Annotated in this window: 49 protein-coding genes and 2 pseudogenes (2 of these 51 only partly in view); 25 read left to right on the top strand and 26 right to left on the bottom strand. The window is 46.7% G+C overall.

The features are described 5' to 3' along the window. The 14 genes from GA520_RS07530 to GA520_RS07465 form a co-directional block, all read left to right on the top strand. Positions 1-786, top strand: the final stretch of a protein-coding gene (locus GA520_RS07530) for an arylsulfatase (RefSeq protein WP_370362753.1). It extends 1,623 nt beyond the left edge of the window; the window shows 786 of its 2,409 coding nt (coding positions 1,624-2,409); the start codon falls outside the window, past its left edge; the stop codon is at positions 784-786. A 139-nt stretch (positions 787-925) separates the two neighbouring features. Continuing rightward, positions 926-1,969, top strand: a complete 1,044-nt coding sequence (locus GA520_RS07525) for a DUF1214 domain-containing protein (protein WP_163339519.1) — start codon at positions 926-928, stop codon at positions 1,967-1,969. Positions 1,970-2,021: 52 nt separating this feature from the next. Continuing rightward, the gene (locus tag GA520_RS07520; RefSeq protein WP_205749342.1) at positions 2,022-3,068 is read left to right on the top strand and encodes a DUF1214 domain-containing protein; all 1,047 of its coding nucleotides are present in this window, start codon (positions 2,022-2,024) and stop codon (positions 3,066-3,068) included. Positions 3,069-3,142: 74 nt separating this feature from the next. Continuing rightward, on the top strand, positions 3,143-4,330 hold the full coding sequence (locus GA520_RS07515) for a hypothetical protein (RefSeq protein ID WP_163339518.1): 1,188 nt from the start codon (positions 3,143-3,145) through the stop codon (positions 4,328-4,330). 23 nt (positions 4,331-4,353) lie between these two features. Further along, positions 4,354-5,355: a glucosaminidase domain-containing protein gene (locus tag GA520_RS07510; RefSeq protein WP_163339517.1), complete on the top strand. Its 1,002-nt coding sequence runs from the start codon at positions 4,354-4,356 to the stop codon at positions 5,353-5,355. A 90-nt stretch (positions 5,356-5,445) separates the two neighbouring features. Further along, complete coding sequence (locus tag GA520_RS07505) at positions 5,446-5,922, top strand: glycine zipper domain-containing protein (protein ID WP_163339516.1); 477 nt, start codon at positions 5,446-5,448, stop codon at positions 5,920-5,922. A 221-nt stretch (positions 5,923-6,143) separates the two neighbouring features. Next, on the top strand, positions 6,144-7,541 hold the full coding sequence (locus GA520_RS07500) for a DUF1214 domain-containing protein (protein WP_205749341.1): 1,398 nt from the start codon (positions 6,144-6,146) through the stop codon (positions 7,539-7,541). 38 nt (positions 7,542-7,579) lie between these two features. Further along, positions 7,580-8,170, top strand: coding sequence for a YSC84-related protein (locus GA520_RS07495; protein WP_205749340.1), 591 nt, complete (start codon positions 7,580-7,582; stop codon positions 8,168-8,170). A gap of 222 nt (positions 8,171-8,392) precedes the next feature. After that, positions 8,393-9,412 carry a phospholipase A gene (locus GA520_RS07490; RefSeq protein ID WP_205749339.1) on the top strand — a complete coding sequence of 340 codons (1,020 nt, stop codon included), beginning with the start codon at positions 8,393-8,395 and terminating at the stop codon, positions 9,410-9,412. Positions 9,413-9,496: 84 nt separating this feature from the next. Further along, positions 9,497-10,258 (top strand): transporter, encoded by a 762-nt coding sequence (locus GA520_RS07485; protein WP_304511307.1) that lies wholly within the window; start codon positions 9,497-9,499, stop codon positions 10,256-10,258. Positions 10,259-10,758: 500 nt separating this feature from the next. After that, positions 10,759-11,511, top strand: coding sequence for a hypothetical protein (locus GA520_RS07480; RefSeq protein ID WP_163339514.1), 753 nt, complete (start codon positions 10,759-10,761; stop codon positions 11,509-11,511). Positions 11,512-11,607: 96 nt separating this feature from the next. Then, positions 11,608-13,305: a TIGR00341 family protein gene (locus GA520_RS07475; RefSeq protein ID WP_163339513.1), complete on the top strand. Its 1,698-nt coding sequence runs from the start codon at positions 11,608-11,610 to the stop codon at positions 13,303-13,305. Positions 13,306-13,358: 53 nt separating this feature from the next. After that, on the top strand, positions 13,359-14,192 hold the full coding sequence (locus tag GA520_RS07470; protein WP_163339512.1) for a transglutaminase-like cysteine peptidase: 834 nt from the start codon (positions 13,359-13,361) through the stop codon (positions 14,190-14,192). Between the two features lie 39 nt (positions 14,193-14,231). Next, positions 14,232-14,537 (top strand): hypothetical protein, encoded by a 306-nt coding sequence (locus GA520_RS07465; RefSeq protein WP_163339511.1) that lies wholly within the window; start codon positions 14,232-14,234, stop codon positions 14,535-14,537. A 146-nt stretch (positions 14,538-14,683) separates the two neighbouring features. On the opposite strand, the gene GA520_RS07460 is transcribed toward GA520_RS07465, so the two are convergent. The 8 genes from GA520_RS07460 to GA520_RS07425 form a co-directional block, all read right to left on the bottom strand. Next, on the bottom strand, positions 14,684-15,559 hold the full coding sequence (locus GA520_RS07460; protein ID WP_163339510.1) for a transglutaminase family protein: 876 nt from the start codon (positions 15,557-15,559) through the stop codon (positions 14,684-14,686). After that, positions 15,556-18,081: a circularly permuted type 2 ATP-grasp protein gene (locus tag GA520_RS07455; RefSeq protein ID WP_163339509.1), complete on the bottom strand. Its 2,526-nt coding sequence runs from the start codon at positions 18,079-18,081 to the stop codon at positions 15,556-15,558. The genes GA520_RS07460 and GA520_RS07455 overlap by 4 nt, the downstream gene beginning before the upstream one ends. Before the next feature lie 70 nt (positions 18,082-18,151). Then, positions 18,152-21,478, bottom strand: a complete 3,327-nt coding sequence (locus tag GA520_RS07450) for a DUF2126 domain-containing protein (protein ID WP_163339508.1) — start codon at positions 21,476-21,478, stop codon at positions 18,152-18,154. A 95-nt stretch (positions 21,479-21,573) separates the two neighbouring features. Then, on the bottom strand, positions 21,574-22,548 hold the full coding sequence (locus GA520_RS07445; protein WP_163339507.1) for an alpha-E domain-containing protein: 975 nt from the start codon (positions 22,546-22,548) through the stop codon (positions 21,574-21,576). A gap of 11 nt (positions 22,549-22,559) precedes the next feature. Beyond that, complete coding sequence (locus GA520_RS07440) at positions 22,560-24,005, bottom strand: circularly permuted type 2 ATP-grasp protein (RefSeq protein WP_163339506.1); 1,446 nt, start codon at positions 24,003-24,005, stop codon at positions 22,560-22,562. Between the two features lie 86 nt (positions 24,006-24,091). Next, the gene (locus GA520_RS07435) at positions 24,092-24,889 is read right to left on the bottom strand and encodes a transglutaminase family protein (RefSeq protein WP_163339505.1); all 798 of its coding nucleotides are present in this window, start codon (positions 24,887-24,889) and stop codon (positions 24,092-24,094) included. A gap of 412 nt (positions 24,890-25,301) precedes the next feature. Further along, positions 25,302-27,494, bottom strand: coding sequence for a PAS domain-containing sensor histidine kinase (locus GA520_RS07430; protein WP_163339504.1), 2,193 nt, complete (start codon positions 27,492-27,494; stop codon positions 25,302-25,304). Positions 27,495-27,506: 12 nt separating this feature from the next. Then, positions 27,507-28,493, bottom strand: a complete 987-nt coding sequence (locus GA520_RS07425; RefSeq protein WP_240910214.1) for a TAXI family TRAP transporter solute-binding subunit — start codon at positions 28,491-28,493, stop codon at positions 27,507-27,509. 568 nt (positions 28,494-29,061) lie between these two features. Between GA520_RS07425 and GA520_RS07420 the strand changes: the two genes are divergently transcribed. From GA520_RS07420 to GA520_RS07405, 4 genes are all read left to right on the top strand, one after another. Next, the gene (locus GA520_RS07420; protein ID WP_163339502.1) at positions 29,062-30,222 is read left to right on the top strand and encodes a serine hydrolase; all 1,161 of its coding nucleotides are present in this window, start codon (positions 29,062-29,064) and stop codon (positions 30,220-30,222) included. A 153-nt stretch (positions 30,223-30,375) separates the two neighbouring features. Then, positions 30,376-31,596, top strand: coding sequence for a glucose-1-phosphate adenylyltransferase (gene glgC / locus GA520_RS07415; protein ID WP_163339501.1), 1,221 nt, complete (start codon positions 30,376-30,378; stop codon positions 31,594-31,596). Positions 31,597-31,697: 101 nt separating this feature from the next. Beyond that, complete coding sequence (locus GA520_RS07410) at positions 31,698-32,714, top strand: DnaJ C-terminal domain-containing protein (protein ID WP_163339500.1); 1,017 nt, start codon at positions 31,698-31,700, stop codon at positions 32,712-32,714. Then, on the top strand, positions 32,698-33,006 hold the full coding sequence (locus GA520_RS07405; protein ID WP_163339499.1) for a chaperone modulator CbpM: 309 nt from the start codon (positions 32,698-32,700) through the stop codon (positions 33,004-33,006). Before GA520_RS07410 ends, GA520_RS07405 begins: the two co-directional genes overlap by 17 nt. Positions 33,007-33,301: 295 nt before the next feature. Here the strand turns inward: GA520_RS07405 and GA520_RS07400 are convergent, their stop codons facing one another. The 5 genes from GA520_RS07400 to GA520_RS07380 form a co-directional block, all read right to left on the bottom strand. Then, positions 33,302-33,976 (bottom strand): DUF21 domain-containing protein, encoded by a 675-nt coding sequence (locus GA520_RS07400; protein ID WP_240910212.1) that lies wholly within the window; start codon positions 33,974-33,976, stop codon positions 33,302-33,304. 251 nt (positions 33,977-34,227) lie between these two features. Next, a complete protein-coding gene (nhaA, locus tag GA520_RS07395) occupies positions 34,228-35,592 on the bottom strand; it encodes a Na+/H+ antiporter NhaA (protein ID WP_163339498.1) in 1,365 nt (454 codons plus the stop codon). A gap of 81 nt (positions 35,593-35,673) precedes the next feature. Then, complete coding sequence (gene mgtE, locus GA520_RS07390) at positions 35,674-36,987, bottom strand: magnesium transporter (protein ID WP_163339497.1); 1,314 nt, start codon at positions 36,985-36,987, stop codon at positions 35,674-35,676. A gap of 89 nt (positions 36,988-37,076) precedes the next feature. Further along, positions 37,077-37,673, bottom strand: coding sequence for a DUF2179 domain-containing protein (locus tag GA520_RS07385; protein WP_163339496.1), 597 nt, complete (start codon positions 37,671-37,673; stop codon positions 37,077-37,079). A gap of 27 nt (positions 37,674-37,700) precedes the next feature. After that, complete coding sequence (locus GA520_RS07380) at positions 37,701-39,533, bottom strand: SLC13 family permease (RefSeq protein ID WP_163339495.1); 1,833 nt, start codon at positions 39,531-39,533, stop codon at positions 37,701-37,703. A 600-nt stretch (positions 39,534-40,133) separates the two neighbouring features. On the opposite strand from GA520_RS07380, the gene GA520_RS07375 reads away from it, so the two are divergent. After that, positions 40,134-41,501: a diadenylate cyclase gene (locus GA520_RS07375; protein WP_304511306.1), complete on the top strand. Its 1,368-nt coding sequence runs from the start codon at positions 40,134-40,136 to the stop codon at positions 41,499-41,501. A gap of 128 nt (positions 41,502-41,629) precedes the next feature. Here the strand turns inward: GA520_RS07375 and GA520_RS07370 are convergent, their stop codons facing one another. The 10 genes and pseudogenes from GA520_RS07370 to GA520_RS07330 form a co-directional block, all read right to left on the bottom strand. Continuing rightward, positions 41,630-42,052: an ArsC/Spx/MgsR family protein gene (locus tag GA520_RS07370; RefSeq protein WP_163339493.1), complete on the bottom strand. Its 423-nt coding sequence runs from the start codon at positions 42,050-42,052 to the stop codon at positions 41,630-41,632. A 657-nt stretch (positions 42,053-42,709) separates the two neighbouring features. Next, complete coding sequence (locus tag GA520_RS07365) at positions 42,710-43,096, bottom strand: redoxin domain-containing protein (RefSeq protein WP_163339492.1); 387 nt, start codon at positions 43,094-43,096, stop codon at positions 42,710-42,712. Positions 43,097-43,108: 12 nt separating this feature from the next. After that, positions 43,109-43,357 carry a hypothetical protein gene (locus tag GA520_RS07360; RefSeq protein ID WP_163339491.1) on the bottom strand — a complete coding sequence of 83 codons (249 nt, stop codon included), beginning with the start codon at positions 43,355-43,357 and terminating at the stop codon, positions 43,109-43,111. Between the two features lie 688 nt (positions 43,358-44,045). Further along, on the bottom strand, positions 44,046-44,273 hold the full coding sequence (locus GA520_RS07355; RefSeq protein WP_163339490.1) for a hypothetical protein: 228 nt from the start codon (positions 44,271-44,273) through the stop codon (positions 44,046-44,048). Positions 44,274-44,335: 62 nt separating this feature from the next. Continuing rightward, positions 44,336-44,632, bottom strand: coding sequence for an isoamylase early set domain-containing protein (locus GA520_RS07350; RefSeq protein WP_163339489.1), 297 nt, complete (start codon positions 44,630-44,632; stop codon positions 44,336-44,338). A 68-nt stretch (positions 44,633-44,700) separates the two neighbouring features. Further along, positions 44,701-46,263, bottom strand: coding sequence for a glycogen synthase (locus GA520_RS07345; RefSeq protein ID WP_163339488.1), 1,563 nt, complete (start codon positions 46,261-46,263; stop codon positions 44,701-44,703). A 19-nt stretch (positions 46,264-46,282) separates the two neighbouring features. Continuing rightward, on the bottom strand, positions 46,283-47,917 hold the full coding sequence (locus GA520_RS07340; RefSeq protein WP_163339487.1) for an alpha-D-glucose phosphate-specific phosphoglucomutase: 1,635 nt from the start codon (positions 47,915-47,917) through the stop codon (positions 46,283-46,285). 388 nt (positions 47,918-48,305) lie between these two features. Continuing rightward, positions 48,306-48,419: a hypothetical protein gene (locus tag GA520_RS27120; protein WP_370362751.1), complete on the bottom strand. Its 114-nt coding sequence runs from the start codon at positions 48,417-48,419 to the stop codon at positions 48,306-48,308. 250 nt (positions 48,420-48,669) lie between these two features. Further along, a pseudogene (locus GA520_RS07335) lies at positions 48,670-49,521 on the bottom strand (type I glyceraldehyde-3-phosphate dehydrogenase); the annotation flags it as partial. Further along, positions 49,509-50,051, bottom strand: a pseudogene (locus GA520_RS07330) (class II fructose-bisphosphate aldolase); the annotation flags it as partial. The pseudogenes GA520_RS07330 and GA520_RS07335, both read right to left, overlap by 13 nt. A gap of 15 nt (positions 50,052-50,066) precedes the next feature. Here GA520_RS07330 and GA520_RS07325 point away from each other — a divergent pair. After that, positions 50,067-50,795 (top strand): substrate-binding domain-containing protein, encoded by a 729-nt coding sequence (locus GA520_RS07325; protein ID WP_240910211.1) that lies wholly within the window; start codon positions 50,067-50,069, stop codon positions 50,793-50,795. Positions 50,796-50,964: 169 nt separating this feature from the next. Here GA520_RS07325 and GA520_RS07320 read toward each other — a convergent pair whose 3' ends face one another. The 3 genes from GA520_RS07320 to GA520_RS07310 form a co-directional block, all read right to left on the bottom strand. Continuing rightward, positions 50,965-51,102, bottom strand: coding sequence for a hypothetical protein (locus tag GA520_RS07320; protein WP_163339484.1), 138 nt, complete (start codon positions 51,100-51,102; stop codon positions 50,965-50,967). Between the two features lie 61 nt (positions 51,103-51,163). Further along, positions 51,164-51,682: a ferric reductase-like transmembrane domain-containing protein gene (locus tag GA520_RS07315; RefSeq protein ID WP_163339483.1), complete on the bottom strand. Its 519-nt coding sequence runs from the start codon at positions 51,680-51,682 to the stop codon at positions 51,164-51,166. A 2-nt stretch (positions 51,683-51,684) separates the two neighbouring features. After that, on the bottom strand, positions 51,685-51,900 hold the full coding sequence (locus GA520_RS07310) for a ferredoxin family protein (RefSeq protein WP_163339482.1): 216 nt from the start codon (positions 51,898-51,900) through the stop codon (positions 51,685-51,687). Positions 51,901-52,286: 386 nt separating this feature from the next. Between GA520_RS07310 and GA520_RS07305 the strand changes: the two genes are divergently transcribed. The 5 genes from GA520_RS07305 to GA520_RS07285 all read left to right on the top strand — a co-directional run. Continuing rightward, a complete protein-coding gene (locus GA520_RS07305) occupies positions 52,287-52,796 on the top strand; it encodes a ferritin family protein (protein WP_163339481.1) in 510 nt (169 codons plus the stop codon). A 202-nt stretch (positions 52,797-52,998) separates the two neighbouring features. Then, the gene (locus tag GA520_RS07300) at positions 52,999-53,934 is read left to right on the top strand and encodes an NADH:ubiquinone oxidoreductase (protein ID WP_163339480.1); all 936 of its coding nucleotides are present in this window, start codon (positions 52,999-53,001) and stop codon (positions 53,932-53,934) included. Between the two features lie 76 nt (positions 53,935-54,010). Next, positions 54,011-55,561 carry a nickel-dependent hydrogenase large subunit gene (locus tag GA520_RS07295; RefSeq protein WP_163339479.1) on the top strand — a complete coding sequence of 517 codons (1,551 nt, stop codon included), beginning with the start codon at positions 54,011-54,013 and terminating at the stop codon, positions 55,559-55,561. Continuing rightward, a complete protein-coding gene (locus GA520_RS07290) occupies positions 55,558-56,004 on the top strand; it encodes a hydrogenase maturation protease (RefSeq protein ID WP_163339478.1) in 447 nt (148 codons plus the stop codon). The genes GA520_RS07295 and GA520_RS07290 overlap by 4 nt, the downstream gene beginning before the upstream one ends. Continuing rightward, positions 56,004-57,671, top strand: partial view of a response regulator gene (locus tag GA520_RS07285; protein WP_163339477.1) — the 5' portion only. The gene runs 1,161 nt beyond the window's last position; 1,668 of the gene's 2,829 nt are visible here — the first part of the coding sequence; it begins with the start codon at positions 56,004-56,006; the stop codon falls past the right edge of the window. The genes GA520_RS07290 and GA520_RS07285 overlap by 1 nt, the downstream gene beginning before the upstream one ends.

The raw sequence follows: 57,671 nt of genomic DNA, 5'->3' as shown, positions 1-57,671 counted from the left end.
GGCCCCCGGACACCGTGGGTCGCCACCCCGCCGGACATCAGCAAGTGGAATCCGATGCAGGACACATGGCAGTTGTTCGACACCCGCAAGGACTATTCACTGATGCACGACCTGGCCGCCGAAAACCCATACGAGTTGGAGAAACTCAAAGAACTTTTTATGCAGGTGGCGGAGGAAAATATGGTCCTGCCGATCGGCGCCGGCCTCTTCAGCCCCCTCAATCCCCAAGAAATGAAGCGGTCCAAGAACTCCGAATGGACCCTCTTTCCCGGTATCACGCGCATCCCCGAAAGCCAGGCGCCGAACGTGCGCAACGGCAACCTCCGGGTTGAGATCGAGGCTGAAGTACCTGAAGGCGTCAACGGGGTAGTATTTGCCATGGGCGGCTACGCCGGCGGCGTCAGCCTTTTTGCCGTCGACGGCAAGCTCTACTACGAATACAGTGCGCTACTGCTCAAGCGCGACAAGTTCGAGGTCGGTACGCTGCCGGCCGGGGAGTTGCAGATTGCCCTCGAGATGAAGACGCCCCTCGAGCGCGCCGCCCCCGCAGAGCTCAAGTTCTGGATCAATGGCAAGGAGGCCGTCGGGGGAACCGTTCAACGCACCGTCCCAGGAACCTTCACCGCCTCGGAAACCTTCGACGTGGGCATGGACACCTGCTCGCCAGTTGCCGACGCCTACTTCGACAGGGCCCCCTTCGCCTTCGAGGGAACGCTGAAGCAACTCTACTTCAAGAATCTGCAGGACGAGCGTCCGGCTTTCAAACGATCGCCGGACGATGATTAATCTGAAGGCGCTAACAGATGGTCCTCTTCACTTTCCCGTGGGGAGGACCGAGTTCGATGGCCCAATTTCCTGTTCAGGGTCATGGGTGTGAAGCAGAACTGAAACGTAGACAAGCATGATCAAGCAAAAAGGAATAGTCATGAAGAAAGTCAGAGGCACCATACGAACCCAAACAACTTTGATCGTCACGGCGTTAGTCGTCTCAATGGCGATCGTCCCCTATTTCAACGTGCTGGCCGCCGATGCTCCCAAGGTGACGATTCAGAATTACGTCCGGGCCGAGACCGACGTCCAGATGCGGACCTATATTGAGAATATGGACGCCTTCGGGAAATTCAGTCACGTAAGGGAAGCGTACGATGTCACCAACCGGGACACGGTCCGTCCCAACCGGGACACACTCTATTCCTGGTCGGTTTTCGATGTGACCTCGCCGCTGACCATCACCCTGCCCGACCCGGGGGACCGCTACCAGTCGCTGATGATCGTCAGCCAGGATCATTCGATCTGGGCGGAATACGGCCCGAAGGACGTCGTCCTCGATGAAAAAACCGTCGGCACGCGATACGCGCTTCTCCTGATCCGGACCTTTCTCGATCCCAACGACGAGAAAGATGTGAAGGCGGCTCATGCCCTGCAGGACGCCATCATCGTAAAGCAGGCGGATAAGGGCAAGTTCGAGTATCCCGGCTGGAAGAAGGAGGAAGTCGAGGCGATGCGGGAGAAGATCAATGTCGTCGCGGCCGCCTTGCCCCCCACCGGGACCTGTTTTGGCCGAAAGGAAGAGCTCGATCCGATCTACTGGCTGCTCTGCGCCGCCTATGGTTGGGGTGGGTTGCCGAAGCAGGACTCCACCTATACCGCAGGCGTTCCTGAACATAATGATGGCAAAACCCCTTACATCCTGACCGTCAAGGACGTACCTGTTGACGGCTTCTGGTCGGTGACAGTCTACGACGACAAAGGCATGTTCATAGTCAACGAACACGACGCCTATTCCTACAACAGTGTCACCTCGAAGAAGGATGAGGACGGCAGCATCACCATCCATTTCGGCGGCGACCCTGGGCAGGACAACTACCTCCCCATCGCGCCCGGCTGGAACTATATCGTCCGCATGTACCGACCGCGAAAAGAGATCCTTGAGGGCACGTGGAAGTTTCCAGTCCCCGTAACGCCATAAATCGGGGCCCTCAACAACTGACAGAAGATGAGAAAAAAGAGGAGAGTAACCAATGAAGAAGATGATTCCCAACGTAATAGCATATTCCTCAATCAGTGTTTGCCTCGCTATTCTTTCTATCTCCTCTGCCTCAGCAGCAGGCGACCGAGTCGAACCCGTGATGGTCAATGCCTCAAACTTTGTCAGGGCGGAAACGGCCGCCCAGTTCGACCGGATCGTGAAAATGGCCGGAGGAGTCAATCTGTTCTTTCATCTGCGCGGACCAACGCCCCTGGACAAGCAAACCGTCATCCGCATGAACCGGGATACAATCTACAGTGCGGCGGTAGTGGATATCAGCAAAGGCGCCACCCTCACCGTCCCTGATACGGGAGACAGATACATGTCGATAATGGTTGTCAACGAGGACCATTACATCAACAGGGTCATCCATGAACCGGGAGAACATAACTTGACCGTTGAGGAATTCGGGACACCCTTTGTGAATCTCTCCGTGCGCACCCTGGTTGACGCCTCTGATCCTGATGATATCCGGGAGGCGAACGCCTTGCAGGACCAATTGAAAATTAAAGCAGCATCAGCTAAACCCTACTCCCACCCTGACTACGACAAGGAAAGCTACAAGATTACTTACGAGGCCCTGCTTATCCTGGGTCGCGGCATGACAGACACCCATGCCACCTTCGGGAGCAAGGAGGATGTCGACCCGATTCGCCACCTGCTGGGCACGGCCTGGGGCTGGGGCGGCTTGCCGCAGGAGGAAGCGTTTTACCTCAACGTGGAGCCAAATCTCCCGGTGGGCGCATACCAGCTCACCTTCAGAGATGTGCCAGTCGATGCGTTTTGGTCGGTCAGCTTATACAACAAGGATGGCTATTTCGATCCCAACGATGAGGATGCCTACAGCGTCAACAGCCTCACCGGGACTCCCAACGAGGATGGTTCCTTTACCATCCATTTCGGAGGTGATCCGGGAAGCGTCAACCATTTACCGATTGCTGATGGCTGGAACTACACCGTACGCCTTTATCAGCCGCAAAAGGAGATCCTCGATGGATCCTGGACCTTCCCCGAGGTGAAACCCATGGAATCAAAGTAGTGCATCAGTCCAAGGCGGGGATGGTTGATAAGGTTTGTCCCCAATCTTAACCCAGTTTTACAAGAGAGACAAAAATGAACAGACTGAGCATCGCGACTTTCCTCTTTGCCTTCATGGCATCCCCGCCGGCATATGCAGACAACTGGCAGCCATTTACGGGAGCAGACACCTTGAAGGAGTTTGTCTCCGGCGCCACGGCGCAAATAGAGTTGACACCGGGCGTAACCGCGGTGGGTACGTATCACGCCGATGGTACCGCCGAGATCGAGGCCTGGAATGAGATCTTCCGGCGTACCTGGTCCGTTAAAGGTGATGACCAGGTGTGCTACTCGGATGTGGAAACCAACTGTTTCAGTTTCGAGCAGAACCAGGGCGACCCAGCTGAGTACAGGGCCCGCAATGTTGCAACCGGTGAAATGTTCATGTTCCGGGTCACGGACGACGAAGCCCGCACATTTAGCAGCGAAACTTCTCGGGACAGCGAGGGCGGCTTTGGCTCACCTTCCGCTGCCGAAGTTGCCGCCGCCCTGTCTGATCCCAACACCAACATGGGCACCATGAATTTTCAGTTTGATTACATTAGCTATGATGGAGATATCCCGGGCGCTGATGGTGCAGAGGCTTGGCGGATGCTGTTCCAGCCTTCCTTGCCATACAAGTTGACAGACTCTTCCAATCTTTTCATACGGCCAGCCATCCCGGTTATTTTCAGCCAGGATGTGCCACAGCAGAGCGGCGGTTTCAGCTCTGAAGGTGTTGATCTTGGCGATATTGGCTTTGACGCCTCGTTAGCCAAGACTTTTCCAGGCGGCATTGTGATACTGGCCGGACTGGCCGGTACTCTGCCAACGGCGACGAATGATTCACTGGGACTGGACCAGTGGCTGCTTGGTCCGGAGTTCGCTGTTGCCATGGTGCGGCCCTGGGGCGTTGTGGGTACGCTCGTCTCACACCAATGGGATGTGGCTGGCGAGGGTGACTACGACACCAGCATCACCGGCGGCCAGTATTTTTATGCTTTGAACCTCAAGGATGGCTGGCAGATAAACGGTTCACCAACTTTTTCCTATAACCACGAGGCAAGCAGTGGCAACGAGTGGACATTCCCGTTGGCTGTAGGTGCGTCCAAGACCACATTCATAGGTGGCCGGCCGTGGAAGTTCGGGCTTCAGTACTGGCACTATATTGAATCACCGGACAATTTCGGACCTGAATACCAGATACGGTTTACCGTCTCACCGGTGGTAAAACTGCCATGGTGAGCCTCGTGCAGATGGAGAAGAATATGAAATCGATTAATGCATGGCGAGCATGGCGACGGGTGGTGTCCGTGCTGATCACGATGATAACCATCGGCGCATTTCTAACGGGTTGTGACACGGAGGAAAAGAGCATCGGGTCCTCCCGGGTCGAGGCTGAACGGCCTGTTGAGCGCTTCGAGTTCGAATCGGGCGAACAGCTGGAGCAACTCATTAACAGTCTGAACTATACCCCGGAGGCCTGGCAGGACGGAATTCGTGAGGTACCCAGGCTCTATATCACAAATATCCCAAAACGCTGGAGGGACAAAACATCAAAAGAAATCCCAGTAGTGACCAAGAAACGGGTTTTCTTTCGGCTAATGGGCCCACTGATTCTACATGCAAACGAGCTGATCCAGGCAGATCGGCAACAATTGGAATCGATTATTAAAACAATAAAATCAGGTAAAACGCCCTCCCCTTCAGAACAGTCGTTTTTGAAAGAGAGCGCCGTTGCCTATAAGGTGGCAGAAAAAGAAGAAGACGTCGACATAACCGATCGCGGATTGCAGGATGAGTTGCTTCGCAGGGTTGATACCCTGCCGCCATCGTTGGTTCTCGCCCAGACCGCTGAGGAAAGCGGATGGGGGACATCCAGGTTCGCTGTCGAGGGCAACGCGCTCTTCGGCATGTGGACCTGGAGCGATAAAGGTATCACACCAAAGGAGCAGCGCTCCGAACACGGCGACCACAAGATCGCATCTTATGAAACACCGCTGCAGTCGGTCATTGCTTATATGCGAAATATAAACACACATCCAAGCTACAAATCCTTGCGCGCCGGCCGGGCCGAAATGCGCAGAGCCGGCACCAAGATTGCCGGATGGGAGTTGGCGAAAACACTGACCAAATATTCGGAGCGTGGCCAGGAATACGTAGACTCCCTGCACGCCTTGATGAAAACCAATATGCTCATGGAGACTGACGACGCGTACCTTGGTGATGGGCCGACAATCCTGCTGATTCCGGTCGGTGAAGGAACATAACCGGAAAACAAGGGAGTTGGACCTGCATTAAGATGGAGAATGGAGGCAAGAAAATATTACTGAAATTCAAAAAAACAAGGAGATTGTATTATGTTAAAATTAAAAGGATTGTTGATAATCGGTATAATATACCATGCGGGACTCGTCATGGCTGCTGACCTGGTTGTATATCCAGCCAATAATCAGCCCGCTGAACAGCAGACCAAGGATCAGGACGAGTGTCGGCAATGGGCCAGCGGGCAGAGCGGGTATGATCCCAATTCTGCCCCGGTAGCAGAAGCAGCACCACAGCCCAATCAGACGAGAGCAAGAGACAGCAGTATTGTTAAAGGCGCTGTGGCAGGAGCCGCGGTAGGCGGTCTGGGCGGCTCAATGGGCGGAAAATTTGGGAAAGGAGCTGCAACCGGTGCAGCCGCGGGAATGGCACTAGGCGCAGTAAAAGAACACAGGGAAAACCAACAGGGCTCTCAAGCTGCCCAGGCAGATAGTCAGAGCGCCGCGCTGGAAGCCAATTTCAAAAAAGCCTTTGCTACGTGCCTGGAGGGACGTGGTTATACGGTGAAGTGACATTTTTATTCAAAGGCGATCACCTAAGCCAGGCTGAATGTATCTGATTGACGATTCATTGCGGGATAGTTGTGCTAAGGCATCCAGGTTACGAAATTACACAGGCAGCCACTTGTAGGCCAGCGATTCCTGACCTACAAGTGGCTGCCAACGATGGTCTTTTCATCAAAAACGGGGAGGCCATAATAACCAACAACTTGTTCAGAAGGAGCGATAACACCATGACCAGGACAATGATGATAATGAGCACTGCGCTGCTTTTGGTTGCGTGTTCAATCGGTTACGCATTTGCGGCCGGTAAAGGGGGATCCACGGCACTAAATGACGAACAGCTCATGAACATCGTAAAACGATCCTATCAGTATGTCGCCATGTACAACGTAAACAACAAATTTGCGCTGAAACAGGGAGGTTGGAACACAGTGGACGCAGATACTACGCTGAAAGACCATACGATGAAAGAGATTGCCCGCCCTAACAACGATACTCTCTATATCGGAGTTATGCTGGATCTGCGTAAAGATCCCATGATTATCGACATACCTGCCTTTGATTCGGATTATGTCTCGCTGATGATCACCGGCTATGATCACTATGTAAATGTGCCAATGGCGACACGACTGGGGGATTTCGACAAGCCCGAGAAGATATTGCTCTACACTGAGCGTACCGAGGGGTACAAAGGTGAGCCGGTCGATGGCGTTGACCGGATTTTCGAGGCCACCGGCGACTTTGTTTCCGCCGTGTTTCGAGTCATGCCCCATTCCGGCGACGCGGAACGGTTCGACCGGATTTCAAAGCAGATGCAGTCGGTCAAGATTTTCAGCTTGTCGGAACATCAGGGAGGTAAGGCAAAGCCTGTCGATGATATTTCGTTCCCATCGGTAGGTGAGCGTGATGCTGACATCTTTGAGAAGAACCTGTTGGAAGTCATGCAGTTTGTTTTTAATCACACCTCTTTCGCCGATGACAACAAACTCGACCAGGCTCTTCTCGAGACGTATAAGCCGCTTGGTATAATCCCCGGCCGTCAATTTGACCCCGCCCAGGTTGCCAAGATAGACGGTGCCGCACTCAGAAAAATTGCTGAACGCATCATACCCGAGGAAATGGCCAGAGCCAACGACGCCGATTTCAAACAGAAAAATTTGACCGAGTTATTCCAACCGAAAGGAAAGATGAACCTGGAACTCTTGCTTTTCCAGTCGATTACAGGTCCTATCGGCCTTCCGGCAAGTGAGGCAATGTATCCCGCCATTGGGACGGCTGACGGCAAGCCATTGAATGCGTTGCATGATTATGTGATCCGGATGTCAAAGGATGAACTCCCTCCTGCCAAAGCATTCTGGTCGGTTACTTTGTACGATTTAAAAAACGGTTTCTTCATTCCCAACGATCGCAAGAAGTACAGCATTGGTAAGAATGGTGGCATGAAACTGGACGACAACGGCGGTATCGAAATCTACGTGGCTGCCGAATTGCCTGATGGCGTTTCCGAGGAAAATTGGCTGCCGATCAGCCGCCAGGATGAAAATATGGACATCGTCATGCGGATTTACGTACCTGACTTGGAGAAAATGAAGGCCTGGAAAGAACCGCTGGCGGAGCAGGTGCAATAATCTGACGACGATCCTTACACTCTAACCGGGAGGACAATATGAAACGATGCAAGCTATTGGTTTATGGCCTTTCCTTAGTGATGATTCTGTTTGCGAGCGCTATCGCCGCCAATTCTTCACAAGCAGCAGCAAAGGAGGAAATCGAGCAACAACGGGTAGACATTCGCAAGATGGCAGACAATACACTCGAGCGCCTTTATAAGACACAGCCGACAGCCAAAAAAGCAATTGAAAAATCAGCTGGCTATGCTGTTTTCAGTAATTTCGGAATGAAAATTTTAGTCCTCGGAGGGGGGTCAGGGAAAGGCATTGCGGTTTACAGTAAATCAAAAAAAGAAGTGTTTATGAAGATGGTCGAGTTGCAAGCCGGCCTGGGAATGGGGATTAAAAAATTCCGACTGATCTGGGTGTTTGAAAACCAGAGTGATCTTGACAATTTCGTTAACTCTGGCTGGGAATTTGGCGGCCAGGGAACAGTTGCCGCGCAAGCAAGCGGTGAAGGCGGCTCATTCGCTGGCGCCATGTCCGTCACCACAGGAGTATGGCTTTACCAGTTGACGGACGACGGCCTGGCTTTGGAGCTTACCGCAAAAGGCACCAAATATTACAAGGACGATAAGCTTAATTAAGGGATTGTTCAAAAGTTTTTTCACTTGGCCATAGTGCAGAACAAATGAACGCTTTGATTATCTCCTGACATAACAATACATTTTTCCAGTACTGGTTTACCCGACTGGTTTCTTAAGGAGCTCCAGCTGAAGCTCCTTAAGAAATGAGATATACTGTTGGAGGGGAAAGAATTTTTTTTATTATCGAACCACCTAATCACACGAGATATGAGGATCTTTCAGATGAAAAAAATTGCATTTCAAAATAGAACCATCGTTTTGATGGTATTTCTCTCAGTTGGGCTATTGAAGCCTGGAGCCTGCATTGCGAATGATCTCAAAACCTGCATGGCAGAAATGCTTGACCAGGTAAACGATTCGGTGACGATAGGTGAGCTGCGTCTAGAGTGTGAGAAAAAGATTCTGGCACAAACGTTTCCAGAGAAGACAAAGGAGCCTTCGGCCTTGTCTGAGAGAGCAAAGCAGGACACCGATAATGTTTTAAAAGCTTTTACCCTGATGGCCCACAAACCTAATTATCTATTAATTGCGGCCCATAACACACACGGCTACAGTTCAGAGGTTTATCAGGAACAGTACAACGACCCTGCTATTGAAGCAGACGATACTGAAGCCCAATTCCAGTTAAGTGTAAAGTTCCCACTGGCCATTGATATTTTTGGTGTGGCAGATTTATACGCAGCGTACACAAACCGTTCCTTCTGGCAACTATACAATAGCGACATATCTGCACCATTCAGAGAAACGAACCATGAACCAGAAGGATGGTTGCAGTTCAATCCTCAATGGGAGCTTTTGGGGTTCACAAATACTGTCAATACGTTCGGTATTGTCCATCAATCAAACGGTCGTGGAGGGGTCCTTTCCAGGAGCTGGAATCGGCTTTATGCAGATTTCGTCATGGAGCGTGGTAATTTCGCCCTCAGCTTCAAACCATGGTACAGAATATCTGAGGATGAAGAAGATGATGATAATCCTGATATTACTGATTATCTCGGTCATTACGAACTACGGGCTGCCTATAAATGGAAGGAACAGGTTTTCAGCATAATGTCTCGTAACAACCTTGAGTCAGGATTTGAAAAAGGTGCTGTAGAATTGGGTTGGAGTTTTCCCCTTTGGAATTACCCTTATTTGAAAGGGTACATCCAGTATTTCACGGGGTATGGTGAAAGCCTGATCGATTATAACCAATATGTGAACAAAATTGGGATTGGTATTGCCCTGACAGATTGGATGTGATGGACTGCAAAAAAAAGTGTAACGGATTCTTGTAATCATATTTGCCCGCCTAATAAAGCAATAATGGGGAAAACTCTGACCCTAATGCAAGGTAACTATAATATATTTATGAGTATTTTATCCAGAGTAACAGCAGCAACTGTGAAATATATCTTGAGGTTTGGAAAATGGTTCACCCTTTGGTTTATAACTATCGGGCTACCACTCCCCTGCTTCGCCCTTGATCCAGAACCGCGAAACTGGAACCATCTGCCGATGGACAGAAATTTCGGAGGGTTTGCATTCGCCCACACCGAAGCTCATATTTTCTTCGACCCTATCCTTTTGCTGAAGGATTTTGATCTGAAACTGGATACATGGGCCGTTAAATATCTACGCACATTCGAGTTGTTTCAAAAATCATCGCAAATCGACATCATACATGGCTATCAGGAAGGAAAATGGACGGGCTTATTAAATGGAGTTCACGCTTCAACCTCAAGGAGTGGCTGGTCTGACACTTTTGTTCGTGTTGCAATGAACCTGTATGGCGCGCCACCTTTGCGAGGTAAAGAATTTGGTGCATATCGATCTCAAATGAATATTGAAACTATTGAAGGTGTTGCATTGAAAGTGCGACTGCCAACCGGTAACTACCTGGAAGATAAACTGCTCAATTTAGGTCAAAACCGGTTTGCGTTCAGACCGCAGCTTGGGGTCATGCACACCTGGGGGAAATGGGCGTCTATCAGTGCGGGCTATATGACTATGGCGGCGAAAACAGTCTCAATGGAACAGATCAGGACGACACAAAACAAAATATCGGCTGGAAACTCAGCTATGCACATCCGATTAGTCGCTCTCTAGGCATCAAGTTATCGTATCTGGGCACCCGTACACAAGAATCAACCGGCTCTGATTCTGATACGCTGGCAGCAAGTGTGTCTTTTGTATGGTAGCTTTTTTTGTATTACTTATTCATCATCTTTATTTGTGATATTATGCAACTATTACGATGTAACATGATCTTTAGTAATTATAAAAATACTGAGAGTTCGATATTACTGCAGATCGGAAATCCAATAAGACAGTTTCGATACAGGCTCTTCCCCCAAATGGATAACTATCCTTTGCACGATTATAACCGGCTCACCTCTACCTCCCATGGTGCCCCCCCCTTCAAATCATTATCTTCATTTTTTGTAACGTATATACCTGCTTTCCTCATGTTTGCTACACTTTGGAAACTGGATCAAGTTCAACAAAAAGGAAATCAAATTATTTCAGGTGCTGCCCAGTGGTTGGATTCATTCTTTAATGATCCCAGATTCATAAGAGAGCAAAATAAATCCAGAGCCAAGATCAGCATGAAATTTGGTTATTCAAAATTTGATGATTTTGAGTGTAAACCCGCTCTTCGTCTGCGACTCAGTTTCCCGGAGTTCGAACAACGCGCCAAATTGTATTTATCGGCAAATGGTAGTGAAGATTTCGATATAGATTCAAATCCAATCTTGGACACGAACAAAAACAGGGAGGAGGATTTGACAGGCGGAGTAAAGTATTATGTCGACCAAAACAAACGCTACAATATTTCCACCGATGCTGGTTTTTCAACCAGTTACGTCTATGGAGGCATTCGCTATCGTCATACTCATCCGTTTTTCAGCAGTAGGTGGAAAGGACGTCTCACCAATAGACTTCGATACTACTCTGATGATGGATGGATAAACAGAACTGCGTATGATATTGAACGATATCTCGGTGATCGGTTTTTCTTCAGAACAACCTTTACCGGTGTTCTTTCCGAAAATGAGGACGGTATGCCTCTATCAGGAGTAGCACGATTATACCAAGTACTGAGTATCGACAGGGCGTTGCTATATGATGTTGGAACCTATATGGATACCAGGCCAGATTTTGAGGTGACCGACGTGCAATTAAAGCTACGCTACCGGCAACGTTTTTACCGCGATTGGCTCGTATTGGAAATAGCACCGCAGCTCACCTTTCCAGAAGAGCACGATTACGAGGTTAATCCCGGTATCATGTTCAAATTTGAGATGGATTTTGGATATATGCAGGATCGTGAGGCATATGACTCAATATTTAAATTTTAGTTGAGTACTCAATTACTTCATAACCATGGCAGTACCAATCGTGCTGTGGAGCATGCCAAAACATGTCGAACACTATAGATATATGAGGCAGGACAAATGAAAATATTTCTAATAAGCCGCGAACGATTCGAAATTGTCCACAATGATATCGCCGATGGTTCTGAACCTGCCTTACGTTTTTACATTTTGGTCGCAGTTTCGACCTTGATTGCAAGCTTTGGGTTGATATTAAACAGCACGGCTGTCGTAATCGGAGCTATGCTGGTGGCTCCTCTGATGACCCCTATTTTCGGCATCTCCCTGGCACTGGTCAGGGGTGAGACTGGTCTCTTTGGCCGTGCCATTCGAGCCGAGATATTCGGGGTTATCGCTGCTGTGACAATGAGTCTGTTACTTGGCCTTACCTTAGGCGACTTTGAACCCACCAACGAGATGCTGTCGCGGACGAGCCCCACCTTGTTTGACCTGCTGGTTGCCGTTCTTGCTGGGTTTGCCGGAGCTTATGCACTTGTGGATGAAAAACTCAGTCCCGCCTTACCCGGCGTTGCAATCGCAACTGCGATTGTTCCTCCCCTGGCCAACTGCGGCCTCTGCTTAGCTCTTGGAGATGTCGCTGCCGCGGTAGGATCTTTCTTATTATTCTTTGCTAATTTTTTATCCATACTGGTCGTTGCTTCCATCACGTTTGTGTTAAGCGGCATGGCCAGAAGTTTTGGTGCGAGGGAAAAGGGGATTACACTTCTTAGACGATTCCAGTTGCCTATTGTTGCCTTTGTGCTGATAGCAGCATTTCTTGGCAACTCTCTCTTCCAGATTGCTCAGGAACGTAAAATGGCCAGAGGGATCAGGGAAATATTAATCCAGGAAACGTCGCTTATCCCTTCTACGGTTTTGGATGGCATGAATTTCTACTTAGAAGAGGAAGAAGACCTTATCCATGTCGTGGCAAATGTGAGCACCCCTGCAATACTGACACCTACACAGGTGAGTAAGATACAGAATCAATTGACCCTGGAGATCGGCAGACCTATAGAACTGATCATGCATTGCGCCCTAAGTAGCAATGTGTCGGCACGTGGTTCAATTAAAAACGCTATTGAGCAACACCTTGATGGCACATTCGCCAAGTCTCTTGGCAATGACACACTAAAGGATATTGCTATCACGGAGCAGATCATCCGGGAATACTTTGCCCTGGAAAATGCCTTGGATCTTAATCGGGTGGAATTTGTGCCTTACGGGAAACGACGGTTAATGCTGGCGCACGTGTTTGGCTTCAGGCTTCTTTCCCCGCAGGAAATTGAACAGCTTCAAACTGACATACGGAAAGCCTCTGGGGACGACTCCATTGAGTTGCTCATAAGTCAGGTAGAAAAAACTATTCAAACACCTGAGGGAGCCTTTCGCTATGGCTGGTTTCTCGGTAAGGAGGGAACCCCTGATAACCTTACGCGCACGCGTCTGATAAAAGCCGATATCGTTGATTATTTTGGTCATGATAATGCTTTTACATTGGTCAATGCCAATGCGACGTATCTGGATGATAAGTTCCATTTTCTTTTAGAAATTACGGGGCCAGAACTCTACCCGGTCTCCCGGATAGAACAGCTGCAGTCTCTGTTGAAACAGAAATATACAAATCAAGTGGATTTCTATGCGTGGACCCGCATCGAAGTGGTTCACGGACCAGAGGGACCGCTTTCGATGAAAGAACTGAGTGCATATTTTAGTAGTCGCCAGAAAGAAACCCTACCTGAGACAATACCTCTGATCTTAGAAGCATCAAGAAGGTAGCTGGGGAATCCTCACGCGGCAAATCAACTAGACAAAAGGTCGAGGAAGGTAAAATGGCACCCGAAATCGAAATTTCCATAAATATTACCAAGCAATACCAGAACGATGCAGTCATCAGCAAGTCGCCGCAAAGGTTAAGCAAACTCAATCACTGGCTGACGATCATTTCAATGTTTCTGGCATTTCATACCGTTTATCTCACTGGTATCTCTGCCGCTGCTGAAAGAGAATTTCCCGACTGGGATCAGGGGGTCTACGCCGAGATCAACAGGCGACACGGTGAGAAAGCAGCCCAGCGGATGATCGATGTCATACAATTGATTAAAGTTCACCTCAACGATCCGGTCGAGACACAGCTGGAAGCCGTGAACGAGTATTTGAATCAGTTGACCTGGATCGCCGACAGCGAACTTTGGAAACAACCCGATTACTGGGCTACCCCCTTTGAGACCATCACAACATTTGGTGGCGATTGTGAGGATATTGCCATAGGGAAGTATCTGGTACTGCGGTTAATGGGAATCCCTGATGACCATCTTGGGTTTGCTCATGTGATCACCTCGAAAAAAGAGCACCATATGGTCCTACTGTACAAAGCCTCAGATAAAGAACCTGCGCTTGTGCTCGATAATCAAGTTCCGGACATTAAAACAGCTCCGGAACGACCGGATCTGCTTGCTGTGTACGTTTTTAGAAATGATGGGACAACTTTCATCATCAAAAATGAAGGAAACGCCAAACGATCAGTTAAAGCAAAGATCGAAAATAAACGTCTCGAGAAATGGTTAACGGCCAAAGAGCGATCAAGAAAAAATGCTGCGAGCTATGTACCATTTAATGGCGGGCGGCCTCTGGCCCCCACTTGGGTTACAGAAAGTAAAAAATAGCCGTTGCTTATAGTACTTTTTAAAGAAGAATGAGATCAAATGAAAATTTCAGACTGGCTGGATCAAAAGGAAAGGGAGAAGGTCAATGTATCACAGATAAAATTGCCCCAGAATATGGTTTACTCTGAAGATCCTGACGAAACTATCTTTTTCAAAGAGGTAAAACCATGTGGTCTTTTCTGTACTAAAAACCATCCCTTTTCAACAGTGGAACGCTTTGGCCATTGGTATTACTGCAGGGGCCAGGATAAAAGAGCCGGGATTCACTCATCAAAACTGAAATGGACGTTCTTTACCAGGAACAAGGACATTGCGCTTCAAACCGCGAAAGCACATATAGAGTAAAACTGTGATCGGCTGCCATCGTTGTTTGTATGGCATGTCTAACCCCAATATTTCATGAAAAATCTTTTGTTATTCCTATATGTGAAATATTGGGGCTGATCACTTTATCGGATCCAATTGCCTGATATGGTTATCAGGACAACCAATTACTCTTGCCTTGCTACATCGACCATAACAGACAACTCATGAACACCTCCACCCATAACAACCCCTTTCACGGGAGCAACATCACCATAGTCCCGTCCCCATGCTACAGTGATATAGGTTTCATTGGCGATGAGGTTGTTTGTAGGATCAAGGTCAACCCACCCATGGTCGGGCACGAACAATGAGGTCCAGGCATGGGAGGCGTCAGATCCGACAAGTTTGGGCTTGCCCGGTGGCGGTATCGTTTCCAGATACCCACTGACGTATCGTGCGGCAAGCCCAAGTGACCTCAAACAGCTCACTGCGACATGGGCAAAGTCCTGGCAAACCCCTTTCCTGCTTGCCAGTGCCTGCTCAACAGTCGTGTCAACATTGCTTGCTGATTTGTCGTAGGAAAACTCCGTATAAATCCTTCGGACAAGATCCACAGCCCCGGTAAGCACCGGAGTCCCTGGCGGGAAAGATGGTTCGACGTAATTCAATGAACCGGGACCGATGGTTACCAGCGGACTTTCAAAAACAAACTGATACGCATCAAGTTCGGCCTGTTGTTTATGTCCGGCCAATCTTTGAACGACCATCTCCCATGGAAGAGTCGATTCAGGTAGTATTACAACAGGCTTACTGGTCTGTACAAGACTGGTTACGGAAACCGCCAGCTCACTGTGTGGATGCTGCACCATAAATACATGTGCGATATTGCCGAAGTAATCGAGTCGGTTATGCAGATACTGAGGCGAGGGATCAATCTGCAAATGGCTTTCCAACACCTCTTGTGTTGAGGTACTACGAGGATACAAAAAGAGTTCGTTCTGGGAAAGTGAAGCCGGCGCAGAATATCTGTAACCGGTATTGTGGGTTATGCGGTATTTCATACTGGTACGTTACCGGGAATCATTGAGTAATGGGGCGTTGCCGGAACCCTGGTCAAATAATGAGCAGTGACCTGTTGAGCAAACTCCTTCAGCTGTGCTTCTGTTTCAGTGAGAAATGCCGTCAAAGAGTTGGTCTCAGGGTTTTCTTCTCCACAACGTATTCCTGTTAAATCGAGCAGACGAACTGCGGTGAGCATTTCCAAAGCGACCCGCTCCTCTCTACTTGAAAACCGCCTTTCATCCTGTTGCGGAAGAGACTCCACGTGCGCTTCAAGTTGATAAAATTGAAATGCCAAAGATTTAGGGTTGCTTTCATCTGCCAGCAAAAGGTCCAGCACCGGAGCCAATTGAAAGGAGGACCGGTATCGTCCCCGATACGTCATTAAACTGTCTGACACCTCGAGTAAAGCCAGAAGGGTATTTTGAGAATCTGCACAAATCAGGGGAAGACTGATGCGCATAAGTACCGCCTGATTCATTGCACGCTCCATCCTGCGTCCCATGTCCATGAAACGCCACCCGAGCCCGCGGGTCATGCTCTCCATTGCCAGGCCACTAAAGGAACTCAAGGTAAAGAGTGTCTGATCCAACAGCTCCAAGGGATCGTTGTCTGAAGACTCTCTAAAATCTTCAAGTCTGTTGATAACCCGGGTAGAATCTACAGAAAGTCGATCTCGAACATTGCGTGCTGTTTGCTGCACCCGCTGCAAAATAGAAATTACGCTCTCCGCCCTATCTTTCCGGTAGAGGGCTTTATGCAGATGACTGAACAAATCCTGGTAGGGAGCCCCCTCACCATCTGCACCTGTCGGGGTTGGTATAACATGTTTTGTCTGTAAAATACTGAGTATAAATTGCAGCTCAGGGACATCTTCCGGTCGATCTTCGCCGGACAATCGTCTGTAAACGGCTCGCAGCAGACGTATTAATCCTTCAGCACGCTCCAGGTATCGCCCCAGCCAGAGTAAATTGTCAGCCACCCTGTTGGGAAGATCACTGGATCGTTTAAATTCAGGAATAATGTTAAGATCACCCATCAGGCTGAAAGGTTCCACCGGCTTGTCTGAGAGTACCCATACATCTTTACTCCCCTGCTGCTCCGGGGACCCACTTACGACTGTGTTACTATCACCAGCAATAATTGCCAGCCCTCCGGGCATTACCGCATAGCCACCTTCAGTGGCACAAACGAACACCCTGAACACATTGTAACAACTGGAAACTCCCCTGCTGCTCCAGGCAGGAGCCGAAGAAGGTGAAACCGGTTCTACTGCAACATAGCGAGAAGGCGCTTTTTGAATAGTTGCATGCAAATCGCCTGAACAGTCAATACTGGAATGCTGCTCCATGGCAGAGCTAATGCTCAACTGGCCCAGATTATTCAGGGTGTGCTCAAGCCCCTCCCTGTTCCCACACCACCAGGTGGGGTGGTTTGGCAGGAGTAATTCCTCTCCCAGCAGGTCCCTGCAAAGCTGTGGAAGAAACACCTTTAATGCCGGTGTATCAACAAATCCGCTGCCAATAGGGTTGACAATATCAATATTCTGCTCGCGACAAACCTGTATGAGCCCGGCCACTCCACTTGCGGTCTCTCGTCTTAAAGCAAACGGGTCACTGTTTATATCATCAATATGCCGGATGATTGCTTCTACCGGTTCGAGGCCTGCCAGTTTTTTCAAGAACACTTTACCGTTCCGAACAGTAAGATCCTGCCCTTCTACCAGCGGGTAGCCGAGATAACGGGAAAGCAATGCATGCTCGAAATAAATATGACTATCCGGCCCTGGAGAAAACAAGACAATGCCAGGATCATCTTTTCGGAGAGACGCCCGCTTAATAAGGGCTCGATGAAAGGTATTAAAAAATGGTGCCAACCGGCGTATCTGGGTTTTGTGGTAGAGTTTGGAAAAAAGGCGAGACATGACAATCCTGTTTTCCAGGGCATAGCCAAGGCCTGCAGGGTTGCCACCATAATCCCGTAAAACCCGAAATTGCCCATTTGGATCTCGATAAATATCTGCAGCATAGAATGTCAGATAACGGTTTTCAGAAGGCTGAATGCCATGACACGAATGCAGGAAGTTCGGATTTGCAAAAAAGAGTTCTGAATCAATTCTTCCATTTTTTAAGAGGTCTTGGGCCCCATAAGTATCTGCCAGGATTTTCTCAAGTAAACCAGCTCGTTGCTTTAGACCGGATTCCACCCCACTCCATTCCTGTGCAGAAACTGGAAACGGAATCATATCAAGAGCCCATGAGGTGGTTTGTTCGGTTAGATCATCAAAGGGATTTATAGTAGCCCCATCTTCATGGCGCATACGTCTTGCCCGCTCATGATCTGACTCGAGTGTTGCCTCTCCCTTCTGGTCCAGGGCCTCTATAAGTGGTTGCCAGTGAGGTCGAAGAGATGCTGACGCGGAAAAGAGTTCACAATAGGAACCTGCCGGACAAGAAACTGTAGCCAAAAGAGAGGGGGGCGTATCTTTTAGAGTGGCTGAATTACTTGAGACTTTGTTGGTCATAAAAAATATGCATAGTTGTCACAGATAAAGCGAAGACGTCATTGTCTTCGCTTTGGCATATTTACCGTTTTCAGGTTCGCAAATCAAGAGTATATGGAAAATACCGATTTGCTTCCATTGCGGGTAACGGTATCTTCTCACCGGGCGTGTGACCACCCGGAACAAAACGTGAATTACGGCGCCCTTCTGCCTCATAGGAATTTACTGGAAATATATCGTAACTGCGGCCACCGGGATGACCGACATAATAGGTACAACCACCCACAGCACGGTTAGACCAGGTATCAAACAGGTCGATGACAAGCGGTGCATGGACGCCTATTGTCGGGTGCAGACACGATGGTGGCTGCCAGGCACGGTAGCGCACACCTGCAACAAAAACACCCTCTTCAAGAGTCGGTTTTAACGGGACACGTCTTCCATTGCAGGTAATTATGTAGCGTTCCCCGGTCATCCCCGAGACCTTGACCTGCAGCCTCTCTACTGACGAATCGACGTAACGCGCTGTACCTCCTCCTCCGGCCTCCTCTCCCAGAACATGCCAGGGTTCCAAGGCCTGGCGAAGTTCAATTTCCATGCCTTGATAACTTACCCTGCCGTAAATAGGAAAACGGAACTCAAAGTGGGGATGGAAAAAGTCCATGGTGACAGGATACCCTGCCCGCCATAATATGTTCAGGACATCAGTAAAATCATCCCGCACCATCTGCGGCAGCATAAATCGATCATGAAGGCGGGTACCCCAGCGAACAAGCCCCTCCCTGTAAGGAGTCTGCCAGAACCAGCTGACAAAAGTACGGAGAAGCAGTTGCTGGGCAAGACTCATCCGGGCATGGGGCGGCATCTCGAAGGCCCGGAACTCAAGCAAACCAAGTCGCCCGCTGGAACTGTCCGGCGAATAGAGTTTATCGATGCAAAATTCTGCACGGTGGGTATTCCCGGAAACGTCTACAAGCAAGTTCCGATACAGCCTGTCCACAAGCCATGACGGACAGGGGGTATCTCCATTGGTCTGCCGGTCCTGCTCCTTGAAGGCAATCTCCAGCTCATAAAGGCTGTCGTGCCGAGCCTCATCAATACGCGGTTGTTGACTTGTAGGCCCCATAAAAAGACCGGAAAACAGAAAGGAAAGTGACGGATGGTTGTTCCAGAAGGTAACAAAGCTACGCAACAGGTCGGGACGCCTTAAAAAGGGACTGTCCGCCGGTGTTGCCCCACCAATAACAATGTGATTGCCGCCGCCGGTTCCGGTGTGACGGCCGTCCACCATAAATTTTTCTGTGCCAAGACGGGTTTCACGGGCAAGTTCATAGAGTCTTGTTGTGCAGTCAACCATTTCCCTCCAGCTGTGCATAGGCTGGATATTGACCTCTATAACACCGGGATCCGGAGTCACCTTTAAGCTCTCCAGGCGATAATCCGATGGTGGAGCGTAACCTTCAATTACTATTGGAAGATCAGTTAGTTTTGCCGTTTTTTCGAGGCACTGAACCAGCTCCAGGTATCCTTCAAGGGAAGTGATTGGTGGCATGAATATGTAGAGCCGTCCCTCGCGGGGCTGCACGCAGAGCGCTGTGCGAACGAGCCAGGCGGCGGATTCACCCACCACCGGCTCTGGGTCGCCGATGGGAGCGGGCTGAGACTGGATAGTGTCACCAGCGACTCCCACAGCAACGGCCCTTTTTGCACCCTTCTTCTTTTTCTTCTTTTGAGTAGGCTCATTGGATAGCGGCTTTCGATCAACCATGGGATCGAGTTCATACTCTGTGGGTAAATCCTCAGGAGCAACCCAGGGCAATGAACCCAGTGGCAAACGGAGACCGGCAGGTGAGTCGCCCGGCAGCAGATACATGTATTCACTCTTAAATGTCCATGGGCCACTCTTCCAGGAGCCGTACTGCAGCGGCAAGACATAACCCACAACTGCCCCGAGGCCACGTTGGAAAGCACGTACCATCCGCCTTCTTTCGTCGGGATCTTCAAGTTTGGGATCGGTCGGGGTCACATTAACCGGCAACTGCTGCTCCTTGAGCAGATAGTGGGTAATATCCTCATAACTCTCACGGATATATTCGTTCTTCACCCCCAGCACTTCAGCGAGCTTATGAATAAATTTTTCAGCTTCTTTGGTACCAAAACCGTAATCTTTTGACACATCGGCCAACCACTTTTCATCTTGCCAGACGGGAGTACCATCCTTTCGCCAGTAGCAGCCCAGGGCCCAACGAGGAAGGGATTCACCAGGATACCACTTTCCCTGTCCATAATGAAGAAATCCGCCGGGAGCCCACTCTTTCCAAAGTTTTTTGAGAAGGGCTTCCGACAATACCTGTTTTTCCTCTCCCAGGGCTTCGGTGTTCCACTGGGCGCCTTCCATGTCGTCAATTGAAACAAAAGTCGGTTCTCCTCCCATACTCAAGCGAACATCCCTCTCGAGCAGTTCTTCATCAACTTTGTCACCAAGTGAAACTATATCCGCCCATACATTCTCAGGGTAAGGCCGCGTTGAACGTGGCGCTTCAAGGATACGGGTAACTGACATTGCATGACTGAATTCAACCTCGCACTCATCCAGTGCACCGGTGATAGGTGCTGCACTCTGGGGCTGAGGGGAGCAGGCGAGAGGGATATGACCTTCACCAGCAAAGAGCCCTGAAGTCGGGTCCATCCCTACCCAGCCTGCACCAGGTAAATAGACTTCAGTCCAGGCATGAAGGTCGGTAAAGTCATCTTCCGCACCTGACGGTCCATCAAGTGATTTGACATCTTGCTTCAACTGAACCAGATAACCGGAAACAAAGCGGGCAGCCAGCCCAAAAGATCGAAGGATGTTGACCAATAGCCAGGCGGAATCCCGGCAGGAGCCACTCCGCAGGGTAAGCGTTTTTTTACAACTCTGAATGTTCGGTTCCATACGAATAAGATAGCTGATATCATTACTCAGTTTCATATTCAGGTCGACCAGGAAATCGATGGTTCGGCGTGGAGAAACATCGATTTCTTTCAGATATTCCTTCATCTTCTTTACGATTTTCCCCTTGGCCAGGTAGGGAGCCAGATCCTTACGCAATTCCTTCTCATAGGTAAACGGAAATTCCTCCGCATCCGGTTCCAGGAAATAATCAAAGGGGTTGATAATGATCATGTCTGCAACCAGGTCAATCTCGACCTCAAATTCTGTGGTCTTTTCTGGAAAAACAAGACGACCCAGATAGTTACTAAAAGCATCCTGTTGCCAGTTGATAAAATGATCCCGGGGTGTCACTTGCATGGAATAGCTTAAGATCGGGGTTCTGCAATGGGGTGCAGGACGAAGACGAACTATCTGGGGTGCAAGATTGATAAGTCGATCATATCGATAAGACGTTTTATGGTTTAAGGCTATATGGATTCCCACAGATGTTCCTCAATGAAATAGTGCCACAATCCCTTATGTGGGGAACGTGGCAACTGGTTAACTGGAAAAATGATCATTTATAGGAAAGTCGATTATTACTGCTCGATTGTTTCCCTTTGAATTTGCGGCTTGATGTTAAAAAAGGTCTCACCAACAGCACCCCCGATCTGGTTCAGCCGGGTCTGCAGATCATCCAGAAACTCATGCAGACCGGACTCGATCACCTCCTCAATATCAGTATATTCCAGATCGGCCATAAGGCGTCCCAGTTTCTTTTCCGCTTTGTTTGTTGCAGCGCCGTTTGTAGAGCCCGTTATGCGGTGGAGATAGATCTGGGCTTTTGAAAGACAGTGATAAATTGAACGGGGGAAATGTTTATTGAAAATGAGAAAATCTGCTACATTATGAGGGGTTACATGATGCATTTCTTTCCTGAACATCTCAAAAGCACTTGCTGAGCGCAGAACTGCGACCCATTGAATATTGTCAACAGGCGCATTGACCAGGTCGGCATGACGAAGCAACATGAAATACTTCACATCAAGTATCCTCGATGTTTTATCAGCACGCTCTATCATCATACCGATCCGTGCAAAATTCCAAGCCTCTCCATGACTCATGGTAGAGTCAAGCAATCCGGTGAAGAGATGGCTGCGCATCTTAATAAGGTGATAGAAACGATTAGGGTCCTGTAAGGCCATTTTTATTGATTCTTCTTTCATCAGCTCCAGATAAAAATTATTGAGATGTTCCCACATTTCCGATGAAATAATTTCCCGAATGGAACGGGCATTTTCCCTTGCTGCCGAGACGCAGCTCAAAATAGAATTGTGATACCCCCGGTCAAAGGTGAGAAACCAGGTTACTTCTTCCTGGTTATATACCCGTCTTTTTTTCTCATATAACTCCTTATCCCCAGTCGTCATGATAAGAGGGGCCCACTGCTCATCCTCTTCTGAATCCATATCCAGCAAAAAATTGAGATTCACATCTATAAAGCGAGCCACATTTTCTGCCCTTTCGATATAGCGACACATCCAGTAGATTGAGTTTGCGACACGGCTAAGCATTGTATTCTCTCCTATTTTTGACCCGGCAACAACACCCACGTATCCTTGCTTCCGCCGCCCTGGGATGAGTTGACTACTAATGACCCTTTTTTCAGTGCGACGCGGGTTAAACCTCCGGGTTGCACATATATATCTTTGCCAAACACCACATAGGGCCGCAAATCTACATGGCGACCTTCCAGTCGGTCACCGACTATTGTCGGAACCCGGGAAAGAGAAATTGTAGGTTGTGCGATGTAATTTCGAGGATCTTCAGCTATTAATTTTGCAAAAGTCTCCTGCTCCTTTTTGGTGGAATGTGGGCCTACCAACATCCCGTATCCGCCAGATTCATTAGCGGCCTTTACCACCAACTCATCCAGATGAGAAAGAACGTACTCCCGGTCCTTATCTTCCCGGCAGATATACGTAGGGACATTGGGAAGGATAGCATCCTCACCCGTGTAATATTTGATTATTTTCGGAACGTAGGCATAAACGACTTTATCATCCGCAACACCTGTTCCCGGGGCATTTGCCATTGCAATACGGCCGGCCTTGTAGACATCGATAAGTCCTTTCACCCCGAGGAGCGAATCGGGACGGAATACTGCAGGATCGATAAAATCGTCATCAATGCGGCGGTACAGGACATCTATACGTTTGAGTCCTTTGGTGGTGAGCATGTGAACATACCCATCGGACACTACAAGATCCTGCCCCTCAACCAGCTCGACGCCCATCTGCTGGGAGAGGAAGGAATGTTCAAAGTAGGCGCTGTTATAGATACCCGGTGTTAACACGCCAATGGTCGGTGACTGGACCCCGCTTGGTGCGAGATGTTCAAGCATCTCCAGCAATTTTTCAGGATACTCATCAACAGGCCGCACTTTGGATTTTTCAAATACGTAGGGGAAGGTACGCTTGAGCACCCTCCTGTTTTCAAGAACATAAGACACTCCGGACGGACATCGCAGATTGTCCTCAAGTACATAAAAACATCCATCTGCTCCTCGTATCAGATCGGTTCCGGTTACATGACACCATATCTTCCTCGGCGGTGTGAATCCCTCACACTCCTTGCGATAGGTCTTGCTGCTGAGAATAAGATCTTCGGGAACCACTTTATCTTTTAGAATTTTCTTGTCGTTATAGATATCCTGGAGAAATTCATTCAGGGCAAATATCCGTTGTTTGAGGCCGGCTTCAATCTGCTGCCAATCCTTGCCCTGTATAATCCTGGGAATAAGGTCAAATGGGAAAATCTTTTCAGTTCCTTCATCTTGCCCGTAGACGTTAAATGTAATACCCATCTTAAGAAGCAGTGCCTCGGCTTCTTTTTGCCTGAGGATTAAATCCCCATCGGGCAGTGATTCTATTCTGTCTACCAGTAATTGCACACCCGGACGAGGAACACCATTCTCATCAACCAGTTCATCGTAAAAACCCTCGGGATCATACGTTTTAAATGTTTCCATCAACCCTTTCCTCGATTATATGAAATAAAAATCATTAAGGTGACTTGAAAAATTATGCCATCCGGCATTCGCACTTTTAGCGTTTTTTACAGACTCTCCTCTTCAATACTTTCGACTGTAACAGTCTTTGCTGTTGGGTATACAGCTGGTCCAAACTGGTTATAAACAGCAACGTCTGCAGCATCACGGCCATAACCCAACACCACATACCCTCCCGCAAGCTCTGCCTGGGTCGGATCAAAGGTGTACCAGCGACCAGCGACATACGCTTCAAACCAGGCATGCAGGTCCATTGGCTCAAGCTTGTGAAGATAGCCAACAACCAGACGAGCCGGAATACTCAGACTTCGACAAAGTGCAATCCCGAGATGCGAAAGATCTTTACAGACTCCACACTTTCTGGAATTGACCTCAACTGCAGACACAGGCATATCACTCCCCTCTAACTCATAGCGAATTGTATGGTGTATCCAGGATTCAATTGCTGCGACTTGATCATAGCCCCACGTCGCACCCGCAGTGATATCAATCGCCATACTGTTAAAATATTCTGACTCACAATAACGACTAGGCAAAAGATAATGAAGTACTCCATCCGGTAAATTCTGAATCTCAACAAACTCTCCACCAAACTGTCGGTCTACACCATTGGGCACAACCACCTCAGCCCGTGTATGGATAGAAAAGTTACCGGGTGGAGCAACAAGTCGCTGACAAAGATTGCCATAACTATCGGCAAACTCCGACACAGGTACTGACGGCAAGAGAGTGTATTTCTCGCTGACTACCCACTGATGGGCACCACTGCGGGGTCTAAGCATCAACACGAAAGGTGTTGGCACGGTAGGATCAAAAGACAAATCACAGCGTGTTTGTAATCGCATAAATTGTAAAAATATCTCCAGCTGAACCTTAGTTTAGTTCTCGTATTCAATTTTATTAAACATGCAAAATGTATGCCATTAAACAAAGCACAGGATCGCTATGTTTGGGGTGGATAAAACCTCTCTCAACACCTAACAGTGGCACATAAATATTACATCAACGTCACATCACCCAAGACAAATTACAAAATTGTACAAAAAGTACACTGAACAACTCGTCTAAAATGAATCGAACAGTGTCCTCCACATTTAGGACTACTCTATTTAGATAGGTATTTCTAATAAATAAGGAAAGCAGGGGGATTATATATAGTTCCCATCTGAAAGCTCAGCATGTTGATCAAGCTCATAGCGTGTATTTAATTTTTTTCTCAAAAATAAATTGAGGTTTTCCGTTGTTCGCGTTCTTCAACTATCTCTTTTCTTGAAGCACTTTCTGTACAGCAATCCCCAGACTATATATGTTTAGAGGCTTCTTTAAAAAGCAGCTTGCCCCTAAATTGAGTGTTTCTTTGACATCGTCCGTCTCTGCAAAGCCACTGACGATAATTGCCTTCTGTTTATCGTTGGTTTCGAGAATTCTTTTGTATGTCTGTCTGCCATTTATCCCGGGATCCATAATCATATCTAACAGCAGCAAGTCAACTCTGTTCCTATTTAAAAACTCGACAGCCTCTTCACCACTTGACACAGTAAGTACCCTGTATCTTAATTTTTCCAGGATTCTGGCCGAAATAATTCTTTGGGAGCTAATATCGTCTACCACGAGAATGGTTTCTCCGGCGCCTTCCACTTCACGCAACTCGTATGATGAAATTGAAGGTAATATGTTCTTTTCAGTAACTGGAAGAAAAACGCTGAAGGTGGTGCCATTGCTGGAACTAACTACGTTTATATAACCGTTATGATCCTGAACCACATTCCAAACAACAGCAAGTCCAAGACCAGTGCCACTTCGTCCCATTACCTTTTTGGTGAAAAATGGTTCAAATATTCTATCTAAGTCAGCTTCTGGTACCCCTCCTCCCTGATCTGCAACAGACAGGAGTACATATTCTCCCTCCTCAACTTCTTCATATCCTTTGAAAGGAGTATCTATATGCCGCCACGATGTTGCTATCAACACCTCTCCACTATGGTCTATTGCCTCACTGCCATTTGATATAAGATTCATAAGTATCTTTTGCAGATGCACTCGGGAACCCATAATATTTTTCAAGTTATCATCAAGTGAGATATTAAAGGAGACATTGGGGTGATGCTTTTTGAGCAATTGGAAGTCTGGAGAAGCGAGATAATCATTGATAACACTATTGAGATTCAAAGCCTCTTTTGCTATTGCAACACCGCGAGCAACGGTAAGAAGATCCTGAACGATAGCGGCAGCCTTCTGTCCGGAATCACGCATTATTTCTATCGCCTGCCGTGTTTTGTCGTGTTCTTCGAGTTCGAGCAAAATCAGGTCGGGATAGCTGACAATTCCAGATAATATATTATTGAGATCGTGGGCTACTCCTCCTGCAAGTAGTCCAAGGGACTCCATTTTTTTGGCACGAGCCTCTATTTTATGACTTTCCTGCAGTGCCTGCTCCCGCACATTGCGTTCTGTTACATCTGTTAATGTGTTGATAACACGAGAATCAGCCAGAAAGGTCGCTCGAAATTCAATATCTTTAACTTCGCCATTCTTGCAGTTTACTTTATACTCCCCCGCAGACTTGGACTTGTCGAGCCCTTCCCAATGATTCCTGACTTCCCGTCGGTATTGCGGATCAGGATATGCCAATCTCGGCCACATTTCCAACGTGGCCATGTCTGTCTGGTCATACCCTGTGGTCTCTGTAAATTTATCATTGAGGTGCACTATTCTTTTATCTTTATCCCAAACAACGATTCCCAGTGGTACATTTTTCAACAGACTTTGCAGCAGGTCACGCTGCTCTCTCAGTTCATTCTTGGTGTGGGTTTCCCGTTTAATCAGATACGTTTGACGAAAAAGGAAAAATATCAGAAAGCTGACAACAAGAAGCGTTAGAATAAACAAAGCACTTACACTTTTCTGTAATTTCTCCAGCCTGATTTTCTGGTTATTGAGTATTGTCTGAGCTTTAAGTTGAGATTGGGTATTCAAATCCCATGCTTTCTGGTACGCATCCTTTACACGTAATTCAGCAATTCCCAGAGTAATTGTTGATGTCGGCAGGTAACCGGATACCCCCTCAGATAACCAGGTGTGAAGATCCGCAATAACCGGTGCAGTAACTGCGTGAAAGTGAGAAGCATTTACTAAATTGTCGAAAACATATGTTTCTCTAAGTTCAGTGATAATGGATTGGGCAATATCTATTTTTTTTCTTAGCGTTATAATATTTTGTTCAGTACGTACTTCTTTTGCTATCTTTGATGCTGTTACAACATCTGAAACTCTTTCCAAGGCAGTCGAGAGCAGGTTCAGCTCCTTGAGTAATGTGTTTGGCAGATTTTTCTCGATAGACCGCAAGGTGAGTATTGTATAGAGAGCGGACATTATGACCAAGGAAATAACAACCGTCATCAGGCTCCAGAGTGCAATCTGCGATGATTTATGCTTTCCAATCAGTATCATAATTTTCTGGAACTACAGCTTCTTCTGCTCATCAAAAAAGCGTTTCGCCCCTGGATGCAATGGTATTGATACACCATTCAAACCTGTCTCCATGGTTATACTTTTACCTTGAGGATGCCCAAGTCTCAATCGCTCCAGCGTTTCCTCACTGAAAAGTGCGCGAGTAATTCCATAAGCTGATTCCTCTGACATATCTTCATGCACAACAAGAAGAGCGTAGACCTCAAGCGTGGTTATTTCAGGTATGTTTTTATAGGTGCCTTCCTCAATACTACCTGGAAATAAGTATGGATATGTTTTATTGATCTTTCTCAGAAAATTTTTATCTAGAGGCAAAAGAGTCACACCGACATCGAGGAGTTCGGTTACAGCGGCCATTGGAGCCCCTGCCATCATAACAAAACCATCTATCTGTCTATCGGTTAGTCGTTTATGAGTAAAAACAGGTTTGAGATAAAAGGGGAGGAGATCTTCTTCTTTCATATCATACGCATCCAGAACAATTCGCATTACAGCCAGGGTGCCGGATCCCTCTTCATCTATTGAAATCCTTTTCCCTTTCAACTCTTGAAACGATTTTATGTTGGTGTCTTTTCTTACGACAACCTGAAACTTTTCTGAATACAAACTGGCAATAGCTCTAATTGATGATGTTTCAGATATTCCGGAAAGTTGTATTTCACCGCTATAGGCTAATGATGCGACGTCTGCCTGCACCAACCCTGCCTCAATTTCCTTGTTATAGATAGCCAGAATGTTTTCGACTGATCCCGCAGACTTCTGTGCAACTCCAATAATTATCGGAAGCGGAGAATCTTTTTCTTGAGCTTTGTTAGTGATTCCCTCTGCAATTAATTTTCCGATAGGATAGTAAACGCCGGTTTCACCTCCCGTTCCTATTCTTAATAAATTCATAGCCATCAGCGTATCGTTACACGAAAATAAAAGACTCGTCAGAAATAGACATAATGAGAATGTGGCAACAATGTGAAGTTTCATATTTCTAAGAATTGATCCCATAATGAATATCACCGTAAGAATTTGTGATTTATCAAATACAAGGCGTTCAGGTTATTTAGCTGATAGTATATCACAAAAATATCTGAAGAACGATGAGCTGCGAAAATGGTTTAATTGTAAACAAAATTGTATGGAAGCCATGAACCACAACATTCACTCTACCATGAAACATCTTCCCCCCATAGTAACTATACTCATGACGAATAGTCACTCTGGCTTACCGATCTCAACTCAATGGTCCGCAAAACATCTCCGATGCGCAACGGCAAACTAGTTAGTTCCCATCCTAAAACTCAGCATTCTGTTCAATATCGAGGCGTGGCTAAATTATTTACCGCACGCATATGTACGATATTCGGAGGATAAATAATTTAGCCGGAACGCTGAGATTGGGCAGAAGGGTAGTTTTAGGACGGGAACTAGTTATATGGAAACCCAAAAACAGTGACCAGACAGCGAAAGATACTGGCCAGTTTTCTCGCATCAAGTATGACATATGTGGTAATCTTATAAAAGTTCTTCAGGGTGAGATAATCAGGAGCATAGGATGAAAATCAGACCTTTCTTTGCCTTTCAGAAGATCAGTTTACTGTTGATCTTATTTTCCCTGCTTGCCGAGCTTGCTTTTGCTGAATACTGGCCCCAGGAAAATTGGCGGACCGCATCCCCGGAAAGCCAGGGCATGAGTTCTGAGGTGTTATCGGACATGTTAGATGCCCTTTGGAAAAATGAATATAAAATCGACAGCATAATCGTAATTCGTAACGGCCGCCTCGTCCTGGAGTCTTATAAGTACCCCGCAGGACCACACTTCAAGCACCAGATATATTCCTGCACCAAGAGTATTTCTTCGGCGCTGATCGGAATTGCTGTTGAGAAAGGCTACATTGGTTCAGTTGATCGAAGCCTGCTGGAATTTTTCCCCGAAAAGAGCGCCACAATCGGAGAGACCAATAAACGAAACATAACTCTGAAACATGTATTGACGATGGCCACAGGATTAAAGTGTGAAGACACCAAGGCCTATGATTATAAAGGATTGAGGGAAATGTGGCAGGCAGACGACTGGGTGCAATATATGATTGATCTGCCCTTGATTGAGCTGCCGGGCAGCAGGTTTGTATATTGTAATGGTGCATCGTCCCTCCTCACCGCAATTATCCAGAAAACTACAGGTCAGACGGCCTTTGACTTTGCCAGGCAACACCTCTTTTCCCCACTCGGAATCCATGATATTCATTGGAAAAGTCATAATGGATTAACAATTGGTTATAGCGATATCACCATGCGCCCGCTCGACATGGCGAGATTTGGCTACCTGTTCATAAAAGAAGGAAGATGGAACGAAAAACAAATATTGCCCACTGAATGGGTCATAGACTCAACAACAAGACAGATTGATAATAGTGAGACTTACGGATACGGCTATCAGTGGTGGATTATGGGTCCTGACATATTCGCAGCACGAGGCGCATATGGTCAGCGTATTTTTGCCCTGAAAGAACAGAACATGGTCGTTGTCTTCACCAGCCAGCTTGATGACGTGAGAAGCCAGGTGCCTGAGCAATTGCTCTATGACTATATTTTACCATCTGTGAAATCAGAAAAGCCATTACCGGAGAATGAACCAATGCGGGAGCGGTTAGATTCTCTTATTACGTTACTGCAGAAAACAGAAGACCAGGAACAGGAAGTACCCCTCAAATGATATATTTCAGGAGGTTAGCAGCCATTCTATAATGGGATAATTGGGTTTTCCTTCAATCTCCCCATGAATAATTATTCTGCTAAGTTTTGGATTTGCCATATGCAGTATCAGTCTTATCTATAAATGATTGTTCAAATTAATGAACAGGGAAATATGCATAAAAAAACCATGACATTCATTCTGGCTGGCGGAGTAGGTTCTCGACTATATCCTTTAACATCAAAGCGCTCAAAGCCAGCCGTTCCTTTTGGCGGCAAGTACAGGATTATCGATTTCACCCTGACCAACTGTCTCCATTCCGGACTCCGCCAGGTTCTTGTCCTTACCCAGTATAAATCGCACTCGCTGAATAAGCACCTTCGTGATGGATGGTCAATTTTTAATCCTGAACTGGGGGAATATATAACACCAGTCCCTGCCCAGATGAACTCAGGAGAGCATTGGTATAAGGGTACAGCAGATGCGATTTACCAGAATCTCAACCTGCTTGAACGAAGCCGGGCTGATTATGTGCTGATTTTGTCTGGTGATCATATCTATAGGATGGATTATGAGGCAATGATCAAAGCACATCAGGAAACAAATGCAGATGTCACTGTCGCTTGCATGGAGGTCGCCGTAGAAGATGCGGGCGCATTTGGTGTAGTAGTACCCAGAGAGGACCGGCAGATCATTGCATTTGAGGAAAAACCAAAACAACCGACCCCTATCGCTGATAAACCTGGAAGAACATTAGCATCCATGGGCCTGTATATCTTTTCCACTCAATTACTGGCCAAAACTTTACTACAGGACCATGAAAACTCTTCGTCAAGCCATGATTTCGGCAAAGATATTCTTCCCCTGCTGGTCAAAGACAAAAAAGTGCAGGCATATACTTTAGGTGATAACCCCGGTAGGGTCAGTCAAGATCGGTATTGGCGTGATGTTGGAACATTAGATGCCTATTACCAGGCAAATATGGACCTCCTTGAACCTCTGCCGCCACTGGATCTCTATCAGCCTAATTGGCCTGTACGGACATATCAGCCACAAACTCCACCTGCACGAACTACCCCCTGTGCTTCCGGATCAGAAGGAACCTTTGTTAATTCAATATTGGCAAGTGGTGTAGTCATATCAGGAGGCCATGTCCGCCGCAGTGTGCTGTTTCACAACATATTAGTTGAAGACAGTGCAATCATTGAAAACTCGATACTATTCGGTGGTGTTCATGTCGGTGCAGGTGCCATGTTACAGAACTGCATAATCGACAAGAATGTTACAATCCCGCCAGGTGAGAAAATCGGTCATGATATAATTGAGGACAAACAACGTTTTACGGTTTCTGAAAATGGAATTGTTATTGTCCCTAAAGACTATATTTTTATATGATAGAAAGTATAAGCAGTTATCATCGTATTGCCTCATGCCTGAAAAGAGAAAGTGTTTGGTCATATCAGCAAACAAGAGACGTGAAATGAGACTATAACAATATGGAATATAAAGATTATTACAAGATACTCGGTGTTAATAAAGATGCCTCCAGCGATGATATTCAGCGAGCTTATAAAAAACTGGCCCGCAAGCATCATCCAGATGTAAATAAGGCCGCAGACGCAGAAGACAAGTTTAAAGAGATTAACGAGGCCAAAGAGGTATTGAGAGACCCGGAAAAACGAAAACTCTACGATCGATATGGTAAAGACTGGGAGAACGCCGGACAGCAACCACCTCCCCATTGGGATCAACAGACCGGACAAAATCGAACCGGTGATCCATTTTCTGAATCATACAGATACGGTAGTGGAGAACATTTCCGAAGTGCAGATGATTTTAGCGATTTTTTCAAACAATTTTTTGGTGATCGCTTTTCACACACTACGTCAGGACCAACTCAAGACAGATACTATGACGCTCCCGGACAATCACGTGAGGCTGAAATTACTGTAGGGCTGGAAGAGGTATTTCACGGCACTACAAGGACGATTACATTTCAGGTATTTGAGGCTCAAGCTGATGGCCAGTTACTACCGAAGGAAAAAACACTCCAGGTAAAAATTCCCAGGGGAGTGACTCATGGTTCAGTAATTAGATTGGCAGGGCAGGGAGAAAAAGGGTTTGGTCATGGTGCCGATGGGGATCTCCTGCTGAGGGTGCTACTGTCACCTGACCCAAGATTTCATGTGGTTGGATATGACTTGTATACTTCTGTAGCAATATCTCCCTGGGAGGCGGCCCTGGGTGCCAAAATCCCGGTAAGCACAGTTGACGGAACAGTAACACTCTCTATTCCCGCCGGCACCCAGAATAGAAAACGGTTCCGATTGCGGGGTAAGGGAATACCCAAGAAAAAATCCGGTGCTGGAAATATCATAATCGAAGTCGAAATACGAGTTCCTGAAACATTAGGTGAAGAAGAAAAGCGTCTCTTTCAGGAGCTGTCGAAAACTTCCAGCTATAATCCGAGGGCGGAGAGGGGGCAAAGTGCAAAACATGATGAAAAGATATGAGCTGGTCATTTATGGACGGTACCTTGATGATGAACTGATAACAATTTGGGAGCTTAGCAGACTGGTAGGCTTGCATCCGGACAAATTGCGCAGATATATTGTTCTTGGCTTATTAGACCCTGTTGTAGAAAAACCAGAACCATTATTTGAAGAGAGTATTGTTGCCCGAGTTCATAAAATTGAAAGATTAAAAAATGATCTCGGCCTCAATCTTGCCGGTTGTGGGCTTGTTCTGGACCTTCTTGAAAAGATTGCAGAACTTGAAGAACAGTTGGAACGATTACAGAGATGAGGCGTGTAAGAACTTGAAGGACACATCCATTATTCTGGCTCTGTATGGTCGCATTGCCTGACAATTTGTGGCGAAAACTAACCCCCGGAATCAATAAAAGTCCACAGACCGCAGGTTTGAAAACGAAGATCTTCCATTTTTGGCAATCCCCCTGAGCAACCGCCCGAGAATGTCTGCCCCTGTAATAATTTTTCTTGAATTTCCCAAGAGGAGGATGAGATCTTCGTCGACAACATCATCTCCTGTTCTCTCCGGAATAACCTTGAGTCGCAGTATCACTTGCTTAAATGGTGTTTCAGGATCTGTCACCACAATAGGTTTGTGACAAAAGTGTAAAGGATTCAGTGGTTTCCCTGAAAAAAAATATCTCCCGCAGAAAGCTATCCGCATCGAGCGCATAATGGGCTACATCGCGTGTGTCGGTTATCACAACCCACTTCTTACCTGATTGTTGAATACCCTTTAAAAATGGATCCTCAGGGTCACAGTTGAACTCAGGAAAATGTGGAAGACGCCCTGTGAAAGGCAGCATAATTACAGAGCCGGGATCGACTAGCTCCTCTTCATTCGAAACAGCCATGTCATCCAGATTGAGAAAGTTAAGCGCCCCCCTTCCTTCGACAGCATCTATTTCACTTGTTGCTGATTTCATGTGGATGTCAATCATGTCCCTCAGTTCCTGCTCTTTGTAAAAGTGTATTCCTTCTTTGCCCAGCCATTTATCCAGAAAAAATGCTGTTGGTTTAGCAAAAGGATAGAGGATTATCTGGTACAATTTAAGAACTAGACTGAGAAGTGCAGCTGTCTGCAGCGCATGTCTCGAAAAATATGCCTGAGGTATTATTTCTCCCAAGGCAGTTATGAAGACTGTAGAAAACAGAAATGCGGTAATTCCGGCAAGCACCTGATTTGACAATAGTGTGAGCAGGACATTGATCCCCACATTTCCTAGAAGAATAGTGGTAAGCAAAAAGTTCGCATCCTCCCGTATCGTGAGAACCTTGGCGGCTGAAATATTTCCCTGGTTTTTTCCACCTCAAGGCGGAGTCTTGAGATACTGAAAAAGGCCAAATCAAGTCCGGAGAACATTGCTGATTGAGAGATACAAAACAGTATCCCAAGCCATATATCTATTGTCATAGTGTTTCCCTGAATGAAAAATGGCTCGTGTAAAACTTACTATGTAACGTTCTTTATGGAGAGGAATCGGCTGTGTGTAAATCACTCACTACTTTTGCCCGCTTCAGTACTTATCCGTAAAATCAAATAGCCCAGAAGAGCACATAAAACTGAACCACAGATGATGCCTATCTTGGCATAATCAAGATAAATCGGTTTTGCATATGATAAGCTCGATATAAAAAGTGACATGGTAAAACCGATCCCCCCAAGAAATGCGACTCCCAGCAATCGTAGCCACGTGAATCCTTCAGCCAGAGGCAAACGCATCAACTTGGATGCCAAAAAGGTAGCTACAAAGACACCGGATGTCTTACCGAACAACAAGCCAAAGCAAATACCCAGGGTAACCGGGTGGCTGATTGCCTCTGAGAGGTCTATTCCTTTGAGTACCAAACCCATATTGGCAAGGGCGAAAAGTGGTAGTACCACAAGAGATACCCACTTGGTGTGAGTCAGTTCCAGATGCTGCAAAGGGGTCTCTACCTCAAGGCACGCATGGTCGATGGACTGCACCGCATTGAGATGAAAACGATTGAGCATAATATCACTGCTGGTCCTATTGTTTTCTCTTATTTTTTCCGCGTGAGCTTCGAGAATATTCAGAAAGATTGTCATATCATACTTGCCCCGGGCCGGTATAAACATAGCAACTATCACTCCCGCCACCGTTGCATGCAATCCGGAAAGAGCGACGGTGACCCACAACAAAGCTCCTATTGCAAGATATGGAATGGCAGAGCGTACCCAGAATCGGTTTAATGTACCCAGGGCAATAATAACAGGGACGGCTCCTGCCAGATATCTAAAATCGATATTCGACGTATAAAAAGCTGCGATAACCAGCACAGCCCCAAGGTCATCTGCGATTGCAAATGCGGTCAAAAAAATCCTGACTGAGAATGGAATTCGGGAGCCAAGGGTACTTAAGACAGCGAGGGAAAATGCAATGTCTGTCGCCATTGGAATTCCCCACCCTTTGGCTTCCGGAAGCTGTTGATTAAATGCAAAAAAAACAAGGGCCGGAACGATCATCCCACCTGCTGCTGCATAAATCGGTAAAAGTGCATTTCGCTTATTAGATAAAGCCCCGACCAGAAGCTCTCGTTTTATCTCAAGGCCTACAGTGAAAAAGAAAAATGTCATCAGCACATCATTGACCCAGTGCGATAAGGAAAGTGACAGCGACATATTTCCAAGACTGAGGGTCAATGGCAAATGCCAGAAGTCTTGATAGCTGGCAGGACTGATATTCGCCCAGAAAAGAGCCAGAACAGCAGCTGGAAAAAGCAGGTAGCCGCCATGAGAGAGTTTATGGAAAAACCTCTGAAATGTGCTGGATTGCAAATTCTCAGGCGAAAAAGAATCTTTTGTCTGAATGTTTTGATCGTTTTTTTCAGTAGTCACGATTTGGTATTCTATAGGCAATTATCTATTACTCTCTAATCCAGGTTTCACATCACTCACCCGGGTAGCAGCATCCCTGTTTCATATGAGTTTGTTTTGAAAAAGAACTGCCAAACCCAAAAAGGCCAGAAATCCCATCACATCAGTAACAGTGGTCAAGATAATAGAGGAGCTTTGGGCCGGATCGATTGACATTTTTTTCATAAGGATAGGAATTGAGCTACCTGCCAAACCGGCTATTATGAGATTTAGGATCATACCCAACCCGATCACCAGGCCCAACCAGGCATTTCCATGCCACAGCCAGGCCAAAAAAGCTGTAATAATACCAATAACAACCCCATTTATTGCACCCAACTTCGTTTCCTTCCAAATAAGTTCCTTGACTCTTTTGGGGGGAATTTCACGCATAACGAGGCCTCTCATAACTACTGCAAGAGATTGTGCACCTGCGTTTCCACCCTGCCCGGCAATTACCGGCAGAAAGATGGCAAGAATAGTGATTTTCGCGATAATTCCCTCAAACATGGCAACAACTCCTGCTGCCATAAAGGCGGTAACCAAATTCACATTAAGCCAGAGTAAGCGTTTCTTCATGGCAAAAATCAATGGGGAAAATGTACGTTCATCACCACCGGCACCAACCATCTTGAGCAAATCACTTGAAAAATCCTCACGCAGTCCGGTCAACATATTCTCCGCCTTGATAACGCCAAGGAGTCTGTTTTCGTTATCAACTACAGGAGCCGCAAAATACTTGCGTTTAGCCATATCGCGCGCTGCATCATTTCGGTCTGTAAAACAGTGAATTGTGAACACACTTGTTATCATAATCGAATTAAGCGTAGTCTCCGGCCGGGCAAGCATGAGGTCCCTCATATTTAAGACCCCTTGTAAGATGCCTTCTTCATCAATCACGTACGTATAGGATGCCGGCATTGTTTTTTTAATAGCCAGATTTCTGATTTTCTCTATCACATCCCCCGCTTCCTCTTGCTTTTCAAAAGTGAGGTAATCAGTGGACATATACCTGCCGACACTCCCTTCCGGATAAGTATAGAGCTCCCGAATTTTGTTCGCGAGGTCACCAGATATACTAGGAAGAATCCTATCACGTTTCTCCAGCGACAGGTGGGTCACGATAGAAGCCGCTTTATTTGGCGGCATTGCTGCAAGAACTGACACTACCGACTCCGGTTCAATATCTTCCAGAAGCGCCCCTGCAAAGCTTGTTTGCAAACGTCTTACAATTTGTATTACTTTTCCCGGAGAGAGGTTTGCCAGAATCAGTGAAGCATCCTGTCTCGGGATTTCTTCGAGAATTTTGGTTGCCTCGCTGATATCTTGTTCAATGAGTCGCTCCGTAAACAACATAAATGACTGATTAATTTCCATGATGTCAAACTCCTGAGTACTCTATAAGGTTGTGTCTGCCCTTCCGGTGTGAGGAACATGGGTGTTTTAAGATGGAAACCAGATAGGAACTATTTACGGTTATGTCTTTGACGCCACCCCCCAAGAGGAGTCATCACAGGCTTTAAGATTTTACTCACATCCCTGGCTTGTTCAATTACATAAAAAGCATTCTTGTCGATCTCAAATACCTGAGGAATCATCCATTTCAAATCGCGCCGACGACACGCCAGATACAACTCCAAGACAGGTCCATCTTTTCCTTCACCTTCAAATGTGGTTACCGGCTGGCCCTTGTCACGAAATGCTTTAGCCAGCTCCTTGCCACTTGTTAGTGAAAATATCTTGAGAATGATCATTCCGAAGGCTAACCGTTTTTCTACTTTTATACCAACTACGTTTCCGGTCGCATAACCAAGAGAATAAAATATCACAAGTACCGGCATATCTTTGACCTGAGTTATTACCGCACTAACCACAGTAATCCAGATTGTCACTTCAAAAACTGCCAGGAAGAATGCTATTGCCGTTCTTCCCTGGACAGTCACAATAGTTCTTACAGTGCCAATAGAAACATCAAAAATACGGGCAACAAATACCGCAAGACCTGCCCAAAAAACAGTTGGATCAGTTATTGATAAAAGGTCTGCAAAATTTGGAAATGTCATCTGTTTCCTTTGTCAATTTTTTGTTATTCAGTTCAGGTAGAGTAACCAGACCAGGGTAATTGAGATACACATGGAAAAGAGCAGTAAGGGTATACCTATTTTCATGTAGTCCCGGAATCGGTAGCCACCGGGTTCCCGGACAACCATATTTACAGCTGATCCTACAGGGGAGATAAAGGCAGCCGAGCAAGCTATAGCAACAATCATTGCACAAGCCTGTGGGGAAATATTGAGCTTGACTCCAATGTCAACGGCAACAGGAGCAACAAGTACGGCTGCCGGAGTATTCGAAATAAAGAGTCCTGTAAAAACAGTGACCAAAAATATCCCGGCCAAGACAACCAGTGAATGAACCCCTCCAAACGTCTGTAGCATAAAATTTGAAACCAATGTTGACGCACCTGTCTTTTGAAGAGCTAAGGCCAGCGGGAGGATTCCTGCTATAAGAAAGACTGTTTTCCAGTCGATTGTTTTGTAATAAGTATCCATATTTACACAGCGAAAAAAAATCAGAGCTGCGGCTGCTCCCAGTATTGCAATTACATTGGGCAAAATATTAAAAACCATCAGGAGAACCATCACCAAGAGAACCCCCACTGCTAAGGTGGCCTTATTCCCCCCCGGGACAACCTCGCGTAAATCATGTGGTATTGTCAGTAAAAGATACTGGTCCCGAAAATCCTTAAGTTTCAGGATATCAACCCAGGCACCGCTGACAAGTAACACATCTCCAAACTGCAAAGGGAGATCTGTAATATTCTCAGTAATAGTTTCCCCTCGTCTTCGTATCCCCAGAACCATGCAGCGAAAAAGCGTCTGGAAGGAGATCTCTTTTACCGACTTCCCTATGAGATTTGAATCCGGTGTGAGCATTACTTCAGCAGCACCAATAACCTGAAAAAATGCTTTAAGGGTCTCGCCATCTGTAGTAATTGCCTTTCTTTGTAATTTGAATGCGGAGATAAACTTATCAATATGCTCGGGGCGTGACACTATTACGAGTACATCTCCCGCTTTTATTACAGTTTCAGGCCTGACCACGCTTATTTCTCGTCTGCCTTTGACAAATGTCTGCAACCCTATCATCTTAACGTGGTAATTTTTCCTCAATTGCAAACGGATGAAGGCACGATCAGCCATTTTAGAGTCAGGGGGGACCATTAACAGGTAGATATCTTGCTGCATTTTATAGTGCTGAATAAGATCACTGATCGTGCGACCATCAATTTTTTGCGGGACATGCATTTTTTTGTCCAACAGCCGGCGTCCTATGACAATCATAAAGAAGATCGAAACAATTAAGACCGAAACCCCAATAGGAGTAAAACTGAAAAATGACAACTTTTCCAATCCTTGTGCACTTAAAGCATTGTTGACAACAATATTTGGTGATGTTGCAACGAGTGTCATCATCCCGCTAATGAGTGACCCTACCGCCAGCGGCATGAGTAGCCGTCTGTGATTTAGATGGGCTTTATGGGCTACAGCTATTGCTACAGGAACAAATATGGCAACCGTTGCAGTAGAACTCATAAAAGAACCGACAAAGCAGGACGCTGCCATAAGCAAAGTCATAAGTTTTGCTTCGTTTGTCCCACCATGTTCAATAATTTTTTCCCCTAAACGCTGAGCAATACCCGTGAAAACCACTGCCTCACTGATTATGAACATGGCGGTTATGATTACAACCACAGGGTTAGAAAAGCCGGAAAGAGCCTCAGGGATAGACAGCACCCCGGTAGTCATCAGTACCAAAATGATAAGAAGAGCTACCTGATCCCCTTTCACATAATTGGTTACCAGCAAAAAAGAGGCGACAACAAAGGTTAACAGGGTTATCAGCAAGTCTGTGTTATGCATTGAAAAAAACGAATCAACCAGAAATTTAAAGGATATTCCTTGTTCGCAGCTGTCAACAATTTCGGTTCATACCCATATGCATACCCATATGGAGTTGCGGGAAGGAAACTTGACATGCGTCAATTTGTTCGGAGTCTAGTAAAACAGGACTGGAGGTCTCAGCCATATCCAAGTAATTACTTTACCATGCTTTTGGGATCAAAGGCGTAACTTGTCCAAGTGTATCATTAGGAGATGATCCACAATTTGCTTGTCGTGAGTATTACATCTTTTCTGTATATCTGAATATATATATCACAAACTTGATATGATTTTTTCCCTTCCTAAACCTCAGATTATGTTTGCAATCTTGACTTTGAAGTTCTAAGAATTGATAGTTCATGGAATCAGGTAGGAGCGCGTTCTGAATAGTCTCAAATTTATGCGTTTCAGCTCTCGCCCCTTATAAATACACCTTTTTTTAAACACCACTTCAAATGCTGATAGCAACAAAATATTTTCAGTTCAAAGTTAAGGTATGCGATGAATACAACCAATATTCTCTTTCTCCAACTCCTCTCATGGCAGGCTCTTCTTGATATTGGAATCATTACAGCCAGTTTGTATTTCCTGTACCGGACACTAGCTAAGCTTGGTACCTGGAAGATTTTTGTCGGCATATGTTTTGCTTTTCTCGTTTTTGTATTAGCCAGCCTATTGAACCTTGAAGGAGTTGAGTGGATTTTCCGTAATATCAGCCATGTCGCGGTACTCGCAATGATCGTGATTTTCCAGCCGGAACTGCGCAAAATTTTCGAGAAAATTGTTTCACTATATGGACGAAGGAAACTTGGCAATCAGCGCGCAACATCCGAAATCATTGCTGAGACCTTATGGAAGTTGGCCAAAGTCAAATGTGGCGCGTTAGTGGTAATCCCAGGTAAAGAGTCCATTACTGATAAAATTTCAGGCGGATACACCCTGAACGCCAATGTGAGTGCACCTATCATCCAATCTATTTTTGATCACCATTCTCCTGGACATGACGGTGCTATGGTTCTTGAAAGTGACAGAATATCCAGCTTTGGAGTTCGGTTACCGATCTCGCAGTCGGGAACATTAGGAGATGAGTATGGAACGAGACATCATGCCGCCATGGGTATTTCAGAACAGTCTGATGCAATGATACTCTTAGTTTCTGAAGAAAGAGCGGCTGTCTCAATGTTTTCAAATGGCAAAATGAGGCCAATGGACTCTCCTGCAAGCATTGTCGATGCTATCAATAGTCACAATCAGCGGATAGGGTTTCTAGGGGCTGTTTATGAAAGTGGAACAAAAATCAAGACAATTGCGCAGATAGCAACGTGTCTTGTAATAGCCACAATCTTTTGGTCTTCACTTGTCGTTGTAAATCAACAAATCATAGAAAAACTCATAACGGTCCCGGTTGAATACACCTCTCCCAACACTGGCCTTGTATTGGTCGGAGAGAAAGTCAACGAGGTAAAAGTCCATCTTACCGGTACGAAATCAGATTTAGATAATTTATCGACATTTGCCCCCCGCGTAACAGTTGTTCTCAACGATATGAGTGAGGGCGAGAGGGTCGTGTTGGTAACAAAGGAAAATCTGAAATTGCCCAAAAACATAACCATTCTTGACGCCGTGCCAGCTGCTCTGGAGGTTGTATTGGCAGAGATTGTTCAAAAGACAGTACCAATTGTGCCGCAGCTTGTGGGCAAAATACCTGAAGGGAAAAAAATCAAAAATATCAAAATTGAGCCGGATACTATTCAAGTCCTAGCGCCCCCTGACAGGAACGGGATCAAAACAGTCAATGCGTCAACCACGCCAGTATACCTCAACTCTATTGAGTCTACGAGCGTTATATATTGTAAAATTATTGCCCAGCCATCTATGCAGCCAGTCGATAAAAAGTGGCCGGATGTTAAGGTAACGATTGAACTCGAGGAATATAAGACACAATAATTAAGTTCACGACTTATGGTCATCTTGGGACATCCAGTTTCAAGTCAGGTTTCAAGTGTTGCAATAGAGCCATGAAACTCTGATTTTCCACACCACGCTCATGTTATGAATAACCGGAGAAAAGGACTTTACTTTTTGGAACGATCATCACAGGAGATCGTCTGTAGATTTGGGCAGGTAATGACATCCTCCTCTCCACTCCATGAACCGAGGTAAGGGATAAGGAGTTTATTAGTAAACCCCTGGAGTGACAGACCATCAACTCGAATGAGCGGTCGCTTGATAAGTATTGGATTTTCGATCATGAGAGACACGGCCTCATCAAAATGCAAATTGGCCGGCAGAATCTCGCCTTTCTTAATAGCAGGTGCTGTATGGTTCATGATTAAGGAAGGGTCTTGAACAGCAAAAAAAGGTACAAGTTCTTCACGACTCCATGGGTGTTCCAATATATTTATACATTCAAGATCATTTCCTGCCTCGGTCAGGATACGTTTCTGCTTTTCACCATTGATGCAGCCAGGTTTTTCAAAAAACTGGATAAAAGCCATATAGACTCCTTTCATTATTACATTTGGAATTGTCAATTATCGAGGTCATCAATCTTTATCAGATTGCACTAATTCTTCCGGGCGCCCGTGCCAACTGCATGCGCCACACCAGATATTCTCCATGTCAACATCTCCTTCAATCCCGGACGTGTTTGATGATTCGAGAACATGCACGACCCGTCCTGATTCAACTTTAAAAATCGTACTCGGGCCAATCTTAGAAGATCGAAAATATCCTGACCCACAACTCGGGCAGATATACTGGGACATTAGTATGTTCCTCGTATTGATTGTTGGGAGCCTTGAAAATCAGTGTTCTTTCAAAGCCACCTGAACTCAGCCTTATTATACAGACGTCTCGTTACCAAATGTAGCAATACAAGTCTTACGCCAGTTAAGAACTATTCAGGCATGCATTGTGAAATCAATAGGTTATGATCAGAAGTACTGACATGGTCTTTAGACAACTTATTTCATAAATGAAAGAAAACGACAGATATGACAGGGTAATCCTTGATGACAGAAAGAGCTTAAAGACTCCCCGTTCATGTTGGGAGGGTAATTATAAACTTTTCAGAGAAAAGCTACATTACCATTAACCTGTTAGCCACACATGAACGGTTGGGCCACTCAGACCCAACAGTTCATGGCAAGTGGTTAAACAAGTGATTTCATAATTTCTACAATTTCTGTTGGCTCCGGCCTGACAGTATGGTCTGGATGCACTTCGGTGTTTCTTATAACACCAGTGCTATCTATGATAAATCTTCCGGACATAGGAAGCTTCCAGGAGTCGTTACCATTGAACCGTTCGAGATCAATGCCGAAACCGTTATACACTTCCTTCAGTTTTTCAGGGAGGGGGAAGACCAGATGTAATTTATCGGCATATGTGTTGTCTTTATCTTCAAGTACAGGAAAAGTGAGATTATGCTTTTTCACCACCTGTTTGGTATATTTATTCAGCTGAGGGGAAATGGCAATGATCGAACCTCCCAATTCCTGTACCTGACCGTAAACTTCTTGTAGAGCTTCCAGCTCCACATTGCAATAAGGTCACCAGACACCCCGATAAAAACTGACGGCAAGAGGCCCTCTGGCAAGAAGATCCTTTGAATTGACCAGATTTCCTTTTTCATCAGGAAGCGAAAACCCGGGCAGCTTTTCACCCACCTTTATAGTCTTATCAGCAATTCCGGATTGTACCAGGTCTTCGGTTGCCCGAGACAGAATCGCAGCTTTTTCAGGTGGCATTGTTGCCATGGACTCCTGCTTCATTGCACTAAGTTTGTCCTGTAGTTTCATTTTAGTCTCCATGTCATATAGAAAACTGCTCGCTTCAACAACTGGAAGATGCCGATTTAATAGTAACCATCTTCTCATCACCTTTCAGATATGTTTTGGTAAAAAGGACAGCCAGCTGTCTTACTTCTCTGAAGAAATCCTCGAGTTTGCCTGCCCCACAGTCTCCGTCAGATGCTACTCCAGCCGACACGAAGTTCTGTGCTGATAAGGAATACAGCACATATCATTATAGAAACATCAAGAGGTTATGCACCAGACAACACATTCCCATGTTTTATCTCCCATTGATCTTCCTTCTCATCATTTGCATGCACGATGTGTCAATACTGCATGCTCGAAATCCACCGATCTGGAACCCTGCACCTCTAACACGCAAAACCGTTATAAGGATCGGAATCCTTCTACTCTATAGAGTCCGTAAACAGCATGGCCGATACAACAAGGGAACGTAATGCTCCCCCCTCTGCAGCAATTCAGAACCTGAAAAATCTGGAAGATGAGATAAGGCTCCGAGGGGGGAGAGTTTCAGGAAGGAAACTGACCAGTTCCCATCCTAAAGCTGCCCTTTTGGTCAATATCTTCGTTATGCTCAAATTTTTATCTTAGGAATATCAATTATATGCCTACGGTAAAATTTTCAACATGCCTCGATCTAGACCAAAACGCCTAGTTTTAGGAAGGAAACTGACTAATTTTTCAAGATGGACTCAAGCCTCAAATCATGGATCGGCCCACTCCAGACACAACCGCTACAGTGAATCTGCCAGATATCAATATCGGATAGAACTTCATCAAAAACTTGATCCGGATCAGCGATAAACACGCCAGTATCGCTTACAGTAAAGACTACTTTATCACCATTGAACGCCGAAAAGAAAGAGGTTGCCCCACACGAAGGGCAGCTACGATAATCCACAACTTCACCTATATAAAAAGACTCTTTGTATTAAACACCGAAGAACAGCACAAAAACAGCACTTAGACAGTTACAACTGAATTCTCCCCCCCAAATGGATTGGCAACATGACCGTCTGCCTTTTCGTCATTACGCCAGATACCCCCGTCAAGCACATAGAGGAATTGATGAGAAGTTCCGGTCTTTAAGGAAAGGGTTGTTGAAAAACTCCCGTTTTTTAGTTTTTTCATGGGAGTTTCCTGCAGTGACCAGTTATTAAAATCCCCGACAAGTATTGCACTTTCGCAACTATCCGGATTCTCACATTTAAACGTGACACGGCATATTTTCCCGGATTTTGAGTAATTTTTTATGAACATTTTTTATGAAACAAAATCTCTGTCATTTTTGGGCTTACGGCCTCAGTATTTTTTTGGGATATGGTTCTTTAACTACGATATAAGAGTTTAACATACTCCTTTGCCACTGAACTCCACAAGAAGCGCTCCCTGGCTGCCTGCTTGGATATCACTTGCCACTGCTCAAGTTGAGAGTCATGTATCCCAATGACTTCTTTACATCTTTTCAACATATTCATGGCTTGCGCTATCAAACTGTTTCCTGAAAACACAAAACCATTTTCATTGTGTTTCACCGTATCTCGCAAGCCGCCAACACCATGAACCAGGCATGGTTGGCCTGCCCTCATTGCCAACATCTGACTAATCCCACAAGGCTCAAAAGAGCTGGGCATTAAGAATAAATCTCCTCCTTCATAGAGTGCATTGGCCAGGGATTCAGAATAGCCTCGAAGGAAAATAAAATTAGCTTTACGGGCGGCTACTCGAGTAAGAAAGAGTTCCAGCTCACGATCACCACTCCCAAGCATCAGAAAAATGCCATCTTCACCCAGCATATCGAGTAAATGTTCCAACGCTGATTGACCATTTGCCATTTCCTGGCAGAGTATCAGGACCTTCTGTTCTGTAACGCGCCCAACTGATGTGACCACGAAAGGCTGATGCGAAGAGTCTGCTCTCAAATACCTGGTCAGGTTTTGCAAAGGAACAAGGTGAGCACTTTCCACACTAGGTTGAGCAGCAATCCATGTAAGCAGTTCCCTCTCACACTGCGAAATAAGCTCGGATAAGGATCTCACCTGGTTTTGTTTCGGCGGGTAATCACACCCATTGAGAATTCCATACAGCCGACTATCCTCAGCTGCCTGTTGTAAATCCTTTTCAAGGCCTTCACCGCCGAAGTACCCTTGATCATGGTTACTGGATGTTATAATTTCCGTAGCATATGAAGGTGATACTGCATGAACTTTTCGGCAAAGGTTCAAACCGCTTCGCATTAAATTGATACAGTGGCTTACTCGTGGATCGTGAATCGGCCCATGGTCATATTTAAGATTTGGAAACCATGCCTCCAATGAAGACTCATCCCCTGATAACGGCCGTATGCCCTGAAGGGCCAGGTTATGTATAGTGAAAACTGAATGGATCCTCTGTAATTTATGGTATTGGGGATCAAAGGCCAGAAGTATTGCAACCATCGCGGCATGCCAATCGTGCAGGTGAAGCACATCCGGTTTGCCAAAATGTTCATCGGCTATTGCTTGACAGACTGCGGTGCAAAATAAGGCAAATTTGGTGGCGTCAGTAGCAAATGGTCGGTCTGCAGGGTCATCACAATAGATAGCCCCACCGCCCTGCCCTGCAAACAGCGGATGTTCGAGAACCCAGAGCAACACATTATGATGAGGAGTTTTTGCGGGCACTGTACATATAACGACTCTTTCTGTCTTGCCTGCAAACAGAACTTCCACTGAACCCCGAAGTTCAGCACCAGGTAGCCGGGAGAATACACCATAATCTGGTGTAATCACATTGACCCTATGCCCCTGATCTCCCAATGCCGGAGGGATATCTCTGACCACATCTCCAATACCTCCAACCTTGCCGCCAGGAAGTGCATCATTTTCAGATGCTACCATTACAATATTCATGTCCTTCAATGACTCCGTATCAGGTGATGACATCCGGCGCTGAACGCCCAGTCGATCGTGTAATGTCAGCTATCAAATCAGCAGCGTTTATAAGATTCGTCAGAGCATGCTGTGGGTCCTGGTCTACAAGATCGGGGTCATCCTGATAGCAATCGAAATAGACACGAAGGGTCGCTCCCTCAGTTCCGGTGCCGGACAAACGAAAGACGATTCTTCCTCCATTGCTCAAATAGATCCGTATTCCCTGGGTAGTGGATGTACTATGATCAACCGGATCTTGATAGGCAAAGTCATCTGCGGATTCAACACGTAAACCAGCAAATTCCTGTCCCACCAGGTCATAGAGAGTATTGCGAAGGCGTACTATTAACTTGTTTGCATTCTCACTGTTGACCCCTTCGTAATCATGCCGTGTAAAATAATCCCGGCCATATAGCTGCCAATGTTCGCGTACTATCATGGCAACGGGTTGCTGCTTCACTGCAATCAGATTCAGCCAGAAAAGTACCGCCCAGAGGCCATCTTTTTCACGTACATGGTCTGAACCTGTACCAAAACTTTCCTCGCCACACAGGGTGATTTTGCCGGCATCGAGCAGGTTACCAAAAAATTTCCAGCCAGTAGGTGTTTCATAACATTTTAGCCCCAAACCATCGGCAACACGATCTGCTGCCCTGCTGGTTGGCATTGAGCGGGCAATGCCCGCAATACCGCCACTATAACCTGGGATCAATGTTGCATTGGCAGCGAGTATTGCCAGGCTGTCACAGGGATTAATATAAAACTCCTTCCCCAGAACCATATTGCGGTCACCGTCTCCATCTGAAGCTGCACCAAAATCTACAGCATCGTCACCATATAAACGGGATACAAGCTCATGGGCATGAACCTGATTGGGATCAGGATGTCCGCCACCAAAATCAATCAGTGGAATCGAGTTGATGACCGTACCCTTTGGTGCCCCAAGTCTATTTTCCAGTATTTCGATGGCATAAGGTCCTGTTACGGCGTGCATGGCATCAAAGCACATGCGGAATTTCCCGCCAGTCAATAATGACGACATGGCAGGGAAATCAAATATCGATTCCATTAAGTTGGCATAGTCAACTACCGGGTCAATGATCTCAATTTCAGTATCACCCAGCAGCAGACTGCCCAGCGTATCCAGATCCAACGGCTCTGCTTCAACTGTTAAATATTCCGTAATTTTCAGAGACTGCTGATATATCTCATTGGTCACATTCTCGGGTGCAGGACCACCATTGGCCGAATTATATTTTATACCGAAGTCCTCCGATGGGCCACCCGGGTTGTGGCTTGCAGATAATACTATTCCACCAAAGGCCTGATACTTACGAATCACGCAGCTTACCGCCGGTGTTGAAAGAATGCCGCCCTGGCCCACCAGCAGTCTGGAAAAACCGTTGGCTACGGCCATACGAATTATAATCTGGATTGCCTCACGATTATAATAACGGCCGTCCCCACCGATAACCAGGGTCTGCCCTGAGCACGGACCAACAGCAGTAAAAACTGACTGGACGAAGTTTTCCAGATAATGGGGTTGTTGAAATTCAACAACCTTTTTCCGTAATCCGGATGTCCCTGGCTTCTGGCCGACAATTGGTCGGGATGCAACGATAATGCGTTTCATGATTCTCTTCCTCTTGTTATTAACGATCTCTACACTTGATCATGACCCCTGTAATTTTACGAGACTGAGAAAGCTGTCGGTTTCTAACCTGAATATTTCATCAGGTCGGGCCACCTGATTTGAAGTTTTCAACCGTGTATCATAGTAGCCTATATGTATTGTTAAAACACTGAAGAAGATGGCTTCGCATGAGCTGCCCCTGGTGAGCATTATGACAGATTGGGTGATAGAAACTTAAATACTGAATGCATACAATAAGTTGACTCAACACCAAATCAATCCATTTCTCCTAGGAAATTCTGGTTAGAGCTGAAGAATAACAGACGCCCCACAGGGTCATCAATCATGGAATCACCGGGGCTTTTATTTCCTCTCCTGCTACCTGAAACTACGATTCAACTTCAAGCATTATAGTCGCTATGGGAGGCAATACCAACGTTAAAGACCGTGACCGTCCATGCATGGGCATTGGCTCAGTGGCTTGCCCTCCGAAATTGCCCACGCTGCTTCCACAATAACACGTAGAATCACCAGGAGGCTATCCGAGAATGCACTTTCCACCCATGTCCTTATTTTTAAGCCTTTTTAACCGCTTGAAGGGGCTCAGTCAGAATACCTATTGGGTTCAACTTAACCAGTTCCCATCCTAAAACTGCCCTCTGGGTCAATATCTTCGTGTGAATGGAGTTGAGGCATAAAAAAAGCCCCGGCTTCAGCCGGGGCTCCACCTTCTTATAGTCACGATTTTACGTTTATTTTATCAACCTTCCCAAATGATTTAATGTCCTGATTAACTGGCTGACATAGCTCATTTCATTGTCATACCAGGAAACAACTCTCACCTCATAAATATTGGTTCCACAACGTTGTGCAAGTGTCTGGGTACAATCGAAAAGCGAACCATAGCTCATACCAATTGTATCGCTTGACACCAACTCCTCGTCAGAATATCCAAAAGACTCATCTGCAGCCTTTTTCATTGCCTCATTAATCCCCTCAACACTTACGGAATCTGTCTCATCTTTTAACGTAGCATCAAGAATAGTAATGGAACCGGAAGGAACGGGAACACGTTGCGCGGATCCGATCAGCTTCCCGTCAAGTTCAGGAATAACAAGACCGATCGCTTTAGCAGCACCGGTTGAATTTGGAACAATGTTAATTGCCCCTGCTCTCGCACGACGAAAATCACCCTTACGGTGCGGCCCGTCAATAATATTCTGGTCCCCCGTATATGCATGAATCGTTGTCATGAAACCTGTACATAATTCACGATAATCATTTAGAGCCTTTGCCATTGGAGCAAGGCAGTTGGTGGTACAGGATGCGCCAGAGACTATGAGATCATCATGTTTTAATATATGATGATTCACGCCATAAACGATGGTTGGCAGATCATTGCCGGCGGGAGCCGAAATAAGAACCCTCTTGGCACCTGCATCAATATGCGCCTGGCTTTTATCTTTTGAACAGAAAAAGCCGGTACATTCTAAAACAACGTCCACCCCAAGGTTACCCCAGGGAAGATTCTTCGGATCCGGATCCTTATATACTCGTATCTTCTTGCCATCAATGATAAGAAAGTCCTCATCACAATCGACGGTGATACCGAAGAGGCACCGTGTAACACAATCGGATAGCCAGGCAGAAGTCTCTCAATCTCCTCCAAAATATCAAAACGTAAAGATGGTGGTTCTTCACCAGGCAGAAGCTTAAATTTATGGGCTCCGTGGGAGGTGCCGATGGAGATTGCCAGGCTGTCGACTCCGGTCTTTGAGACAAACTCTTCCACCTCCTCTGGCCGGGTATAATGACTCACCTTAGAAGATACTTCATCTTCGACACCTGCAAGAACGCCCAGTTCTCCTTCGACGGTTACACCTTTTGAATAGGCATACTCCACTACTTTTGCAGTGAGTTTGATATTATCCTTAAAGCAATGGTGTGAGCCGTCAATCATGACCGAGGAGAAACCGCTGTCAATACAATCCTGAACCAGCTCAAAACTGTTCCCGTGGTCAAGATGCAAGGCTATGGGGATAGTACTGCCCATTCTCCGGACCATGGCCACAGCCCCTTCAACCATATACGGCATCATCACAGGGTCAGCGTATTGCCTGGCGCTGCCCAGGAACTTGACTATAATGTCATGCTGTGTAACACCGATGAAGATCCGGACAAGGAAAAAAAGTGTCTCGATCTGCTTCGTGTGGAAAATGTTGCCGGTATTATCATCTCACCAACCAAGAAAGGTGTGGCCAATTTTACCGAGACCTATTCACTCAATATCCCCATAGTCATGATCGACCGTCATGTCAGTAATTTTGATGTGGATAACGTGCTGATTGACAATGTTTCGTCGGCCCATACTATTATCACTCATCTGCTTGGGCATGGGTATCGGCGTATAGCTGGTATTTTCGGCTCAGAAAGCACCACGGGACAGGAACGCCGTGACGGCTTTTTAAAAGCACACAAAGATAAAGATATAAAACCAGCCCACGACTTAATAAAATACGCAGACCCAAAAGAGGATGACGGTTTCAAAACGGCCATGAAACTATTTGGTTTAAGGGATCGACCCGATGCAATTTTTACCAGCAACAGCTTGTTGGCATCCGGCGTACTCCGGGCTATCCGGCAAAGTAAACTCCAAATTCCGACAGATATCGCGGTTGCCAGTTTCGACGATACCAGCTGGGCAAAGCTGATTGAACCAGCCCTCACCGTTATTGAGCAACCCACTTATGAAATAGGTCGTACCGCTACGGAAATGCTCATTAAAAGAATTAATGACCCGACCCGATCCAACCGTGAGGTCGTCCTGAAAACAAAGCTCATCGTCCGCCAATCCTGCGGCTGTCCGAATAATAAGTAAAGATTCCTTAAAAAATATAAACGATTCGATTCCTCAGCCTACAGCACCCATGCCAGAAGCAGCTTTGTCCTTAAGCTGAGGATGACGCGAATGATTAGATTACCAGCTGAATAAATCGGTGTTATAGGAAAACATGAGCCTGACCTGGTGCTCATCATAGCTGTCTGTCTCACGATCCGAGTCTTGAACATATAACATCAGCTGTGAGCATACCGCCAAGATGATACTCATCGAGATCGTCATCGGATGTATTCTCCGTTTCAAAGACACCGCGCACATAATGTGCGTATCCTTTTACTGTCCACATTGAACTCAACTCGTGGGATAAGGCCATGTTAACGTTATATTTATCATAATCCTGGTAGGTCTCACTTCTGGTTGATCGCCAGGATTATAAAAAGTAGTGCCAAAACACCGTGAAAAATCCTCCATTTTCGATACGTTAGAGGCAGTTTTTTACGAAATAGTGATGTCATCCCTAAGAGGAACATCAGCAACCAGAAGCTGATACCAAGCACAACTCGCGGAGAATTAAAGGCGGTAATAATTGTGACAAACGCTTCCATGCTGTCTATTCCCGCTTCGAAGTATCGTGGCACAACGATCAGAAAGGGATGAACAAGAAGAACCGACAAAAAGACGTAATCTAGAAACGTGTGGATTCTCTTTATACTGTTCATTCTATAGCCACTTAACATCGTACGGTTGATGCGGGTTAAAAAGAACTGGCCCAGCATCTGGCAAAATGCCAGGATGGTTAGAATCGAAATCGCTTCCCTCAACAGGGTACGCCTGGGAACCCCCGATGTTGCATAGAGAAGCATTGGCACACCGATAAACAGGATTACCAACTGTACTATGCCGCTATGTCGAGTTTGCTCATTCATAATCATCCCCACGAAACAATTACCGGGATCGTTTTTTCCGGTGAAATAGTGATTGCGTCAACAGGACAATACATCCTGCACAAGTGACATATCTGGCAGTCGGCCGGATACTTGATAATTGCTTTTCCTGTTTTGATATCCAGCCGCAAAACATCAGTCGGACAGCTCTTTATGCATGTCCCGCAGCCGATACAGCCGCTAATCAATTCAATTGTCATCTTTGTTTTCCTCTGCTTTGAACGTTCTCTGTCCTGCTGTCAATAAGACAGCTGACAGCTACTCCTGGCATCCCCGATACAACCCCAGGGTTTGCCGATCATGGTGATGAAAGTAATAGCGCTGCAATATGCAACAAATGAGAAGGAATTGTGGAATTGAAAAAATGCCGCTTTTTGAAACCCAAGTGGCCTTACTATGAATGGAGGTGGCATGTCCAGTCTTGGTAAATGGTGAATAGACAAAGGAATGAAAGTAGAGAATCCTGGATTGTTCCCAAGAAAAAAGATACCCTGAACTTGATGCTTTGCTTTCGGTTTAGGAATTTAGCTTCTGCTCACCAATCTGGAGTTATTATCTGGATATTTAGCATAAAAAGGAGATCAGCATGGATTCAGTAAAAATTTTCACGACAGCACTTGAATATGAAATAAAAATAAGGGATTTATACCTCTCAGCAGCCAAAAAGGTAGATGATGAACGAGGCAAAAGTATTTTCAGTGCGCTTGCTGATGATGAACAGTCACATGTCGATTTCCTCCACTACAGCCTTGAACAGTTGCGCGTACATAAATCTATCGATCCGGCCCGCTTGCAAACTGCAATTCCTGACCGTGTTTTGGTCGAGAGCAATATCAAAAAGCTGGAGGCGGATATACCCGCACAAATGCTGGGTGATATAAAAATTGTACTGGACAGTGCCCTCAAACTTGAGAAAGAAACCTCCGCCTTTTACCGTGAAGCCAGAGATAAAACAGAAGGTCCTATACGTGAGATATTAAATAAGTTTTTCGAAATTGAAGAAGGCCACGTAAACGTCGTCCAGATCGAACTTGATCATGCTATGCATAATGGTATGTGGTTCAACTTTATGGAGATAAATCTAGAAGCGGAGTGAGAAGCTGGTTTCGGTACGATCAATACTGTTTCCAATAGTCAATGCAAACTCACTGGATGTTTGCTACAGGACCGTCGCCGATATTGACATAACCAATCAGATCCCTGATAATGCGTGGTGAATGTCAATCCGAAATCTAGAATTTTCTGTATGTTCACGTGATTCACTCACTGGAACATAATGACGACCACAGGAGAGAAAGGTGAAGACAGCGTACTGGTTGCAGGGCGGTGGTTGCGGTGGTGATACATTCTCATTTTTAAGCAGCGAATATCCTGACATTATCGAACTATTCAGGACGCTGGATATTCAACTGCTCTGGCATGCTTCGCTCTCCAACATATCTCCTCACGACCATGAACAGCTGCTGAGCGCGATCTTTGACGGCAGGCAGCCTCTGGACATTCTGCTTGTTGAAGGCTCAGTCATCTGCGGGCCTGCCGGCACAGGCATGTTCCACACCAAGGACGGACACCCAAAGAAAGAACTGGTGTACAATCTTGCTTCTCAGGCCCAGGTAGTAATTGCAGTCGGGACCTGCGCCTCTTTCGGCGGCTTTGGCACCGATGATATCATTGAAGCAAAAGGGCTGCAGTTTACCAAAAAGGAACACAGTGGTTTTCTCGGTAAAGAGTTCACTGCCAAGTCGGGCCAGCCGGTGATTAATCTGGCCGGTTGCCCCTGCCATCATGACGTTATCGCCGGCGCAGTCATCTCCGTCGCCAATAACGTAACACTTGAACTGGACAGGTACCAACGTCCACTCGAATGGTATGGTACCACTGTGCATCAGGGATGCACCCGCAACGAATATCACGAATACCGGGTCGAAGAGTCAGACTTTGGTGAAATCGGGTGCCTCTTTTTCCATATGGGCTGTGCCGGCCCGCTGGTGCCGGGTCCATGCAACAAGCTATTATGGAATCAGCACTCATCAAAGCCTCGGGCAGGTGTGCCGTGTTTCGGCTGCACGGATCCGGAATTTCCACAGAAAACTCCTTTTTTCCAGACACCCAACATTGAAGGAATTCCCCTCTCGCTACCCATGGGCGTCAACCGTGCCCATTATATGGTCTATAAGGGTATGGCCGCCGCTGCGGCACCTGAGCATCTTAAAAAACGAAGCTCAAAAGTCTAATGGCAAACAGCAGACACACCGATATATCACCAACTGAGCTGAACCACTTTTTTTCAACGTACAGGACATTGTCGATATGGTGAAGACAACCAAAGGCATCAATATCCCTCTCAACCGGGCCGAAGGCGATCTCGAAATAAGGGTCGAAGTTGAGAATGGTGTTATCACAGAGGCCTGGAGTTCCGGCACCATGTTTCGAGGATTCGAAGGCATGATGCAGGGCCGGGGGGCACTGGACGGGCTTGTCATCACTCCAAGAGTTTGTGGTATCTGCAGCCTGACTCATCTCACTGCAGCAGCAGGAGCACTCGATGCAGTCGCCGGCGTCACACCTCCCGACAACGCCCACCGTCTTCGTAACCTGGCTCTGATGGTCGAGACCATACAAAGCGATATCCGTCAGGCTGTGCTGATGTTCATGACCGACTTCGCCAATCACAACGCCTATCACGACCACCCCTTGGGTGAAGAAGCTCACACGCGTTACAGCCCATTGACCGGAACTGCTGCAATTGAGACAATCCGTGAAAGCAAGAGACTGCTGCAAGTAGTGGCCATCATCGGGGGGCAGTGGCCCCACACCTCGTTTATGGTGCCTGGCGGGGTAACATCGATTCCCGAGATCTCCAAAATTTTGCAGTGCCGAATTATTATCGACCGGTTCCGCGCCTGGTATGAACGGTGCATTCTCGGTTGCTCCATCGAGCGGTGGCAGAGTATCTGCAGTGAAGAGGAACTATATGCCTGGCTGCAGGAGAAAGAGTCACACCGTGAAAGCGAGGTCGGCTTTTTCCTTCGTTTCGCCAGGCAGGCAGATCTTCATACTTTTGGTAAAGGCCCTAACCGTTATCTCTCCTTCGGCAACTATCCATTGCCCACAGAAACAGATGTACAGGGTCACGACGGCAGGCTGAACAGAGCCGGTTATGCCAACGGCATTGAAACTTCCACCTTTGATCCGAACAGCATCACCGAGGATCTCTCTCACTCCTGGTACGAGCAGGGAAAAGAACCTGAACACCCTTCTACCGGTCGAACAATACCGTACGCTTCCGGGCTGGGTGGCAAGCTCTACTCCTGGATCAAGGCACCCCGATATGACGGCGAAGCTGTCGAAACCGGCCCCCTGGCAGAGATGATTATCGATGGCAACCCATTATTTACTGATATGATCAGGCAAAACGGCCCCAATGTCCTGGTCAGGGAACTTGCCCGCCTTGTCCGCCCTGCGTATCTTCTCGACCCAATGTCTATCTGGGGCAACGAGCTGCAGGTGAGACGCGAAGAGAGCTTCTACCATTCGGTGACTGCCATTCCGGATGGAGAAGGATCCGGCCTGATTCAGGCTGCCCGTGGCGCGTTGGGTCACTGGCTGAAAGTTGAGGATGCCAAAATAGTTCACTACCAGATAATCACCCCTTCTGCCTGGAACGGTTCCCCTCGGGACGCAAGTGGCGCCAGAGGCGCCTGGGAAGAGGCACTGATCGGTACGCCGATTAGCGACATCCGGAATCCGATAGAGGCAGGGCATGTGGTCAGATCATTTGACCCCTGTCTGGTCTGCGCAGTCCACTGCCTGGAAAAGGGCAAGAAGACCGGGGTCCTGAAGATGGGGCTCAACCGTTGAATGTTTCCATCATCTGCATCGGCAACCGGTTTGTTGCCGGAGACGAGGCAGGCCTCCTCGTTTTCGACAGGCTCCAGGCTCTGCCTGAACTGCCAGCAGGAATTGCCGTGGTAGAAGGCGGACTGTCCGGCCTCAATCTTTTACCTTTCCTGGAAGTTGGCGGTAGAGTGGTTTTTGTCGATGCGGTAAAAGGTTTCACCAACGTAGATGGAGTTGTGATACTTGATCAAGAGGAAATACAGACCAGCAGCGACCAGATGCATTTTGACCATGGAGCAGGGTTACCGTATGTCCTGACAGTGCTCCCTCAGGTCTGCGACGGAGAACTCCCTGAAGAAATTTTTCTTGTCGGCGTTGAAGGTGCATGCACTACACAGGTTATCGAACAGGCCACTACCCTGACGATCAAGGTCGCGACTCACGGTTTGAAGGGGCTTCGGTGATGGAAAAGACTCGACGTGAAATGCAGCTCGAAATCGATATGCTGCGAAACGAGATCAAGGTTGCCAGGGAGGCTTCCGAAATAACAGCCGACTTCGTGGTCAAGCAGTTCGAACAGACCGAGCAGATGCTGCATCGGTTCCAGAGCGCTGACGCGGAACGACAGGCTGTTCTTGACGCCGCCACCCAGTTGTCCATCATCGCAACCTACCTTGACGGCACTATTCAGCTGTTCAGCACCGGGGCCTCAACCCTGCTCGGTTACAAACCGGCTGAAATGATTAACAGCCGCAATATCCTGTCATTGCATCTCCCGGAGGAACTTGACCAATACGGCAGGAAGATGAGTGGTCTCGACGAATCAAATCTCAGTGGAATGGCGGTTTTTGACCAGTTTGTCAAACAGAAATACAGCCGCGCCCGGGAATGGGTCTATGTCAAAAAGGATGGCAGCCACCTGCCGGTAAGCCTCTCTGTGACCAGCCTCTATAATCCGACCGGACGGGTCGTTGGCTACCTTTTTGCCGCCATGGACATGACCCGCCAAAAGCAGATGGAGAGCGAGCTTATCCAGGCAAAGGAACAGGCAGAAGCGGCTAATGTTTCCAAAGGAGACTTTCTTGCCCGCATGAGCCATGAAATCCGGACGCCAATGAATGGCGTAATCGGCATGGCCTCACTGCTGCAGAAAACCCCCCTTGAACCCAAGCAGCATAACTATGTGCAGAAACTCCTTACTTCCGCCAATACCCTGCTCAGGTTGATCAATGATATTCTAGATTTTTCGAAGATCGACGCTGGGAAGCTGGAACTCGAGGAGGTGCATTTCAACCTTGAGGAGGTTTTTGGCAATATCACCAATACAGTGGGACTGCAAGCCGAGAAAAAAGGATTGGAGTTCCTGGTCCAAATAGCTCCCGAGGTACCCTTGCAGCTGATAAGCGATCCTTTACGTCTTGGACAGGTCCTGATGAATCTGGCTGGCAATGCAGTCAAGTTTACCGAACAGGGAGAAATCGTCCTATCAGTAGACCGCGTTAAAAAGGATGAAAACAGTATTACTCTACGTTTCTCAGTTCGGGATACCGGCATCGGCCTGCAACAGGAACAGCTCGACAACATCTTTGAAGCGTTCAGCCAGGCTGACGATTCCATCACTCGCAAATATGGTGGAACCGGGCTCGGCCTCGCCATCTGTAAACAGTTGACCGAATTGATGGGCGGGGAAATCTGGGTGGAAAGCGTGGCTGGAAAAGGAACCAAATTTTTCTTTACCGTGCGGGCAAGAATGACTCATGACACCACCATGCAGCGACACTACTCGCCCCAGTTTTTCCAAGGGCTCCGAGCCCTTGTTGTTGATGATAACACAACCGCCCGGGAGGTTCTCTCCTCCATACTGACATCTTTTAAAATGACTGTGGATACTGTCGCCGACGGCCACGCAGCTCTCGCCTTGATGGAGCAGGCTGCAGAGCAGGAAAATCCGTACGATGTCATTTTGCTTGACTGGATCATGCCGGGAATGAACGGCATAGAGACGGCACGGCGCATCAAAGCGAAATCCGCCTTCGCCAAGATACCGGCAATGCTGATGGTCACAGCCAACGGCCGTGAAGAAGCCTTTATCGAAGCTGGCCGGGTGGGCCTTGACGGTTTTCTGCTCAAA

Source organism: Desulfopila sp. IMCC35008 (assembly GCF_010646885.2).
In the GTDB taxonomy this organism is placed as follows: Bacteria; Desulfobacterota; Desulfobulbia; order Desulfobulbales; family Desulfocapsaceae; genus Desulfopila.
Note: the sequence above shows the minus strand (reverse complement) of the source record. Positions and strands in the feature narration are given on the sequence as shown.

What these genes read in the sequence shown, in the direction of transcription:
- GA520_RS07525 (WP_163339519.1), top strand. Translation starts at nt 926, where the DNA reads ATGAAGAAAGTCAGAGGCACCATACGAACCCAAACAACTTTGATCGTC.
- GA520_RS07520 (WP_205749342.1), top strand. Translation starts at nt 2,022, where the DNA reads ATGAAGAAGATGATTCCCAACGTAATAGCATATTCCTCAATCAGTGTT.
- GA520_RS07515 (WP_163339518.1), top strand. Translation starts at nt 3,143, where the DNA reads ATGAACAGACTGAGCATCGCGACTTTCCTCTTTGCCTTCATGGCATCC.
- GA520_RS07510 (WP_163339517.1), top strand. Translation starts at nt 4,354, where the DNA reads ATGAAATCGATTAATGCATGGCGAGCATGGCGACGGGTGGTGTCCGTG.
- GA520_RS07505 (WP_163339516.1), top strand. Translation starts at nt 5,446, where the DNA reads ATGTTAAAATTAAAAGGATTGTTGATAATCGGTATAATATACCATGCG.
- GA520_RS07500 (WP_205749341.1), top strand. Translation starts at nt 6,144, where the DNA reads ATGACCAGGACAATGATGATAATGAGCACTGCGCTGCTTTTGGTTGCG.
- GA520_RS07495 (WP_205749340.1), top strand. Translation starts at nt 7,580, where the DNA reads ATGAAACGATGCAAGCTATTGGTTTATGGCCTTTCCTTAGTGATGATT.
- GA520_RS07490 (WP_205749339.1), top strand. Translation starts at nt 8,393, where the DNA reads ATGAAAAAAATTGCATTTCAAAATAGAACCATCGTTTTGATGGTATTT.
- GA520_RS07485 (WP_304511307.1), top strand. Translation starts at nt 9,497, where the DNA reads ATGCAAGGTAACTATAATATATTTATGAGTATTTTATCCAGAGTAACA.
- GA520_RS07480 (WP_163339514.1), top strand. Translation starts at nt 10,759, where the DNA reads ATGAAATTTGGTTATTCAAAATTTGATGATTTTGAGTGTAAACCCGCT.
- GA520_RS07475 (WP_163339513.1), top strand. Translation starts at nt 11,608, where the DNA reads ATGAAAATATTTCTAATAAGCCGCGAACGATTCGAAATTGTCCACAAT.
- GA520_RS07470 (WP_163339512.1), top strand. Translation starts at nt 13,359, where the DNA reads ATGGCACCCGAAATCGAAATTTCCATAAATATTACCAAGCAATACCAG.
- GA520_RS07465 (WP_163339511.1), top strand. Translation starts at nt 14,232, where the DNA reads ATGAAAATTTCAGACTGGCTGGATCAAAAGGAAAGGGAGAAGGTCAAT.
- GA520_RS07460 (WP_163339510.1), bottom strand. Translation starts at nt 15,559, where the DNA reads ATGAAATACCGCATAACCCACAATACCGGTTACAGATATTCTGCGCCG.
- GA520_RS07455 (WP_163339509.1), bottom strand. Translation starts at nt 18,081, where the DNA reads ATGACCAACAAAGTCTCAAGTAATTCAGCCACTCTAAAAGATACGCCC.
- GA520_RS07445 (WP_163339507.1), bottom strand. Translation starts at nt 22,548, where the DNA reads ATGCTTAGCCGTGTCGCAAACTCAATCTACTGGATGTGTCGCTATATC.
- GA520_RS07440 (WP_163339506.1), bottom strand. Translation starts at nt 24,005, where the DNA reads ATGGAAACATTTAAAACGTATGATCCCGAGGGTTTTTACGATGAACTG.
- GA520_RS07435 (WP_163339505.1), bottom strand. Translation starts at nt 24,889, where the DNA reads ATGCGATTACAAACACGCTGTGATTTGTCTTTTGATCCTACCGTGCCA.
- GA520_RS07430 (WP_163339504.1), bottom strand. Translation starts at nt 27,494, where the DNA reads ATGATACTGATTGGAAAGCATAAATCATCGCAGATTGCACTCTGGAGC.
- GA520_RS07425 (WP_240910214.1), bottom strand. Translation starts at nt 28,493, where the DNA reads ATGAAACTTCACATTGTTGCCACATTCTCATTATGTCTATTTCTGACG.
- GA520_RS07420 (WP_163339502.1), top strand. Translation starts at nt 29,062, where the DNA reads ATGAAAATCAGACCTTTCTTTGCCTTTCAGAAGATCAGTTTACTGTTG.
- glgC (WP_163339501.1), top strand. Translation starts at nt 30,376, where the DNA reads ATGCATAAAAAAACCATGACATTCATTCTGGCTGGCGGAGTAGGTTCT.
- GA520_RS07410 (WP_163339500.1), top strand. Translation starts at nt 31,698, where the DNA reads ATGGAATATAAAGATTATTACAAGATACTCGGTGTTAATAAAGATGCC.
- GA520_RS07405 (WP_163339499.1), top strand. Translation starts at nt 32,698, where the DNA reads ATGATGAAAAGATATGAGCTGGTCATTTATGGACGGTACCTTGATGAT.
- mgtE (WP_163339497.1), bottom strand. Translation starts at nt 36,987, where the DNA reads ATGGAAATTAATCAGTCATTTATGTTGTTTACGGAGCGACTCATTGAA.
- GA520_RS07385 (WP_163339496.1), bottom strand. Translation starts at nt 37,673, where the DNA reads ATGACATTTCCAAATTTTGCAGACCTTTTATCAATAACTGATCCAACT.
- GA520_RS07380 (WP_163339495.1), bottom strand. Translation starts at nt 39,533, where the DNA reads ATGCATAACACAGACTTGCTGATAACCCTGTTAACCTTTGTTGTCGCC.
- GA520_RS07370 (WP_163339493.1), bottom strand. Translation starts at nt 42,052, where the DNA reads ATGGCTTTTATCCAGTTTTTTGAAAAACCTGGCTGCATCAATGGTGAA.
- GA520_RS07360 (WP_163339491.1), bottom strand. Translation starts at nt 43,357, where the DNA reads ATGAAACTACAGGACAAACTTAGTGCAATGAAGCAGGAGTCCATGGCA.
- GA520_RS07350 (WP_163339489.1), bottom strand. Translation starts at nt 44,632, where the DNA reads ATGTTCATAAAAAATTACTCAAAATCCGGGAAAATATGCCGTGTCACG.
- GA520_RS07345 (WP_163339488.1), bottom strand. Translation starts at nt 46,263, where the DNA reads ATGAATATTGTAATGGTAGCATCTGAAAATGATGCACTTCCTGGCGGC.
- GA520_RS07340 (WP_163339487.1), bottom strand. Translation starts at nt 47,917, where the DNA reads ATGAAACGCATTATCGTTGCATCCCGACCAATTGTCGGCCAGAAGCCA.
- GA520_RS07325 (WP_240910211.1), top strand. Translation starts at nt 50,067, where the DNA reads ATGCTGTGTAACACCGATGAAGATCCGGACAAGGAAAAAAAGTGTCTC.
- GA520_RS07320 (WP_163339484.1), bottom strand. Translation starts at nt 51,102, where the DNA reads ATGTGGACAGTAAAAGGATACGCACATTATGTGCGCGGTGTCTTTGAA.
- GA520_RS07315 (WP_163339483.1), bottom strand. Translation starts at nt 51,682, where the DNA reads ATGAATGAGCAAACTCGACATAGCGGCATAGTACAGTTGGTAATCCTG.
- GA520_RS07310 (WP_163339482.1), bottom strand. Translation starts at nt 51,900, where the DNA reads ATGACAATTGAATTGATTAGCGGCTGTATCGGCTGCGGGACATGCATA.
- GA520_RS07305 (WP_163339481.1), top strand. Translation starts at nt 52,287, where the DNA reads ATGGATTCAGTAAAAATTTTCACGACAGCACTTGAATATGAAATAAAA.
- GA520_RS07295 (WP_163339479.1), top strand. Translation starts at nt 54,011, where the DNA reads ATGGTGAAGACAACCAAAGGCATCAATATCCCTCTCAACCGGGCCGAA.